The organism is Streptomyces lasiicapitis, assembly GCF_014646335.1.
Classification (GTDB): Bacteria; Actinomycetota; Actinomycetes; order Streptomycetales; family Streptomycetaceae; genus Streptomyces; species Streptomyces lasiicapitis.
On sequence record NZ_BMNG01000011.1, the window covers coordinates 167819 to 225489 of the forward strand.

General features: G+C 70.6%; 51 protein-coding genes (2 of these 51 running past the window's edge). 16 read left to right on the plus strand and 35 right to left on the minus strand.

The features are described from left to right. From IEY91_RS24360 to IEY91_RS24385, 6 genes are all read right to left on the minus strand, one after another. On the minus strand, positions 1-939 hold the 5' portion of the coding sequence (locus tag IEY91_RS24360) for a cysteine desulfurase (protein WP_164325995.1). 330 nt of this gene lie to the left of the window's left edge; 939 of the gene's 1269 nt are visible here — the first part of the coding sequence; its start codon is at positions 937-939; its stop codon lies off the left edge, out of view. After that, a complete protein-coding gene (sufC, locus tag IEY91_RS24365) occupies positions 936-1700 on the minus strand; it encodes a Fe-S cluster assembly ATPase SufC (protein WP_164325994.1) in 765 nt (254 codons plus the stop codon). The genes IEY91_RS24360 and sufC overlap by 4 nt, the downstream gene beginning before the upstream one ends. Positions 1701-1707: 7 nt before the next feature. Then, the gene (locus tag IEY91_RS24370) at positions 1708-2037 is read right to left on the minus strand and encodes a bifunctional 3-phenylpropionate/cinnamic acid dioxygenase ferredoxin subunit (protein ID WP_164325993.1); all 330 of its coding nucleotides are present in this window, start codon (positions 2035-2037) and stop codon (positions 1708-1710) included. Next, entirely contained in the window at positions 2037-3218 is a 1182-nt protein-coding gene (gene sufD, locus IEY91_RS24375; protein ID WP_164325992.1) for a Fe-S cluster assembly protein SufD, read from the minus strand. Before sufD ends, IEY91_RS24370 begins: the two co-directional genes overlap by 1 nt. Positions 3219-3282: 64 nt before the next feature. Continuing rightward, positions 3283-4707, minus strand: a complete 1425-nt coding sequence (gene sufB, locus IEY91_RS24380; RefSeq protein WP_164325991.1) for a Fe-S cluster assembly protein SufB — start codon at positions 4705-4707, stop codon at positions 3283-3285. Then, positions 4704-5447, minus strand: a complete 744-nt coding sequence (locus tag IEY91_RS24385; protein WP_164325990.1) for a helix-turn-helix transcriptional regulator — start codon at positions 5445-5447, stop codon at positions 4704-4706. The genes sufB and IEY91_RS24385 overlap by 4 nt, the downstream gene beginning before the upstream one ends. 160 nt (positions 5448-5607) lie before the next feature. On the opposite strand from IEY91_RS24385, the gene IEY91_RS24390 reads away from it, so the two are divergent. Continuing rightward, the gene (locus IEY91_RS24390; RefSeq protein WP_189175698.1) at positions 5608-6432 is read left to right on the plus strand and encodes an AAC(3) family N-acetyltransferase; all 825 of its coding nucleotides are present in this window, start codon (positions 5608-5610) and stop codon (positions 6430-6432) included. A 99-nt stretch (positions 6433-6531) separates the two neighbouring features. On the opposite strand, the gene IEY91_RS24395 is transcribed toward IEY91_RS24390, so the two are convergent. Then, entirely contained in the window at positions 6532-7017 is a 486-nt protein-coding gene (locus tag IEY91_RS24395) for a formate/nitrite transporter family protein (protein ID WP_189175699.1), read from the minus strand. A 133-nt stretch (positions 7018-7150) separates the two neighbouring features. On the opposite strand from IEY91_RS24395, the gene IEY91_RS24400 reads away from it, so the two are divergent. From IEY91_RS24400 to IEY91_RS24410, 3 genes are all read left to right on the plus strand, one after another. Then, positions 7151-8077: an ABC transporter ATP-binding protein gene (locus IEY91_RS24400; RefSeq protein WP_164325987.1), complete on the plus strand. Its 927-nt coding sequence runs from the start codon at positions 7151-7153 to the stop codon at positions 8075-8077. Continuing rightward, complete coding sequence (locus IEY91_RS24405; protein WP_189175700.1) at positions 8074-8859, plus strand: ABC transporter permease; 786 nt, start codon at positions 8074-8076, stop codon at positions 8857-8859. Before IEY91_RS24400 ends, IEY91_RS24405 begins: the two co-directional genes overlap by 4 nt. Before the next feature lie 88 nt (positions 8860-8947). Then, a complete protein-coding gene (locus tag IEY91_RS24410) occupies positions 8948-9970 on the plus strand; it encodes a COX15/CtaA family protein (protein WP_164325985.1) in 1023 nt (340 codons plus the stop codon). Positions 9971-9998: 28 nt separating this feature from the next. Here the strand turns inward: IEY91_RS24410 and IEY91_RS24415 are convergent, their stop codons facing one another. Continuing rightward, a complete protein-coding gene (locus IEY91_RS24415; protein WP_164325984.1) occupies positions 9999-11087 on the minus strand; it encodes an amidohydrolase family protein in 1089 nt (362 codons plus the stop codon). 100 nt (positions 11088-11187) lie between these two features. Then, entirely contained in the window at positions 11188-11562 is a 375-nt protein-coding gene (locus IEY91_RS24420) for a hypothetical protein (protein WP_164325983.1), read from the minus strand. 123 nt (positions 11563-11685) lie between these two features. On the opposite strand from IEY91_RS24420, the gene IEY91_RS24425 reads away from it, so the two are divergent. Continuing rightward, positions 11686-12867, plus strand: coding sequence for an AMP-binding protein (locus IEY91_RS24425; protein WP_189175701.1), 1182 nt, complete (start codon positions 11686-11688; stop codon positions 12865-12867). Between the two features lie 41 nt (positions 12868-12908). Here the strand turns inward: IEY91_RS24425 and IEY91_RS24430 are convergent, their stop codons facing one another. Beyond that, complete coding sequence (locus IEY91_RS24430) at positions 12909-13862, minus strand: heme o synthase (RefSeq protein ID WP_164325981.1); 954 nt, start codon at positions 13860-13862, stop codon at positions 12909-12911. 369 nt (positions 13863-14231) lie between these two features. Between IEY91_RS24430 and tkt the strand changes: the two genes are divergently transcribed. From tkt to pgl, 5 genes are read left to right on the plus strand one after another with little or no spacing between them, the layout of a single operon-like run. Beyond that, positions 14232-16319 (plus strand): transketolase, encoded by a 2088-nt coding sequence (gene tkt, locus IEY91_RS24435; RefSeq protein ID WP_189175702.1) that lies wholly within the window; start codon positions 14232-14234, stop codon positions 16317-16319. 34 nt (positions 16320-16353) lie between these two features. Next, entirely contained in the window at positions 16354-17472 is a 1119-nt protein-coding gene (gene tal, locus IEY91_RS24440; RefSeq protein ID WP_164325979.1) for a transaldolase, read from the plus strand. 4 nt (positions 17473-17476) lie between these two features. Further along, complete coding sequence (gene zwf / locus IEY91_RS24445) at positions 17477-19000, plus strand: glucose-6-phosphate dehydrogenase (protein ID WP_164325978.1); 1524 nt, start codon at positions 17477-17479, stop codon at positions 18998-19000. Further along, entirely contained in the window at positions 18997-20109 is a 1113-nt protein-coding gene (gene opcA / locus IEY91_RS24450; protein ID WP_189175703.1) for a glucose-6-phosphate dehydrogenase assembly protein OpcA, read from the plus strand. Before zwf ends, opcA begins: the two co-directional genes overlap by 4 nt. Beyond that, entirely contained in the window at positions 20106-20939 is an 834-nt protein-coding gene (gene pgl / locus IEY91_RS24455) for a 6-phosphogluconolactonase (protein ID WP_164325976.1), read from the plus strand. The genes opcA and pgl overlap by 4 nt, the downstream gene beginning before the upstream one ends. A 66-nt stretch (positions 20940-21005) precedes the next feature. Here pgl and IEY91_RS24460 read toward each other — a convergent pair whose 3' ends face one another. The 15 genes from IEY91_RS24460 to IEY91_RS24530 form a co-directional block, all read right to left on the minus strand. After that, positions 21006-21446 carry an MmpS family transport accessory protein gene (locus tag IEY91_RS24460; protein WP_189175704.1) on the minus strand — a complete coding sequence of 147 codons (441 nt, stop codon included), beginning with the start codon at positions 21444-21446 and terminating at the stop codon, positions 21006-21008. Positions 21447-21592: 146 nt separating this feature from the next. After that, on the minus strand, positions 21593-23245 hold the full coding sequence (gene pgi / locus IEY91_RS24465) for a glucose-6-phosphate isomerase (RefSeq protein WP_189175705.1): 1653 nt from the start codon (positions 23243-23245) through the stop codon (positions 21593-21595). A 73-nt stretch (positions 23246-23318) separates the two neighbouring features. Continuing rightward, the gene (locus IEY91_RS24470; protein WP_189175706.1) at positions 23319-24602 is read right to left on the minus strand and encodes an MFS transporter; all 1284 of its coding nucleotides are present in this window, start codon (positions 24600-24602) and stop codon (positions 23319-23321) included. Positions 24603-24736: 134 nt separating this feature from the next. Continuing rightward, a complete protein-coding gene (locus tag IEY91_RS24475; RefSeq protein ID WP_003957010.1) occupies positions 24737-25072 on the minus strand; it encodes an RNA polymerase-binding protein RbpA in 336 nt (111 codons plus the stop codon). Positions 25073-25323: 251 nt separating this feature from the next. Then, complete coding sequence (secG, locus tag IEY91_RS24480) at positions 25324-25554, minus strand: preprotein translocase subunit SecG (RefSeq protein WP_164325972.1); 231 nt, start codon at positions 25552-25554, stop codon at positions 25324-25326. A gap of 143 nt (positions 25555-25697) precedes the next feature. Then, positions 25698-26474 carry a triose-phosphate isomerase gene (tpiA, locus tag IEY91_RS24485; protein WP_164325971.1) on the minus strand — a complete coding sequence of 259 codons (777 nt, stop codon included), beginning with the start codon at positions 26472-26474 and terminating at the stop codon, positions 25698-25700. Positions 26475-26480: 6 nt separating this feature from the next. Beyond that, the gene (locus tag IEY91_RS24490; protein ID WP_164325970.1) at positions 26481-27692 is read right to left on the minus strand and encodes a phosphoglycerate kinase; all 1212 of its coding nucleotides are present in this window, start codon (positions 27690-27692) and stop codon (positions 26481-26483) included. A gap of 127 nt (positions 27693-27819) precedes the next feature. Further along, positions 27820-28830, minus strand: coding sequence for a type I glyceraldehyde-3-phosphate dehydrogenase (gap, locus tag IEY91_RS24495; RefSeq protein WP_189175707.1), 1011 nt, complete (start codon positions 28828-28830; stop codon positions 27820-27822). Between the two features lie 189 nt (positions 28831-29019). Beyond that, positions 29020-31986, minus strand: coding sequence for a M14 family metallopeptidase (locus IEY91_RS24500; protein WP_189175708.1), 2967 nt, complete (start codon positions 31984-31986; stop codon positions 29020-29022). Positions 31987-32147: 161 nt separating this feature from the next. Continuing rightward, positions 32148-33137, minus strand: coding sequence for a DNA-binding protein WhiA (gene whiA, locus IEY91_RS24505; protein ID WP_164325967.1), 990 nt, complete (start codon positions 33135-33137; stop codon positions 32148-32150). Continuing rightward, positions 33128-34144: a gluconeogenesis factor YvcK family protein gene (locus tag IEY91_RS24510; RefSeq protein WP_229697209.1), complete on the minus strand. Its 1017-nt coding sequence runs from the start codon at positions 34142-34144 to the stop codon at positions 33128-33130. The genes whiA and IEY91_RS24510 overlap by 10 nt, the downstream gene beginning before the upstream one ends. Further along, entirely contained in the window at positions 34141-35076 is a 936-nt protein-coding gene (gene rapZ / locus IEY91_RS24515) for an RNase adapter RapZ (RefSeq protein WP_189175709.1), read from the minus strand. The genes IEY91_RS24510 and rapZ overlap by 4 nt, the downstream gene beginning before the upstream one ends. After that, positions 35073-37196, minus strand: coding sequence for an excinuclease ABC subunit UvrC (gene uvrC, locus IEY91_RS24520; RefSeq protein WP_189175710.1), 2124 nt, complete (start codon positions 37194-37196; stop codon positions 35073-35075). Before uvrC ends, rapZ begins: the two co-directional genes overlap by 4 nt. 138 nt (positions 37197-37334) lie before the next feature. Next, positions 37335-38207, minus strand: coding sequence for a hypothetical protein (locus IEY91_RS24525; protein WP_189175711.1), 873 nt, complete (start codon positions 38205-38207; stop codon positions 37335-37337). 5 nt (positions 38208-38212) lie between these two features. Further along, positions 38213-38860 carry a papain-like cysteine protease family protein gene (locus IEY91_RS24530; RefSeq protein ID WP_189175712.1) on the minus strand — a complete coding sequence of 216 codons (648 nt, stop codon included), beginning with the start codon at positions 38858-38860 and terminating at the stop codon, positions 38213-38215. A gap of 232 nt (positions 38861-39092) precedes the next feature. Here IEY91_RS24530 and IEY91_RS24535 point away from each other — a divergent pair, with 232 nt between their 5' ends. Next, positions 39093-40052, plus strand: a complete 960-nt coding sequence (locus tag IEY91_RS24535) for a hypothetical protein (protein WP_164325962.1) — start codon at positions 39093-39095, stop codon at positions 40050-40052. A gap of 85 nt (positions 40053-40137) precedes the next feature. On the opposite strand, the gene IEY91_RS24540 is transcribed toward IEY91_RS24535, so the two are convergent. Then, positions 40138-40557 (minus strand): Rieske (2Fe-2S) protein, encoded by a 420-nt coding sequence (locus IEY91_RS24540; protein WP_164325961.1) that lies wholly within the window; start codon positions 40555-40557, stop codon positions 40138-40140. A 229-nt stretch (positions 40558-40786) separates the two neighbouring features. Here IEY91_RS24540 and IEY91_RS24545 point away from each other — a divergent pair, with 229 nt between their 5' ends. Next, positions 40787-41764 carry a carbohydrate kinase family protein gene (locus tag IEY91_RS24545; protein WP_189175713.1) on the plus strand — a complete coding sequence of 326 codons (978 nt, stop codon included), beginning with the start codon at positions 40787-40789 and terminating at the stop codon, positions 41762-41764. Between the two features lie 40 nt (positions 41765-41804). Here IEY91_RS24545 and IEY91_RS24550 read toward each other — a convergent pair whose 3' ends face one another. Further along, entirely contained in the window at positions 41805-42665 is an 861-nt protein-coding gene (locus IEY91_RS24550) for a helix-turn-helix transcriptional regulator (RefSeq protein WP_164325959.1), read from the minus strand. A 113-nt stretch (positions 42666-42778) separates the two neighbouring features. On the opposite strand from IEY91_RS24550, the gene IEY91_RS24555 reads away from it, so the two are divergent. Beyond that, on the plus strand, positions 42779-43342 hold the full coding sequence (locus IEY91_RS24555) for a YceI family protein (protein WP_189175714.1): 564 nt from the start codon (positions 42779-42781) through the stop codon (positions 43340-43342). Between the two features lie 108 nt (positions 43343-43450). Here the strand turns inward: IEY91_RS24555 and IEY91_RS24560 are convergent, their stop codons facing one another. Both IEY91_RS24560 and uvrA read right to left on the minus strand, forming a co-directional pair. Next, entirely contained in the window at positions 43451-44269 is an 819-nt protein-coding gene (locus IEY91_RS24560) for a crotonase/enoyl-CoA hydratase family protein (protein WP_189175828.1), read from the minus strand. 198 nt (positions 44270-44467) lie between these two features. Then, entirely contained in the window at positions 44468-47563 is a 3096-nt protein-coding gene (uvrA, locus tag IEY91_RS24565; RefSeq protein ID WP_189175715.1) for an excinuclease ABC subunit UvrA, read from the minus strand. A 237-nt stretch (positions 47564-47800) separates the two neighbouring features. Here uvrA and IEY91_RS24570 point away from each other — a divergent pair, with 237 nt between their 5' ends. Beyond that, positions 47801-48526, plus strand: coding sequence for a maleylpyruvate isomerase family mycothiol-dependent enzyme (locus IEY91_RS24570; RefSeq protein ID WP_189175716.1), 726 nt, complete (start codon positions 47801-47803; stop codon positions 48524-48526). A gap of 9 nt (positions 48527-48535) precedes the next feature. Continuing rightward, complete coding sequence (locus IEY91_RS24575) at positions 48536-49192, plus strand: MBL fold metallo-hydrolase (protein ID WP_189175717.1); 657 nt, start codon at positions 48536-48538, stop codon at positions 49190-49192. A gap of 21 nt (positions 49193-49213) precedes the next feature. Here IEY91_RS24575 and aroQ read toward each other — a convergent pair whose 3' ends face one another. Then, positions 49214-49675 carry a type II 3-dehydroquinate dehydratase gene (aroQ, locus tag IEY91_RS24580; protein ID WP_164325954.1) on the minus strand — a complete coding sequence of 154 codons (462 nt, stop codon included), beginning with the start codon at positions 49673-49675 and terminating at the stop codon, positions 49214-49216. A 278-nt stretch (positions 49676-49953) separates the two neighbouring features. Between aroQ and IEY91_RS24585 the strand changes: the two genes are divergently transcribed. Continuing rightward, positions 49954-51222 carry an MFS transporter gene (locus IEY91_RS24585; protein ID WP_189175718.1) on the plus strand — a complete coding sequence of 423 codons (1269 nt, stop codon included), beginning with the start codon at positions 49954-49956 and terminating at the stop codon, positions 51220-51222. A 31-nt stretch (positions 51223-51253) separates the two neighbouring features. On the opposite strand, the gene IEY91_RS24590 is transcribed toward IEY91_RS24585, so the two are convergent. From IEY91_RS24590 to uvrB, 5 genes are all read right to left on the minus strand, one after another. Then, a complete protein-coding gene (locus tag IEY91_RS24590) occupies positions 51254-52354 on the minus strand; it encodes a calcium:cation antiporter (RefSeq protein WP_164325952.1) in 1101 nt (366 codons plus the stop codon). Between the two features lie 158 nt (positions 52355-52512). Then, positions 52513-53532, minus strand: a complete 1020-nt coding sequence (locus tag IEY91_RS24595; RefSeq protein WP_189175719.1) for a TerC family protein — start codon at positions 53530-53532, stop codon at positions 52513-52515. Positions 53533-53813: 281 nt separating this feature from the next. Further along, positions 53814-55769, minus strand: a complete 1956-nt coding sequence (locus IEY91_RS24600; RefSeq protein WP_189175720.1) for a TerD family protein — start codon at positions 55767-55769, stop codon at positions 53814-53816. Between the two features lie 81 nt (positions 55770-55850). After that, positions 55851-56429, minus strand: coding sequence for a TerD family protein (locus IEY91_RS24605; RefSeq protein WP_164325949.1), 579 nt, complete (start codon positions 56427-56429; stop codon positions 55851-55853). Between the two features lie 126 nt (positions 56430-56555). Further along, positions 56556-57671: the 3' portion of an excinuclease ABC subunit UvrB gene (gene uvrB / locus IEY91_RS24610; RefSeq protein ID WP_189175721.1), read on the minus strand. It continues 1032 nt past the right edge of the window; only the last 1116 of its 2148 coding nucleotides appear in the window; its start codon lies beyond the right edge, outside the window; the stop codon is at positions 56556-56558.

Below are 57671 nucleotides of genomic sequence, written 5' to 3' on the forward strand. Positions count from 1 at the left end.
GTCCATGCCGATGGCGGTGAGGTAGTCCACGGCGGCGCCCAGGCCGACGGCCTGCGCGACCGGCGGGGTGCCCGCCTCGAACTTGTGCGGCGCGGGCGCGTACGTCGACGAGTGCATCGAGACCGTCTCGATCATCTCGCCGCCGCCCAGGAACGGCGGCAGGTCCTCCAGGAGCTCCTGGCGGCCCCACAGCACGCCGATGCCCGTCGGGCCGCACATCTTGTGGCCGGTGAAGGCCACGAAGTCGGCCTGCAGTGCCTGCACGTCCAGCGGCATGTGCGGCGCGGCCTGGGAGGCGTCGATCAGGACCAGGGCCCCGACCTCCTGGGCGCGGCGCACGATGGCCTCGACCGGGTTGACCGTGCCCAGGATGTTGGAGACCAGGACGAAGGAGACGATCTTCGTCTTCTCCGTGATGACCTCGTTGATGTGGGACAGGTCGAGCCGGCCGTCGTCGGTGAGGCCGAACCACTTCAGCTTCGCGCCCGTGCGCTGCGAGAGCAACTGCCACGGCACGATGTTGGAGTGGTGCTCCATCTCCGTGATGACGATCTCGGTCTCGTGGTCCACGCGGTAGGGCTCGTCGGCCCAGCCGAGCATGTTGGCCACGAGGTTCAGCGACTCGGAGGCGTTCTTGGTGAAGATCACCTCGTCGCGGCTGGGCGCGTTGATGAACTCCGCGACCTTGTCACGGGCGCCCTCGTACAGCGCCGTGGCCTCCTCGGCGAGGACGTGCACGCCGCGGTGGACGTTGGCGTTGTGCTGCTCGTAGTACTCGCTGAGCACGTCGATGACCTGGCGCGGCGTCTGCGACGTCGCCGCGTTGTCCAGGTACACGAGCTTCTTGCCGTCGTGGAGCGTGCGCTCCAGGATCGGGAAGTCCTTGCGGAGCGCCTCGGTGTCGAGGAGGCCGGTAAGCCCCTGGTGGGCCACAGTCACGCGGATGCGCCGCCCTTCACGTAAGCCTCGTAGCCCTCGTTCTCCAGCTTGTCGGCGAGCTCGGCGCCGCCGGACTCGGCGATCCTGCCGTTCGCGAACACGTGCACGAAGTCGGGCTTGATGTAGCGCAGGATGCGCGTGTAGTGCGTGATCAGGAGCGTGCCGACCTCACCCGTCTCGCGGATGCGGTTGACGCCCTCGGAGACCACGCGCAGGGCGTCGACGTCCAGGCCGGAGTCGGTCTCGTCGAGGATCGCGATCTTCGGCTTGAGGAGCTCCATCTGGAGGATCTCGTGGCGCTTCTTCTCACCGCCGGAGAAGCCCTCGTTGACGTTGCGCTCGGCGAAGGCGGGGTCCATCTGGAGCGCGGCCATCGACTCCTTGACCTCCTTCACCCAGGTGCGCAGCTTGGGGGCCTCGCCGCGGATCGCCGTCGCCGACGTACGCAGGAAGTTGGAGACGGAGACGCCGGGGACCTCGACGGGGTACTGCATGGCGAGGAACATGCCGGCGCGGGCGCGCTCGTCGACCTCCATCGCCAGCACGTCCTCGCCGTCGAGGGTGACGGTGCCCTGCGTGATCGTGTACTTGGGGTGGCCCGCGATGGAGTAGGCGAGGGTCGACTTGCCGGAGCCGTTCGGGCCCATGATGGCGTGCGTCTCGCCCTGCTTCACGGTGAGGTCGACGCCCTTGAGGATCTCCTTCGTGGCGTTGTCGGCCTCGACGGTGACGTGCAGGTCTCGGATTTCAAGCGTTGCCATGGGTGCCTCAGGACTCCTGGGAAGGGGAGGCGTGTACGTCAACGAGCACATCGCCCCCTTCGATCTTTACGGGGTATACGGGGACGGGGCGCGTCGCGGGCAGGCCGGACGGCTTGCCGGTGCGCAGGTCGAAGGCGGAACCGTGCAGCCAGCACTCGATCTGGCAGTCCTCCACCTCGCCCTCGGAGAGGGAGACGTTCGCGTGCGAGCAGATGTCGTGGATCGCGAACACCTCGCCCTCGGTGTGGACGACCGAGACCGGCGTGCCGTCGAGTTCCACCCGCTTCGGGGTGTCCTCCTCCAGCTCGCTCAGGTCACAGGCGCGTACGAATGCCATCAGACGGACGCCTCCAGCTCCTCGTCGATCTTCACGAGGAGGCGCTCTTCGATGTCGGCGACGGCGATCTGCTGGACCAGCTCGGCGAAGAAGCCACGGACCACCAGACGGCGGGCCTCGTCGGCCGGGATGCCGCGGGCCATCAGGTAGAAGAGCTGCTCGTCGTCGAAGCGGCCGGTGGCGGAGGCGTGACCGGCGCCGACGATCTCGCCGGTCTCGATCTCCAGGTTCGGTACGGAGTCCACGCGGGCGCCGTCCGTGAGGACGAGGTTGCGGTTCATCTCGTAGGTGTCCGTGCCCTCGGCCTTGGCCTCGATGAGGACGTCGCCGATCCAGACGGCGTGCGCCTGCTCGCCCTGGAGCGCGCCCTTGTAGACGGCGTTGGACTTGCAGTGCGGGACGTTGTGGTCGACGAGGAGGCGGTGCTCCTGGTGCTGGCCCGCGTCCGTGAAGTACAGGCCGAAGAGCTCGGCCTCGCCGCCGGTGCCCGCGTAGCTCACGCGCGGGTGCAGGCGCACGAGGTCGCCGCCGAAGGTGACCACGAACGACTTGAAGGTGGCGTCCCGGCCGATCAGCGCGTTGTGCTGGCCGACGTGGACGGCCTTGTCGTCCCAGTCCTGGACGGAGACGACGGTCAGCTTGGCGCCGTCGCCGAGGACGTAGTCGACGTTGGCCGCGAGGACCGCGTCACCGGTGTGGTCGATGACCACGACGGCCTCGGCGAACGCGCCGAGCTCGATGACCTGGTGGCCGTAGGCGACGCCGCCCTCGCCGTGCACGGCGATGCGGATCGGTTCGGTGAGCACCGTCTCCTTGGGGACGGTGACGACACCGGCCTTCTCGAAGGCGGAGTAGGCCTGGGCGGCCACGCGGTCCACGGGGGTGCCCGCCTTGCCGAGCCGCGCGTCGTCACGGCCGACGGTCTCGACGACGACGCCCTCGGGGGCCTCGATGTCGATCCGCACGCCGTCGCCGGTCGCGACCGCGGTGCCGTCGTGCAGCCCGCGAAGGCGCTCGAGCGGCGTGAACCGCCACTCCTCCTCACGGCCGTGCGGGACCGGGAAGTCCGCCACGTCGAAGGAGGGGGGCGCGCTCATGCGCGTGGCGACGGTCGACTCGGCGGCCACCGCGATCTGGCCTGCGGTGGTCGAGCCCACCGGGATGTTCTGAGCCTCAGCCATGGCTGTCGGTCTGCTCTCTTCCTACGTACGTCAAGAAATCTGGCGACTGCTGAAAGGGGCGGTCTTAACCGACCGCGCCCTCCATCTGCAGCTCGATCAGCCGGTTGAGCTCCAGGGCGTACTCCATGGGCAGCTCCTTCGCGATGGGCTCGACGAAGCCGCGCACGATCATCGCCATCGCCTCGAACTCGGTGAGGCCGCGGCTCATCAGGTAGAAGAGCTGGTCCTCGGAGACCTTGGAGACGGTCGCCTCGTGGCCCATGGAGACGTCGTCCTCGCGGACGTCCACGTACGGATACGTGTCGGAGCGGGAGATGGTGTCCACGAGCAGCGCGTCGCACAGCACGTTGGACTTCGATCCGGCCGCGCCCTCGCCGATCTCGACCAGGCCGCGGTAGGAGGTGCGGCCACCGCCGCGCGCCACGGACTTCGACACGATGTTGGAGGACGTGTTCGGCGCCATGTGGACCATCTTGGAGCCGGCGTCCTGGTGCTGGCCCTCGCCGGCGAAGGCGATGGACAGGGTCTCGCCCTTGGCGTGCTCACCCATCAGGTAGACGGCCGGGTACTTCATCGTCACCTTGGAGCCGATGTTGCCGTCGATCCACTCCATGGTCGCGCCCTCGTACGCCACGGCGCGCTTGGTGACCAGGTTGTAGACGTTGTTCGACCAGTTCTGGATGGTCGTGTAGCGGCAGCGGGCGCCCTTCTTGACGATGATCTCGACGACCGCGGAGTGCAGGGAGTCCGACTTGTAGATCGGCGCCGTGCAGCCCTCGACGTAGTGGACGTAGGCGTCCTCGTCGACGATGATCAGCGTCCGCTCGAACTGGCCCATGTTCTCCGTGTTGATGCGGAAATAGGCCTGGAGCGGGATCTCGACGTGCACGCCCTTCGGCACGTAGATGAAGGAGCCGCCGGACCACACGGCCGTGTTCAGCGACGCGAACTTGTTGTCGCCGACCGGGATGACCGTGCCGAAGTACTCCTTGAAGAGCTCCGGGTGCTCCTTCAGGGCCGTGTCGGTGTCCAGGAAGATGACGCCCTGCTCCTCCAGGTCCTCGCGGATCTGGTGGTAGACGACCTCGGACTCGTACTGGGCCGCGACACCGGCGACGAGGCGCTGCTTCTCCGCCTCGGGGATGCCGAGCTTGTCGTACGTGTTCTTGATGTCCTCGGGCAGGTCCTCCCAGGACTCCGCCTGCTTCTCCGTGGAGCGCACGAAGTACTTGATGTTGTCGAAGTCGATGCCGGAGAGGTCGGAGCCCCAGTTCGGCATGGGCTTCTTCTCGAACAGGCGCAGGCCCTTGAGACGGAGCTTGGTCATCCACTCCGGCTCGTTCTTCTTCGCGGAGATGTCGCGGACGACGTCCTCGTTGATGCCCCGCTTGGCAGAGGCACCGGCCACGTCGGAGTCGGCCCAGCCGTATTCGTAGTTGCCCAGACCCTCGAGCTCGGGGTGGGCAGTCTCCTCGATGGGGAGCGTCATGCGGGGTTCCTCCCGGCGGTGCTTGCAGATGCGTTATCAGTGGTCTGGGGGGTCGCCCTGGGGATGAACGTCGTACAGACGCCGTCCCCGTGGGCGATGGTGGCCAGGCGCTGGACGTGCGTCCCGAGCAGCGCGGAGAACATCTCCGTCTCCGCCTCGCAGAGCTGTGGATACTGCTCCGCGACGTGGGCGACCGGGCAGTGGTGCTGGCAGAGCTGCTCACCCACCGGCGCGCTGCGCGCCGTAGCAGCGTACCCGTCGGCGGTCAACGCCTTCGCCAGGGCGTCGGTGCGCTGCTCGGGGGGCGCCGCCTCGATCGCCGTGCGGTAGGCCTTGGCCTGCTCGGCGATGCGGGCGCGGGCGAATTCGGCGACGGCGGCCTCGCCGTGGGTCTCGGAGATCCAGCGCAGGGCGTCGGCCGCGAGCTTGTCGTAGGACTGGTCGAAGGCGTCCCTGCCGCAGTCGGTCAGGGCGAAGACCTTGGCCGGGCGGCCTCGGGTCCGGGCGCCGTAGACACGCTTCTCGCGGCCCTCGACCACGTTCTCGTGCACGAGGGCGTCCAGGTGGCGGCGGACCGCGGCCTGGGTCAGGCCGAGCCTGCCCGCCAGGTCCGCCACGGTGGACGGGCCGTGGTCCAGGATGGAGCGCGCGACCCGGTTGCGTGTGGACCGCTCCCCGGTCGCGAGCTCTTCCTGAGGGGCCCCCGTGGGGGTCTCCCGAGCCTCGCCAACGTTTTTCACAACGCCATTGTTGCGTAATTCCTCAGAGCCTGACAAGCCGCGCCCGGATCACTGTTCGGTGCCGTGCATCACTTAGGTATACCTAAGCTGACCTGCGGAAACGATCTTTGATCGATCAATTCGATGGCGCGTTCCCGCCCCCTCCGGAAGACTCCCGACCATGCCGACACCCCCTCCCACCGGCCCTTTGTGTACGCGCGACTCCCTCACGGAACAATTGCGCGCCCTCGGCGTACGGCGCGGCGACACCCTCCTCGCACACACCTCCCTCAGCTCACTCGGCTGGGTCAGCGGCGGCGCCGAAGCCGTCGTCCTCGCACTGTTCGACTGTTTGGGTGACGAGGGGACCCTCGTGGTGCCCGCGCAGTCCAGCGACAACTCGGATCCGGCCGAGTGGGGAAATCCGCCCGTACCCGCCTCCTGGTGGGACACCATTCGCGCCACGATGCCCGCGTACGACCCCCGCACCGCCCGCACGCGCGGCGTCGGCGTCGTCCCGGAGACCGTGCGCACCTGGCCGGGGGCCGTCCGCAGCGCCCACCCGCAGACGTCCTTCGCGGCCGTCGGACCGCGCGCGGAGGCCCTCATGGACGGCCACGCCCTCGACTGCAGGCTCGGCGAGCGCAGCCCGCTGGCGCGGCTCGAGCGGGCCGGGGCGCGGGTGCTGCTCCTGGGCGCGGGCTTCGACTCCTGCACGGCCTTCCACCTGGCGGAGTACCGCCTTCCTGCGCCGCTCGTCGAGAACTCCTTCGCCGTCATGACGGACGAGGGCCGCCGCTGGACGACGGTCCGCGAGCCCTCCCTCACCGACGACCGCTTCGAGGAGCTGGGGGCGGACTACGAACGGGACCGGCCGGTGGCGCGCGGCACGGTGGGGGCGGCGACGGCACGCCTGTTCCCGCTGGCGGAGGCGGTGGCGTACGCGGAGGGGTGGCTGGCGGAGCATCGGCCTCGTACCGCCGGGATCGAGGCCGGCGAGGCCTAGGGCCGCCGCGCCCCACTCGTGAACCAATACGCCCCGCCCACCAGCAGCCCCCCGCCCACGACGTTCCCCGGCACCGTGAACGCCAGGTTCCGCAGCAGGTCACCGAAGCCCGCGTCGCTGACCGCCGCCCAGCGCCTCCTTGCCGTGCAGCATCTCGGCCAGCATCGCCCTGGCGGGACCCGAGGACGTCACCCCGGAGGCGTGCACCATCGCTCCGAAGACGAGCGTTCCCGCCAGATTGCCCGCAAGCGACAGCCCCCAGCTCACCGCGAGATGCCGCAGGCCCGTACGCCCCGAGAGCGCGCCCACCAGCATCACCATCACGTTCGACGTGAAGAGCTGGGCGCCCGCGAACATCACGATCGTCAGGGCGACGGGGAAGACGGCCCCTTCGAGGAGCCGCACGGCCGGGGAGTGCCCGGCGGCGAACGGCGAGACCGCCACCAGGAGCAGCACCTCACCGATGCCTATGTAAGCGCCCGCCAGCATCGCGGACGCGAAGTAGCGGGCCCGGTCGCCGACGTCACGGGCCTTGTGCGCGGCCTGTTCTGCGGTCTCGGTGACGTTCGCGGCGATGCTGATCACGCTTCGACGCTACGGCGGCACAGCGACCCCAAATGCCCGAAGAGGTCACCGGTCGACGGCCCCAGGGCCCCACCGGACGGGGGCCAAGGGCCCGCTGGCCGCAGGACCCGCGACCCTCTCTAGACTTCCCGTCATGGGAAATGAGTCCGTCGTCCAGGCCGTGGGTCTGGTCAAGCGGTACGGGACAAAGACCGCGGTGGACGGCCTCGACCTGGAAGTGCGCGCGGGCGCCGTCACGGCCGTCCTCGGCCCCAACGGCGCCGGCAAGACCACCACCATCGAGACCTGCGAGGGCTATCGCAGGCCGGACGCGGGCGAGATCCGCGTCCTCGGCCTCGACCCGGTCCGGCAGGCCGCCGCGCTGCGGCCCCGCATCGGCGTGATGCTCCAGTCCGGCGGCGTCTACTCCGGCGCCCGCGCCGACGAGATGCTGCGGCACGTCGCGAAACTGCACGCGCACCCCCTCGACGTCGACGCCCTCATCGAACGCCTGGGCCTCGACTCCTGCGGCCGCACCACCTACCGCCGGCTCTCCGGCGGCCAGCAGCAGCGCCTCGCGCTCGCCATGGCCGTGGTCGGCCGGCCCGAACTGGTCTTCCTCGACGAGCCGACCGCCGGACTCGACCCGCAGGCCCGCCGGGCCACCTGGAGCCTCGTACGCGATCTGCGGCGCGACGGCGTCTCCGTCATCCTCACCACGCACCACATGGACGAGGCCGAGGAACTCGCCGACGACGTCGCCATCATCGACGCCGGCAAGGTCATCGCCAGGGGCACCCCCGAGGAGCTGTGCCGCGGCGGCGCCGAGAACACCCTGCGCTTCACCGGCCGCCCCGGACTCGACGTCGCCTCCCTCCTCAAGGCCCTGCCCCCGGACTCCGCCGCCGCCGAACTCACCCCGGGCGCCTACCGCGTCAGCGGCACCGTCGACCCCCAGCTGCTCGCCACCGTCACCTCCTGGTGCGCCCAGCACGGCGTCATGCCGGACCGGATCTCGGTCGAACGCCACACTCTCGAAGACGTCTTCCTGGAACTCACGGGCAAGGAGCTGCGCGGATGATCGCCGGTACGTACGCGCCGAAGCCGGGCGCCGCCCCGCTCCCCCGCATGATCGCCGCGCAGGCCGCGCTCGAGACGAAGATGCTGCTGCGCAACGGCGAACAGCTGCTGCTCACCGTCGTCATCCCCACGCTCCTGCTCGTCCTGTTCAGCGCCGTCGACATCGTCTCTGTGCCCACTAAAACTGCGGGGGGCGAGGGCAAGGCGGTCGACTTCCTCACCCCGGGCATCCTCGCCCTCGCCGTGATGTCGACCGCCTTCACCGGGCAGGCCATCGCGACGGGCTTCGAGCGGCGCTACGGCGTGCTGAAGCGACTCGGCGCGTCCCCGCTGCCGCGCTGGGGCCTGATGGCCGCCAAGACCCTGTCGGTGCTCGTCACCGAGGTGCTCCAGATCGCCCTGCTCACGGCGATCGCCTTCGCGCTCGGCTGGTCGCCGCACGGCAACCCGCTCGCCGTCCTGCTGCTCCTGGTCCTCGGTACGGCCGCCTTCTCCGGGCTCGGCCTGCTGATGGCGGGCACCCTCAAGGCGGAGGCGACCCTGGCCGCCGCCAACCTGGTCTTCCTGCTCCTGCTGGTCGGCGGCGGCGTCATCGTGCCGCTCGACAAGTTCCCCGGCGGCGTCGAGGCCGCGCTCGGCCTGCTGCCGATCTCGGCGCTCTCGGACGGGCTTCGGGACGTCCTCCAGGACGGCGCGTCGATGCCGTGGGGCGACCTCGGAATCCTGGCGGTGTGGGCGGTACTCGGGCTCGGCGCGGCGGCGCGCTTCTTCCGCTGGGAGTAGCCGCGCGGCGCCGCATCGGGAGTAACCGCCGTCACAAAAGCACCGGATACGTCCCCCTCGTGAAGCCGTGCACAAGCACACCCCTACGATGGGGCCCGTGCCAAACGTGACCCGGGCCGATCTGGCTCAAGCAGCACGCAATCCGCTCGCCTACATCGCGGAACGCTGGACTCCGACCGAACGGACCGTCCGGCGCGCGGTGCTCGCCTCGCTCGTGATGACCTGCGTCATCGTGGTCACCGGCGGCGCCGTCCGGCTTACGGGCTCCGGCCTCGGCTGCCCGACCTGGCCCAAGTGCACCGACGAGTCCCTCACCGCGACGAGCGAGATGGGCTTCCACGGAGTCATCGAGTTCGGCAACCGCATGCTGACGTACGTGCTCTGTGCCGTCATCGGCTGGGCCATCATCGCCGTGCGCTCGCAGAAGCCGTGGCGGCGGAGCCTGACCCGCTACGGCTGGGCGCAGTTCTGGCTCGTCATGTGCAACTCGGTGCTCGGCGGCATCGTCGTGCTCGTCGGCCTCAACCCGTACACCGTGGCGGCGCACTTCCTGCTCTCCACCGCCCTGATCGCGGTCTCCACCGCGATGTGGCAGCGCACCCGTGAGGGCGACGCGGAGCCGCGCCCGCTCGTCGGCAAGGCCGTCGCACAGTTGGTGTGGGTCCTCACCGGCGTCACCGTGCTGCTCATCGCCGTCGGCACGGTCGTGACCGGCGCGGGGCCGCACGCGGGCGACTCCAGCGACGTACCGCGCATGAACGTCGGCGCCGTGGGCCTGGACTGGGAGGGCGTCACCAAGCTGCACGCCGTCCTGGCATGGGTCGTGGTGACGCTCACGTTCGCGCTGTGGTTCGTCCTGAAGGCGGTCGACGCACCTCCCGGCCCGCTGGCCCGCACCCGGGACCTGTTCCTGATCCTGCTGGCGCAGGGCGGGATCGGCTATGTCCAGTACTTCACCGACCTGCCCGAGGTCCTGGTGGCCACACACATGCTGGGGTCGTGCCTGGTATGGATCGCGACGTTGCGAGTGCTCCTCTCCCTGCGGGAGCGGCCGCGGCCCAAGGCGGACGTGCCGACGCAGGTGGACGACTCCCAGCTGTCGTCGGTCTGACGGGGACCGAGGTCCAGCCCCTCGCCCCTCAGGCGTCCACCAGCCCATACACCCGCCGCGCGTTCCCCGCCGCGATCAGCCCCGCCACCCGCTGCGCGTCCGTCAGCGACCACGCGCCCTCCGCGACCCACGTACCGAGCACCCTCCCCAGCGCCTCCCGGAACAAGTGCGCCCCCACCACGTGCAGTTCGGGCAGCCCCTGCGCGCCGCTGGAGAACAGCAGCTTGCCGAACGGCGCGAGTTCCAGGATCTCCGCGAGTACGGCCGCCGCGCGCGCCCCGGTCCGTACGAGCGCGGGGCCCAAGTCGGCGTACACATGCGGGAAGACGCCCGCGAGGTGCGCCGCGGAGCGGTGGTGCGGGTAGCCGTGCAGCAGCACGAGGTCGGTGCCGAGGCCGGCCGTGGAGCGGGCGAAGTCGCCGAAGGAGCGCTGCGGGTCGGCGGCGCCGGTGTGCAGTTGCAGGGGCAGGCCGGAAGCCACGGCGATCCACAGCAGGTGCCGCAGCAGCACCGGATCGGCGAGTTCGCCGCCCACCTGCCGTCCGGCGAGCCAGCGCCCCGCCGCGCCGCGCACCTCCCCGGGACCAGGTGGTTCGGCCGCGAGCGCGCGGCGCTGGCGCACCCCTGCGACCGAGGTGAAGGCGACGGCCCCGTTCGCGGCGCCGTGCACGGACTCGGCGAGGTTGGCGAGGAAGGAGTCGACGGTGCCCGAGGTGTCGGCGACCTGCTCGGCCAGTAATTCCAGGCGGACGATCTCATGGGCCTCGGCGCCGCCGGTCGTGGCCAGTTCGCCGGGCCCGGTCAGGTCGCCGGGCAGTCCGGTGTCGACGAGGTACGTCGTGATCCCGCTGCCCCGCAGCAGTCGCCGCCCGGCCTCGAGGACGCCCAGCTCGCGGCGGCGCGCCAGATAGCGGGCGGGCGGGCAGTGCGGTTCGAGGCCGAGCAGCGGCGGGCACCAGCGGCGGACGGCGAAGCCGGTCTGGGTGTCGAAGAAGGTGGTGCCGGGGGCGGGCGGGCCCTCGCCCCGGCCGAGGTGGGCCTCGAAGGTGCCGAGCCCCAGCTCCGTGCGCAGGACACCGTGGCAGTGCTGGTCGACCAAGGACGGCGTCTCGATCATCCTGGCTCCCCTGCGTGGACCGTGTTCCTACGGTCCTAACGGGTGACCCCGGTGTCAGGTGTTGCTCACCGTGTCACTCCGTGCCCGCCCCGCGCGTGTCTCAGCCGCCCGTCGGGCCGCCGATCTGGATGCCCGCCATGCGCTTCCATTCGTACGGTCCGGTCTTCACCTTGGCCGCGAACTCGCCGTCGAAGTCGTCGTGGACGGTGATTCCGGCCTTCTCCACGGCGTCCTTGGCGATCGCGTGGCTCGGCGCGACCACGTCGCCCCAGCCGCCGTCGTCACCGACGAGGACGATCCGCGCGCCCCGCTCGCCGATGTACGCGACCTGTCCCTCCGCGCCACCGTGCTCCCGCGCGAACGCGGTGATCCGCTTGGCCAGCTTGGCGGCCGTGCGCTCGGCACGGGCGGCCTCCTTCGCCGCCTTCTCCGTCTGCGCCGCGTTCTCGGTGTCTGCCTGCTCCGTGTCTGCCATGGCACAGGATGCTACCGACGGGTAAATCGTTCGGCGACGCCCGGGGGCGTGGTCTCGGCCACGGTTCGCCCCTGGCTCGCGGGGCCGTTCCGCCCCACGCCGCCCCGTGGTAGGACCGGAGTCATGACCGGTCTGCTGCTCGGCGAGGTCTTCCGGTCCGCCGCCCGGGCCGTCCCGCACCGCACGGCCGCGGTGCTCGGCGAGCGCGCGCTCACCTTCGCGGGGCTGGACGCGGCGGCCGACCGGGCCGCTTGGTTCCTGGCCGCCCACGGTGTGCGGCGGGGTGACCGGGTGGTGTGCCTGGCCGGGGCGTCCCTGGGGGCGGCGGCTCTGTTCGCGGGGGCCGCGCGGGCCGGCGCGGTGTTCGTGCCGGTCGACGCCGGGGCCGGTCGGGCGCGGGTGGCGGAGGTCGTGCGGGCGGCCGGGGCGGGGTTGCTCCTGACCGACGCGGCCCGTGCGGAGGCGGGGGCGCGCCTCGCGCGGAGTTCGGCGGTACGTCATGTCGTACTCCCGGACGTGGATGACGCCCCCGATGGGCGGACCGCCGAGCAACCGGAGCAGCCCCTGGACCAGACCGCCGAGGCCGACCCCTGCGTGATCGTCTTCACAGGTTCCGGCCGCCCCCGGGGCGTCGTCCTCTCACACCGGGTGTGCGTGCTGCGTACCCATCCGGGCTGTCGGCCGGAGCGCAACGACGTGCTGGTGTGCGGATTCGCCCCGGGGCAGTGGTCCGCGTGGGCCGCCCTGCTGCGGCAGTGGCAGGCCCGGGGCACCGCGGTGCTCCTGGAGCGCCCGGACCCGGTGGCGATCTGCGCGGCCGTGCGGGGGCACGGCGCGGAGCGTCTGGTGTGTGCGCCCGGGACCTGGCGGGGCGTCCTGGACACCGCGCCGCACCACTTGGCCTCGCTGCGCTGCGCGGACGTCGAGGCGACCGGCCCGCCCGCCGCCGCCCCCGGGCTCCTGGAGGACATCCGCACCGCGACCCCGCACGCCCGGGTGCGCGCCTTCCTCACCTCGCCCGAGACGGGCGACGTCGCCGTCCTGGACCACGCCGACGCCCGCCGCCGGCCGGACAGCTGCGGACTGCCGGCGCCCGGCACCGAGGTGCGGGTGGCGGGCGGTGAGCTGTACGTACGCGGGCCGTTGCTCTGCGACGGATACGCCGACGGGAAGGAGGCCGCGGCGCGGGACGGCTGGTTCCGCACGGGGTGGCCCGCGGCGGCCGAGGCCGACGGCCACCTCTGCCTCCAGACGGACTCGGCGGCGTACGAAGCAGCGGAAAGAGCAGTGGCCCCGTCGCCCTGAGGACGACGGGGCCACTGCCCACGGACGGAAACCGCCGGAGGCTAGCGCAGGAAGGGGTCCACGGCGACGGCCACGAACAGCAGCGAGACGTAGGTGATGGACCAGTGGAACAGGCGCATTTCCTTGAGCTTGCCGCCGGTCGCCTCGGACTTCGCACGGTTCTGCAGCCCGTGCGCCTCCCACAGCCACCAGCCGCCGGTGGCGAGGGCGACCGCGGTGTAGAACCAGCCGGTGTAGCCGAGCGGCTGGAGCAGCAGCGAGACGGCGACCATGACCCAGCTGTAGAGGACGATCTGGCGCGCGACGACCTTGTTGGAGGCGACGACCGGGAGCATCGGCACGCCCACGCGCGCGTAGTCCTCCTTGACCCGCATGGACAGCGGCCAGTAGTGCGGCGGCGTCCAGAAGAACATGACCAGGAAGAGGATGACCGGCGCCCACGACATCGAGTTGGTGACGGACGACCAGCCGATGAGCACGGGCAGACAGCCGGCGATGCCGCCCCAGACGATGTTCTGGGAGGTGCGGCGCTTCAGGATCATCGTGTAGACGACCACGTAGAAGAGCAGCGCTCCGAGCGACAGCCACGCGGACAGCCAGTTGACGGCGAGGCCGAAAAGCAGCGTGGAGACGGCCGCGAGCGCGATGCCGAAGACGAGGCATTCGCGGGGGCTGACCATGCCCGTGACGAGCGGCCGCTGCGACGTGCGCTCCATGAGCGCGTCGATGTCGCGGTCGATGTACATGTTGAGCGCGTTGGCGCCACCGGCGGAGAGGAAACCGCCCAAGCAGGTGAGCAGCACCAGCGTGAGGTCGGGCACCCCCTGCTCGGCGAGGAACATCACCGGAACGGTGGTGATCAGCAGAAGCTCGATGATCCGCGGCTTGGTCAGCGCCACGAACGCCTTCACTCGGGCCCCGAACGGCCGGTTGCTCGGGTTCTGGCTCGCCCCGATTACCCCCGCTGGACGGGATTCAACGGCCGTCACGCACACCCCTGACAGAGACTCCCAGCAAGCCCTGCGTCGGACGTTCGGACATGAAGATCCGGTAAAGGCTCGCGCGTACCACGCCACTGTAGACGTTGCCCATACCTCGCCCTTCGCGGGGGTGGGTTCGTGTTGAGGAGCCGTATGAGCGGTGTTCGAAGACGGTCGAAGCGGGCGGAAGAGGTGACCAGATGAGCAGTCCCGTTTTCACATGGTGAACGCGGTCCGGCCCTTTCGGGAGGCGGATCGCGGCGGGTCCCGGCAGTCTGGAATCACTCGAAAAAATGCACGTTCTCACAGCGGTAGGCTCGACAGCGGCCGGTGCGATTCATACGCCGCCGGCATTCGACATGTGGAGAGGAGCCCTGACCCAGGGTGAGCACCAAGCCGACCACCACAGACCTCGAGTGGACCGAACTGGACCAGCGGGCTGTCGATACCGTCCGCGTCCTGGCCATGGATTCCGTACAGAAGGTCGGCAACGGCCATCCGGGTACGGCCATGAGCCTCGCGCCCGCCGCGTACACCCTTTTCCAGAAGGTGATGCGGCACGACCCGGCGGACGCCGACTGGACCGGGCGCGACCGCTTCGTGCTGTCCGCGGGGCACTCGTCCCTCACGCTGTACATCCAGCTCTACCTGGCCGGTTTCGGCCTTGAGCTCGATGACCTGAAGGCCTTCCGCACGTGGGGCTCGAAGACGCCGGGCCACCCGGAGTACGGCCACACGGTGGGCGTGGAGACGACGACGGGCCCGCTCGGCCAGGGCGTCGCCAACGCCGTGGGCATGGCGATGGCCGCCCGCTACGAGCGCGGTCTGTTCGACCCGGACACCGCGACGGGCGAATCGCCGTTCGACCACCACATCTACGCGATCGCCGGCGACGGCTGTCTCCAGGAGGGCATCTCCGCCGAGGCGTCCTCGATGGCCGGGCACCAGAAGCTCGGCAACCTGATCCTGCTGTGGGACGACAACCACATCTCGATCGAGGGCGACACGGAGACCGCGATCTCCGAAGACACCATGAAGCGGTACGAGGCCTACGGCTGGCACGTGCAGCGCGTGGAGCCGAAGGAGAACGGCGACCTGGACCCGGCCGCGCTGTACGCGGCCGTCCAGGAGGCGAAGGCGGTCACGGACCGGCCGTCGTTCATCGCGATGCGCTCGATCATCGCCTGGCCGGCCCCGCACGCGCAGAACACCGAGGCCGCGCACGGCTCGGCGCTCGGCGACGAGGAGGTCGCGGCCACCAAGCGCGTCCTCGGCTTCGACCCGGAGCAGTCCTTCGAGGTCTCCGAGGAGGTCCTCGCGCACACCCGCGAGGCCCTGGACCGGGGCCGTGAGGCCAAGGCGACGTGGGAGAAGGGCTTCGCGGCCTGGCGCACGCAGCAGCCCGAGCGCGCCGCCGAGTTCGACCGCATCGCCGCGGGCGAGCTGCCCGCGGGCTGGGAGGAGAAGCTCCCGGTCTTCGAGGCGGGCAAGGGCGTCGCGACGCGTGCCGCGTCCGGCAAGGTCCTGCAGGCGCTCGGCGCGGTGATCCCCGAGCTGTGGGGCGGCTCCGCCGACCTGGCAGGCTCGAACAACACCACGATCGACAAGACGTCGTCGTTCCTCCCGGCGGACAACCCGCTGCCGGAAGCGAACCCGTACGGCCGCACGATCCACTACGGCATCCGTGAGCACTCCATGGCCGCGGAGATGAACGGCATCGCGCTGCACGGCAACACCCGCATCTACGGCGGCACCTTCCTGGTGTTCTCCGACTACATGCGCAACGCCGTGCGCCTGTCCGCGCTGATGCACCTGCCGGTGACGTACGTATGGACGCACGACTCGGTCGGTCTCGGCGAGGACGGCCCGACGCACCAGCCGGTGGAGCACGTGGCGTCGCTGCGTGCCATCCCGGGCCTGAACGTGGTCCGCCCGGCCGACGCGAACGAGACGGCCATCGCCTGGCGCGAGATCCTCCGGCGCTACACGAAGGTGTTCGGCAAGGGCGCCCCGCACGGCCTGGCGCTGACCCGTCAGGGCGTGCCGACGTACGAGCCCAACGAGGACGCCGCCAAGGGCGGTTACGTCCTCTTCGAGGCCGAGGGCGGCAAGCCCGAGGTCGTCCTCATCGGCACCGGCTCCGAGGTGCAGCTCGCCGTCGAGGCGCGCGAGCAGCTGCAGGCGGCGGGCGTGCCGACGCGTGTCGTCTCGATGCCGTCGGTGGAGTGGTTCGACGAGCAGGAGCAGGGGTACCGGGACTCGGTCCTGCCGCCGTCGGTCAAGGCGCGCGTCGCGGTCGAGGCCGGCATCGGTCTGACCTGGCACCGCTTCGTCGGGGACGCGGGCCGCATCGTTTCGCTGGAGCACTTCGGGGCTTCGGCGGACGGCAAGGTTCTCTTCCGCGAGTTCGGGTTCACTGCCGAAGCCGTGGCCGCCGCGGCGCGGGAATCGATCGCGGCCGCTCAGCGCTGACGCCCATATACGACCAAGTAGGAGATGTAATTCCATGACAGACGCACTCAAGCGCCTCTCCGACGAAGGCGTCGCGATCTGGCTGGACGACCTGTCGCGCAAGCGGATCACGTCCGGCAACCTCGCCGAACTGATCGACGAGCAGCACGTCGTGGGCGTCACCACCAACCCGTCGATCTTCCAGAAGGCGATCTCGTCCGGCGACGGTTACGAGCAGCAGCTCGAGGACCTCGCCGCGCGCAAGGTCACCGTGGAAGAGGCGATCCGCATGATCACGACGGTGGACGTCCGTGACGCCGCCGACATCCTGCGGCCGGTGTTCGACGCGACCGAGGGCCAGGACGGCCGGGTGTCGATCGAGGTCGACCCGCGTCTGGCGCACGACACGAAGGCGACGGTCGCCGAGGCCAAGCAGCTCGCGTGGCTGGTGGACCGGCCGAACACGCTCATCAAGATCCCGGCGACGAAGGCGGGCCTGCCCGCGATCACCGAGGTCATCGGCAAGGGCATCAGCGTGAACGTGACGCTGATCTTCTCGCTCGAGCGCTACCGCGAGGTCATGGACGCCTACCTCGCGGGTCTGGAGAAGGCGAAGGCCGCGGGCCTGGACCTCTCCAAGATCCACTCGGTGGCGTCGTTCTTCGTGTCCCGCGTGGACACCGAGATCGACAAGCGGATCGACGCACTCGGCACCGACGAGGCCAAGGCCGCGCGCGGCAAGGCCGGCCTGGCCAACGCCCGTCTGGCGTACGAGGCGTACGAAGAGGTCTTCTCTTCCGACCGCTGGGTCGCCCTCGACAAGGCGCACGCCAACAAGCAGCGTCCGCTGTGGGCGTCGACGGGCGTCAAGGACAAGGCGTACAAGGACACGCTGTACGTCGACGACCTGGTCGCCCCGGGCACGGTGAACACCATGCCGGAGGCGACCCTCGAGGCCAGCGCCGACCACGGGCAGATCACCGGCAACACGATCGCCGGGACGTACGAGCAGTCGCGCGCCGAGATCGAGGCCGTGGAGAAGCTCGGCATCGCGTACGACGACGTGGTGCAGCTCCTCGAGGACGAGGGCGTCGAGAAGTTCGAGGCGGCCTGGAACGACCTGCTCAAGTCGACCGAGGCCGAGCTCAAGCGCCTCGCTCCTTCGGAGGGCTGAAACCTTGTCGAGCAGCAATCCGCTGCGTGACGCCGCGGACCGACGGCTCCCGCGTATCGCGGGGCCGTCGGGCCTCGTCATCTTTGGCGTCACGGGCGATTTGTCCCGTAAAAAGTTGATGCCTGCTGTCTATGACCTCGCCAACCGGGGGCTGCTGCCGCCGGGCTTCTCGCTCATCGGCTTCGCCCGGCGCGAGTGGCAGGACGAGGACTTCGCGCAGGAGGTGCACGACGCGGTCAAGCAGCACGCGCGCACGCCCTTCCGCGAGGAGGTCTGGCAGCAGCTCATCCAGGGCATGCGCTTCGTCCAGGGCAACTTCGACGACGACGACGCCTTCGAGCAGCTGAAGGCGACGATCCAGGACCTGGACAAGAAGCAGGGCACGGGCGGCAACTTCGCCTTCTACCTGTCGGTGCCGCCGAAGTTCTTCCCCCAGGTCGTCCAGCAGCTCAAGAAGCACGAGCTGGCGGAGGCGCCGGAGGGTTCCTGGCGCCGCGCGGTCATCGAGAAGCCGTTCGGGCACGACCTGAAGTCCGCCAAGGAACTGAACGCGATCGTGCACGAGGTGTTCGCCCCGGACCAGGTGTTCCGGATCGACCACTACCTCGGCAAGGAGACCGTCCAGAACATCCTGGCGCTGCGCTTCGCCAACCAGATGTTCGAGCCGATCTGGAACCGGTCGTACGTCGACCACATCCAGATCACGATGGCCGAGGACATCGGCATCGGCGGCCGCGCCGGGTACTACGACGGCATCGGCGCCGCCCGTGACGTCATCCAGAACCACCTCCTCCAGCTGATGGCGCTGACCGCGATGGAGGAGCCCGCCTCCTTCGACGCGGACGCGCTGGTGGCGGAGAAGGCGAAGGTCCTCGGCGCGGTGAAGCTGCCCAGGGACCTCGGCAAGGGCACCGTGCGCGCGCAGTACTCCGCGGGCTGGCAGGGCGGCGAGAAGGCCGTCGGCTATCTCCAGGAGGACGGCACCGACCCCAAGTCGAAGACCGACACGTACGCCGCCATCAAGCTGCAGGTGGACAACCGCCGTTGGGCGGGCGTCCCGTTCTACCTGCGCACCGGCAAGCGCCTGGGCCGCCGCGTCACGGAGATCGCGGTCGTCTTCCAGCGCGCCCCGCACTCCCCCTTCGACCACACCGCCACCGAGGAGCTCGGGCAGAACGCGATCGTCATCCGCGTCCAGCCGGACGAGGGCATCACGGTCCGCTTCGGCTCGAAGGTGCCGGGCACGTCCATGGAGATCCGGGACGTGTCGATGGACTTCGCGTACGGCGAGTCCTTCACGGAGTCCAGCCCGGAGGCCTACGAGCGCCTCATCCTGGACGTCCTGCTCGGCGACGCCAACCTCTTCCCGCGCACCGAGGAGGTCGAGCTGTCCTGGAACATCCTCGACCCGATCGAGGAGTACTGGGACGAGCACGGCAAGCCCGCGCAGTACCCGGCCGGGACCTGGGGCCCGGTCGAGGCGGACGAAATGCTCGCACGAGACGGACGGAGCTGGCGTCGGCCATGAAGATCGACCTCACGGACACCACGGCCAGCAAGATCAACAAGGCGCTCGTACAGGGCCGCCGCGCGATCGGCACCCCGGCCGTCGGCATGGTGCTCACCCTCGTCATCGTCACCGACGAGGAGAACGCCTACGACGCGCTGCGCGCCGCCAGCGAGGCCTCCCGCGAGCACCCCTCGCGCACGCTGGTCGTCATCAAGCGGGTCTCGCGCTCGCCGCGTGACCGTACGACGTCGCGCCTGGACGCCGAGGTCAGGGTCGGCGCCGACGCGGGCACTGGCGAAACGGTCATCCTGCGCCTTTACGGCGAGGTGCTCAACCACGCGCAGTCGGTGGTCCTGCCGCTGCTCCTTCCGGACGCGCCTGTCGTCGCCTGGTGGCCGGTCAACGCGCCGCTGGACCCGGCACAGGACCCGCTCGGCGCGCTCGCCCAGCGCCGCGTCACGGACACCTACGCCGCCGAGCAGCCCATCCACGAGCTCACCGCGCGCGCCGAGGCCTACCACCCCGGCGACACGGACCTGTCCTGGACCCGCATCACGCCGTGGCGCTCGATGCTGGCCGCGGCCCTGGACCAGGTGACGTGCGAGGTGACCGCCGCGGAGGTGGAGGGCGAGGAGTTCAACCCGAGCGTCGAGCTGCTCGCGATGTGGCTCGCGGAGCGGCTCTCCGTGCCGGTCAAGCGCTCGGCGTCGCCGGGCCCCGGTCTGACGGGCGTGCGCATGGAGACCAACTGCGGTCCGATCGTGCTCGGTCGTGCCGACGGGTCCCTCGCGACGCTCTCCATCCAGGGCCAGCCGGACCGCGCGGTCGCGCTCAAGCGCCGTGAGACGTCCGAGCTGATCGCGGAGGAGCTGCGGCGGCTCGACCCGGACGACACGTATGCGGCGGCGCTGAAGTTCGGGGTGGACCGGCTGGGTGAGGCGGTGCTGAACGGGGTCTCGTCCTCGGGCGGCTCTGCTGCGGCGCCGGGTTCCGCCACGGACGGCGGGGCTTCGAAGGAGGGCTCGGACACGCCGGGCTCCGGAACGTCGGACTCCGCCGCGTCTGGCAGCGCTGCCAAGAAGTCCTCCGCGAAGGCCCCGGCCACCAAGAAGGCGGCCTCGAAGTGAGTGCGGCTCCGCAGCTCGTCGTCCACCGCGACAAGGAGCTGATGGCGCAGGCCGCCGCGGCCCGCCTCATCACGAAGATCGTCGACGCCCAGGCGGCCCGCGGCTTCGCCTCCGTGGTCCTCACGGGCGGCCGCAACGGCAACGGCCTGCTCGCGGCGCTCAGTTCGGCGCCCGCGCGCGACGCCGTGGACTGGTCGCGGCTCGACCTGTGGTGGGGCGACGAGCGGTTCCTGCCGGACGGCGACCCCGAGCGCAACTACACGCAGGCCCGCGAGGCCCTGCTCGACTCGGTGCCGCTCGACCCGGCGCGGGTGCACCCGATGCCCGCGTCCGACGGCCCGTACGCGAAGGGGATCTACCCCGACATTGCAGACGGCGCGGACGCGGCGGCGGAGGCGTACGCGGCGGAGCTCGCGGCGGCGGCCGGCCCCGAGCACTATCAATCAGCGGCTGCCGCCGCGGGCGGCTCGGTCCCGACGTTCGACGTCCTGATGCTGGGCGTGGGCCCGGACACGCATGTGGCGTCGCTGTTCCCGGAGTCGCCCGCGGTGCGGGAGACGGACCGCATGGTGGTCGGCGTGCACGGCGCACCCAAGCCACCGCCCACCCGCGTCTCCCTGACCCTCCCGGCGATCCGCTCGGCCCGCGAGGTCTGGCTCCTCGCGGCGGGCGAGGACAAGGCGAACGCCGCGGCGATCGCCCTCTCCGGCGCAGGCGAGATCCAGGCCCCGGCAGCGGGCGCCCACGGCCGCGCCCGCACCCTGTGGCTCCTGGACGCAGCGGCGGCTTCACAACTGCCGCGGGATCTGTATCCGCCGGCGTCGCCCTGACCCCCGGCTGTACGCGCCGACGGGCCCCGGTCCTCTTCTGGACCGGGGCCCGTCGGCGTCCTGCCGTCAGAAGCCGTCGCAGGTGGCGGTGGCGAACTTGCCGCTGGCCGTGCCGGTGCGAGTCGTCCCGTCAGCGGTGACCTTGCAGCGGACCTTGCCACCGGAGGCTCCTGTGGTGACAGCGAGGGTTCCACCCTTCACGAACCCCTTAGTCTTCTCCTCCTTGCGCCAGGGCAGCTCCACATCGCTGAGTTGGTTCTGCGAGAGGTCGCCGTCGCTGTAGGTCGAGTAGGTGATCGTGACGTCCTTGGCGTTGCCGGTGACCTCGTACGTGACCGTGATCTCGCGCTTGGTCTCCTTGTCGACCTCTTTCGCGACACCCGCGATCAGCGCCACGCAGCCGCCGGCCATCAAAAGGAACACGACCAAAAGCACCCAGGGCCACTTCCGACGCTTCTTCGGCTGCGGCGGCGGTACGGGGGCTGACCATCCTTGCTGCTGCGACATGGCGGCCATGCTTCAGCGATGGCCCGCCCTCTGCCGCCCGGACCGCGTCTGCGTCAGCCATCCGAGTGAAGGCGGATGTTGACGGGGCAGCGCAGGCAAGGCGCCCCGGGCTTCGCGGGCCGGGGCGCCACTGGCGAGCCGTGGGCTCAACGCCCCCGCAGCTCCCGGTACCTGGCGACCAAGGCCGTCGTCGACGCGTCAAGGCCCGGTACGTCCGCGCCCTCCGTCAGGGCGGGTTCCACGCGCTTGGCGAGGACCTTGCCGAGTTCTACGCCCCACTGGTCGAAGGAGTCGATGTTCCAGATGGCGCCCTGGACGAACACCTTGTGTTCGTACAGGGCGATGAGCTGGCCGAGGACCGACGGGGTCAGCTCGGTCGCGAGGATCGTCGTCGTCGGGTGGTTGCCCTGGAACGTCTTGTGCGGCACGAGCTCGTCCGGCACGCCCTCCGCGCGGACCTCGTCGGGCGTCTTGCCGAAGGCCAGCGCCTGCGTCTGGGCGAAGAAGTTGGCCATCAGCAGGTCGTGCTGTGCGACCAGGCCGGGGCGCAGGTCGTCGACGGGCTTGGCGAAGCCGATGAAGTCCGCGGGGATGAGCTTCGTGCCCTGGTGGATGAGCTGGTAGTACGCGTGCTGCCCGTTCGTGCCCGGCGTGCCCCACACCACCGGACCGGTCTGCCACTGCACGCGCTCGCCGTCGCGGTCCACGGACTTGCCGTTGGACTCCATGTCCAACTGCTGGAGGTACGCGGTGAACTTGGACAGGTAGTGCGAGTACGGCAGGACCGCGTGCGCCTGCGCGTCGTGGAAGTTGCCGTACCAGACGCCGAGCAGACCGAGCAGCAGCGGCACGTTCGCCTCGGCGGGCGCGGTGCGGAAGTGCTCGTCGACGAGGTGGAAGCCGACGAGCATCTCACGGAAGCGGTCGGGCCCGATGGCGATCATCAGGGAGAGACCGATCGCCGAGTCGTACGAGTAGCGCCCGCCGACCCAGTCCCAGAACTCGAACATGTTGGCCGTGTCGATGCCGAAGTCGGCCACCTTCTCGGTGTTCGTCGACAGCGCCACGAAGTGCTTGGCGACCGCGCTCTCGTCGGCCTGCAACTCGGTGAGCAGCCAGTTCCGCGCGGACGTGGCGTTCGTGATCGTCTCGATCGTCGTGAACGTCTTCGAGGCGATGACGAACAGCGTCTCCGCCGCGTCCAGGTCCCGGATCGCCTCGTGCAGGTCGGCGCCGTCCACGTTGGACACGAAGCGGACGGTCAGACCGCGGTCGGTGAAGGAGCGCAGCGCCTCGTACGCCATGGCCGGGCCGAGGTCGGAGCCGCCGATGCCGACGTTGACGACGTTCTTGATGCGCTTGCCGGTGTGGCCGGTCCACTCGCCGGAGCGGATCCGGTCGGCGAAGGCGGACATCTTGTCGAGCACGGCGTGCACACCCGGCACCACGTCCTCGCCGTCGACCTCGACGACAGCGCCCGCCGGCGCGCGCAGCGCGGTGTGCAGGACCGCGCGGTCCTCGGTGGTGTTGATCTTCTCGCCGCGGAACATGGCGTCACGCAGCCCGAAGACGTCCGTCGCCGCGGCGAGGTCCCGCAGCAGCGCGAGGGTCTCGTCGGTCACGAGGTGCTTGGAGTAGTCGATGTGCAGGTCGCCGACCCGGAGGGTATACACGGTGCCGCGCGCCGGATCGGTGTCGAACAGCTCCCGCAGCCGCACCTCCCCCAGCTGCTCCTTGTGCTTGGCCAGCGCCGTCCATTCCGGCGTCTGATTCAGCTTGGTGCGGCCTTCTGCATTCATCTCGGACTTCAGCCTTCTCTCGTACAACCTGAGTACCGTTGCGTTCGCCCCGCTGCCCTCCCAACCTAATTGATCAGCGAGCAATTTGAGTTGTCTGTCCGCCGTCGGCCGACTTAAGCGCGGGTGTGAGCGCGGTGACCGAGAGCGCGAACAGGGCGGCGGCGAGCAGCATCGGGGTATTGGGTCCCCACAGCGCGGCCACGGCCCCGCCGAGGATCGCTCCGAGCGGCGCCCCGGCGACCGCCAGGGTCCGGAACGCCGAGCTGACGCGCCCAAGGACGGCGGCGGGCGGACGCTCCTGCATCAGCGTGTGGGTGCTCACGTTCCACACCATCCCCATGGCCCCGAAGACCGCCATGCTCACGACCAGCGCCACGACGTCACGGATCGTGCCCATCGCCACGAGCGCGGCGATCTGGGCCGTTCCGGCGGCGAGCACGCTGCGTACCCGGCCTATGCTGCGCGCGAGCCACCCGGCGAGCGCCCCGCCCACGAGGCTCCCGGCCGCGTACGCCGTTATCGCCGCCGCGTACCCCCCACTGCCGGCGTCCAGCCAGCGGGTGACGAGGACGACGAGGGTGGCGAGGAGCGCGCCTATGCCGACGTTGCCCAGCGCGGTCGCCGCGCACAGGCGTCGCAGCACCCGGTCCCGCCACAGGGTGCGCAGGCCGTGCGCGATGTCGGACCGCAGGGTGGCCCCGGCGGGTCTGGGCGGGTGCTCGGGCGCGGGCACCCGGAGGGAGGCCACGAGCACGGCCGCCACCAGGTACGTCGCGGCGTCCACCGCGTACGGAAGGCCGGCGCCCGCAGCCATCAGGAAGGGCACCACGGGCGCGGCGAGGAGCCCGCCCGCGAACTGCTGGCCGGTGAGCAGCCGTGCGTTCGCGCTGCCCAGCGTGGCGCGGTCCACCAGGGCGGGAAGCAGAGCCGTGGCGGCGTTGTCGAACAGGGTCTGGAGTGTCGTGAGCACCACGGCAAGGGCGATGAGCAGGCCGATCGAGGCGTGACCGAGCGCCACGGCCAGGGCGAAGGCAGCCACGAGCAGTCCGCGCGCCACGTCCACCGTCCACATGGCGCGCCGCTGGTCCACGCGGTCGGCGACGGCACCGCCGACGAGGCCGAAGACGAGCCACGGCAGATAGCCGCAGGCGGTCACCGACGCTATGAGCAGCGGGTCGTCGGTGAGTGACGCGGCGAGCAGCGGCAGCGCGGCCTTGCGCAGCGAGTCCCCGAAGCTGGAGAGCACGGCGGCGCCCCACAGCCGCCCGAATCCGCCCCGCCAGGCGACGCTCCGCGCACCCGCGCCCACGTCCGGCGTCTCGACCGCAGTCGTCACAACTCCCCCTCCCCGCCCCATGGTTAACGGCCCGGCCCGGTGGTTTCCCGAGCCACGATCAACCGTAGAGGCCCCCACTGACAATCAAGGGAAGAGGCAGGGTGGAGATACAGCTCCGGCCGGGCACCTCACGGTGTCCGGCCGGTTCTCAAGTCTTAGATCTCGCCGCGCAGTTTGGCCAGTGCCTCCGCGAGGATGGCCTCGCCGTCCGCGTCGCTGCGCCGCTCGCGGACGTACGCGAGGTGCGTCTTGTACGGCTCGGTGCGCGGCGGGTCCGGGGGGTTGTCCCGGTCCTGGCCTGCCGGAAAGCCGCAGCGGGGGCAGTCCCAGGTGTCGGGGACCTGCGCGTCGCTGGCGAAGCTGGGCTGCGTCTCGTGCCCGTTGGAGCACCAGAAGGAGATGCGCAGTCGCGGCGCGGACTCGCCACGCTCGGCCTCGCCCATCGGCCCCGCCCCGACCCGGCTACCTCGGATCGCGTTGCCACTTGCCACGGTCGTAACTCCCTGCGTGATGGTGCTGCCTGTGTCGAACGGCGGCTGCGCCGCGGGGTCGACTGCCGGCTCCGCTGCGGGTGCCTCAGTCTACGTAAGGCCCAACGCGCGTCCAGTGTTGGGAGTTACACCCCACCCCGACACGCAAGCCCCATGATAAGCCGCGCACGGGGGCGCGTACTGAACATGGGGCTATGAGCGGGACAGCGAACCAAACCGCAGCCGAAAAGGCAAGCGGCACTCGTCTGCTGTCAGTTGTTGACCTTCATCAGAATGCCGAGCACGACAATGGTGGCGAACCAGAGCAGACCGACCACGACGGTGATGCGGTCGAGGTTGCGCTCGGCGACCGAGGAGCCGCCGACGGACGACTGCATGCCGCCACCGAACATGTCGGACAGGCCGCCGCCCTTGCCCTTGTGCATCAGCACCAGCAGCATCATCAGCAGGCTGAAGACGATCAGGGCGATCGAGAACCCCATAACCACGGCTGGACCAACTTCCTCGGATCTGAATCGACGACGGGGCCCGAAGCCTTCTCCGCGAGCAGTGATGCTCACAAAGACCAGCCCCGGACCCCGCAAGGGTACGACGTATCGCCGCTAGCGCATACTCGCTGGTGCCGTCACTGGTCGGCGAAGCGGATGATCTTGACGAACTCGTCGGCGTCCAGCGCGGCGCCGCCCACGAGGGCGCCGTCGACGTCGGGCTGCGCCATGATGTCGGCGACGTTCTTCGCCTTCACGGAGCCGCCGTACTGGATGCGGACCTTGTCGGCAAGATCCTGCGAGTACAGCTCGGCGAGGCGGCCGCGGATCGCGCCGCAGACCTCCTGCGCGTCCTCGGGGGTCGCGACCTCGCCGGTGCCGATGGCCCACACCGGCTCGTAGGCGATCACGATGGACTCGGCCTGCTCGGCCGGGACGTCCTTGAGGCCGCCGTCGAGCTGGCCCAGCGTGTACTGGACCTGCTGGCCGGCCTTGCGGATGTCCAGGCCCTCGCCGATGCACAGGATCGGCGTGATGCCGTGCTTGAAGGCGGCCTTGACCTTGGCGTTGCAGAGCTCGTCGGTCTCGTTGTGGTACTGACGGCGCTCGGAGTGGCCCACGGCCACGTACGTGCACTTCAGCTTGGCGAGCATCGGGCCCGAGATCTCGCCGGTGTAGGCACCGGAGTCGTGCGCCGAGATGTCCTGGGCGCCGTACTTGATCTTGAGCTTGTCGCCGTCGACCAGGGTCTGCACGGAGCGCAGATCGGTGAAGGGCGGCAGGACGGCGACCTCGACGGCCTCGTAGTCCTTGTCGGCCAGCGCGAACGCGAGCTTCTGGGTGTGCGCGATGGCCTCGAGGTGGTTGAGGTTCATCTTCCAGTTGCCCGCCATCAGCGGGGTACGCGTAGTCATCAGGTGTCAGTTCTCCAGTGCGGCGAGGCCGGGGAGCGTCTTGCCCTCGAGGTATTCGAGGGAGGCGCCGCCACCGGTCGAGATGTGGCCGAATGCGTTCTCGTCGAAGCCCAGGATGCGCACGGCCGCGGCGGAGTCGCCGCCGCCGACGACCGTGAAGGCCGACGAGTCCAGAAGCGCCTGGGCGACCGCCTTGGTGCCCTCGGCGTAGTCGGGGTGCTCGAAGACGCCCATGGGGCCGTTCCAGAAGACGGTGGCGGCGTCGGCGAGCTTCGAGGCGTAGAGCTTACGGGTCTCGGGGCCGATGTCGAGGCCCTCCTGGTCGGCCGGGATGGCGTCGGCCGCGACCGTGGTCGGGTTGGCCGGGGCCTTCGTCTTCAGGTCCGGGAACTCCCCGGAGACCAGGACGTCCACGGGCAGCACGAACTCGACGCCGCGCTCCGCGGCACGCTTCAAGTAGCCCTGCACGGCCGGGATCTGGTCCTCCTGGAGGAGGGAGATGCCGACCTCGTGGCCCTGCGCCTTCAGGAAGGTGTAGGCCATGCCGCCGCCGATGAGGATGCGGTCGGCCTTCTCCAGAAGGTGGTCGATGACACCGAGCTTGTCGGAGACCTTGGCGCCGCCGAGGACGACCGCGTACGGCCGCTTGGCGTCCTCGGTGAGCTTCTTCAGGACGCCGACCTCGGTGGCGATGAGGTATCCGGCGTAGTGCGGCAGGCGTGCCGGCAGGTCGAACACGGAGGCGTGCTTGCGGTGCACGGCACCGAAACCGTCGCCTACGTAGACATCGGCCAGGGCGGCGAGCTGATCGGCGAAGGCGCCGCGCTCGGCGTCGTCCTTGGAGGTCTCACCGGCGTTGAAGCGCAGGTTCTCGACGACGGCGACCTGGCCGTCGGTGAGGGCGGCGACGGCGGCCGTGGCCGACTCGCCGACCGTGTCGGTGGCGAACCGCACGTCCGTGCCGAGGAGTTCACCGATCCGCTGCGCGGCCGGGGCCAGCGAGAACGCCGGGTCCGGTGCGCCCTTGGGGCGGCCCAGGTGCGAGGCGACGACCACGCGGGCGCCCGCCGCGGCGAGCGCCTTGACGGTGGGCAGGACCGCGCGGATGCGGCCGTCGTCGGTGATGGTGGTGCCGTCGAGCGGCACGTTGAGGTCGGCGCGGACGAAGACCCGCTTGCCTGCGACACCGTCGGCGAGAAGTTCGTCGATCGTCTTCATGAATTAGGACTCCGTGACTGGGACTTCTTGAGGGGTGCTCACGCGCGACAGGGTCCGAACCGCGCGGCGCTGCGCTGTCCGGACCCTGTGCTCACATCGAGATGCCTGGCTCTGAGCCGCTGCCCGCTTAGAGCTGGCCGCCGACGAAGACCGTGAGGTCCACGAGGCGGTTGGAGTAGCCCCACTCGTTGTCGTACCAGCCGAGGATCTTCACCGACTTGCCCTCCTGGACCATGGTCAGGGAGGAGTCGAAGGTGCAGGAGGCCGGGTCGCTGACGATGTCCGAGGACACGATCGGGTCCTCGGTGTAGAACAGGATGCCCTTGAGGTCGCCGTCGTCGGCGGCCTTCTTGAACGCGGCGTTGACCTCGTCCTTGGTGACCTCGCGCTGCAGCTCGACGACCAGGTCGGTGGCGGAGCCGGTCGGGACCGGGACGCGCATCGCGATGCCGTCGAGCTTGCCCTTGAGCTGCGGGAGGACCAGGGCGGTGGCCTTCGCGGCACCCGTCGTGGTCGGGATGATGTTCTCGGCGGCGGCGCGGGCGCGGCGCAGGTCCGAGTGCGGGAAGTCCAGGATGCGCTGGTCGTTGGTGTACGCGTGGACCGTCGTCATCAGGCCCTTGACGATGCCGAAGTTCTCGTCGAGAACCTTGGCCATCGGCGCCACACAGTTGGTGGTGCAGGAGGCGTTGGAGATGACGTGGTGGTTGGCCGCGTCGTACTTGTCCTGGTTGACGCCCATCACGATGGTGATGTCCTCGTCCTTGGCCGGAGCCGAGATGAGGACCTTCTTCGCGCCACCGGCGATGTGCTTCTCGGCGTCCGCCTTCTTGGTGAAGATGCCGGTGGACTCGATCACGATGTCGACGCCCAGCTGACCCCACGGGATGTCGGCGGGGTTGCGCTCGGACAGCACCTTGATGGTGTGACCGTCGACCGTGATGGTGTCCTCGGTGTGGGTCACCTCGGCCTTGAGACGGCCCAGGATGGTGTCGTACTTGAGCAGGTGCGCCGTCGTGGCGGTGTCACCCAGGTCGTTGACAGCCACGATCTCGATGTCCGCACCCTGCTCGAGCAGCGCGCGGAAGTAGTTGCGCCCGATGCGGCCAAAGCCGTTGATGCCTACGCGGATCGTCACGAACCGATCTCCTCGTTGGTACGCCGGTCTGAGACGCCGGCGAGTTGTATGGGATGTCCCCGACCGCCTCCGACCCTACCTCTCTGACGGCGCTGAGGTGACATCGAGAGGGACCGATATGCGGCATGGCGGCCCGTACCCCCGAGTAGGGGCACGGGCCGCCGGGAACCGGGTCCTGATTACGCAGCGTCAGCCGCGCAGATGTGCCAGGGCGGCGCCCATAAGAGCGGCTCTCTCGGGTTTTCCGGGTACGTGCTCGAACCCGAAGCCGAGCAGCACGCTGTCACGCGCTGTGACCGCCGCGTGGGGCCGGTAGAGCTCCCCGGTCCTGGCCCAGTCGCCTGTGATATTGGCGCTTCCGGCCGGGGGCGGGGCGACGCTCCAGGAGCCGAGCGAGGTCTCGAATCCCTCGGTCTGTGTCGCGGTGCCGCCGACGACAAGGCGCGCGTCGTCGGCGAAGAGTCCGCGGCCGCTGCTGGAGGGGTCGGTGACGGCGCTGAGCGACACCTCGACCTTCTTGCCCGCGTAGGCGCTCAGGTCGAAGGAGGTCTGCTTCCAGCCGTCGGAGGAGCCCGTGAAGCTGTTCCAGGCGCCGCTGCTGCCGGAGGCCGTGCAGCCGCCCGCGCCCTGCGTCAGGTAGTGCCGCAGGAACGGGTGGCCGTTGATGAAGAACCCGGCCGCGCACTGGGCGGGCACCGTGGCGGACGAGCCGCCGTTCTTGTCCGCCAGCGTGGTCCAGTCGTCGGCGCCCGCGGTGTGCGCCTCCAGGAGGCCGTGGTCGAAGCCGGGCTCCAGGTTCCAGTTGAGCGCGAGCCGCAGCTCCGGCTGGTCGGCGGCCGTGACGCCGGTCAGGTCGAAGGTGCGGGTGAGCCGCTTCCAGTCGCGGTCGGCGTGGGTGGCCGACGCCATGCCCTGGCCCTCGAAGGGCGCGTACGGATTGGCGAGGCCCGGGTAGGAGCCCGCCGCCGCGCTCTTGAACTGCGGGAAGTCCTTGGCGGGCAGGGTGTCGGAGGTGACGGTGAAGCGGCCCGCCCTGTCGAGCGGATTGCCCTCCGCGCCGGCGAGCGGGCTCTTCACGCCGTCGAGCGCGCCCGCGCCGGTGAAGCTCCGGGCACTAGGCGCGGAGAGGCGTTCGTGGGCGCCGAGGTAGTACTGCGCGAAGTCGTCGGTGACCGCGTCGCCGAGGTCCACGTCGCCGCCCGCGCGCTCGCCGGACTCGATGAGCTTGCCGCCCTCGTTGAGGTAGGCGCGCAGCGCGAGCTGAGTGGGTGCGCCGGGCACGGGGTCGCCGGTGTAGTGCACGACCGCGGAGAAGTGCGAAAGCACGCCGAGCGGGTGCGGCGCGCCCTGCTTGGCGACGTCCCAGACCGTGGCCGAACGGCCGTTGGCCTTCACGGCGTCGACGTACTTCTGTGTCTGCGTGGCCGTCGCGCCCTCCTCGGCGACGACGAGCGTGTTCGCCTTGGGGCGTTCGGCGACGGTGTACGTGAAGTGCTCGCTCTGCGTGCGCCCCTTCTTTGTACGTCCGGTGAACCACACCTCGACCTTGTCGCCCGCACGCGCGTCCTCGACGTCGGCGCGGTACTGGTCGAAGTGGAGGTTGTCCTCGCCGCCGTAGGTCTCGCCGCCCTTCCAGGACTTGAGGCGCTCGTCCTGCGTACGGCCGCCGTTGACGCGGTAGTTGAGCTCCTTGTCGCGTACGGACTTGCGGGCGGTGACGGCGACTTCCTGGTCGCCGCCGCGCGCGTACGACGTGGTGAAGGAGTCGGGGGTGAAGTCGGGGGCGTCGACGCCGGTGACGGAGACCGGCCGGTCGGGGTGGAGTGCGGTCTCGGCGACGGCGAGCGCGAAGGGCACGTTCTTCGCGAACTCCTGCTGGATCAGCTTCTCGTCGTCGGGGAAGGTGAAGATGGACGCGCAGTCCTGGGGCCGCCAGGCGTCATCGGGGTCCACGTTCGACGCGGTCTGGCAGGTGGACATCTCGGGGGTGAACATCGAGATGCCGTTGACGTTGCCCGCGTGGCCGTCGGCCTCGCCGTTGGTGGTGTAGAGCTCGGAGGAGACCTGCGGGTGGTAGCCGGGGACCGCGGGCTTCTCGGGGGTGCCCGCGAGGGACTTGTAGAGCACGTCGTCGGGGGTCGGCGTGGCGACCTGCCAGCCCACTCCGTAGAGGATCAGTTCGGCGGCCGAGTGGTAGTTGATGCCGTACGTGAAGCCGATGCGCTTCTGGAAGCGGTCGATCGCCTTCGTCTCGGGCTCGGACATCGGGCCGGTGCCGCGGTAGGTCTCCGAGGACGCGTTCGGGGACGAACCCTCGTTGTCGTAGCCCCACTTGTAGGCGAAGTTGCGGTTGAGGTCGACGCCGTCGCCCGCGGCGGTCGTGCCGTCGCCGTCGATGTCGCGGAGGTTCTTGCGCCACTGGCGGTCGCCGCCGGCGGCGTGCGTGAAGTCGTAGCCGTCGGGGTTGGCGGAGAGCACGAACCACAGCTCGGTCGAGTTCACGAGCTTGGTGACGCGCTTGTCCTTGCCGTAGTTGTCGAGGTAGTGGTGCATCAGGCGGCGGGTCATCTCGGGGGTGATCCACTCGCGCGCGTGCTGGTTGGACATGTACAGGGTGGAGGGCTTGGAGCCGTCCTTGGACTTCTTGGCGCCCTTGGAGAGCTTGAGCGCCAGGATGTCCTTGCCCTGGAGCGACTTGCCGATGGAGACGACCTTGGTGAGGCCGGGGTGCGCCTGCGCGGTCTTGACGATCTCCTCCTGGAGACCGCCCTTTCCGCTGTACGGCCGGTAGACGCCGTCGCCCGCGGCCTTGAGCTTCTTCGCGGTGGCCGCGGAGACCTCGTGCTCGGTGAGGTCGATGCCCTTGCGCTCGATCGCCTTCGCCTGGGCCCCGGTCAGATACAGCTCGACCGGGCCGGTGCCGTGCTCGGGTGCCTGACCCGCGAGTTCGTGGGCGTCCTGCCCCGCCTCGACCAGGGTCGGTATCTGTTCCTTGGTGACGTCGGCCCGGTACACGTTCACGGCCGCCGCGTCGTCGTCAGCGGCGGCCGTGGCCTTCGCCGGCCCGCTCGCCTGGGCGTGCGGTGCGGCGACGAGTCCGCCGACGAGCAGTGCGCCGGCGGCGAGGATCGATCTCGCGCGCGCTCTTCGTCTCATGAGCCCCCCTTGCAGTTGTCCGGCACGTTTGTGCGCGAACGCCAGGCTCGTCACGCTTCATGATCATGTCAATACGGCGGGTAGTCGGTTTGTGGGGGCATGAAGAAGCCGCCGGTGCCCGCAGGGCGCCGACGGCTTCCGGAATCCGTGGTCGGGGGGTGTCAGACCACCATGTTGTCGGCGAGCTCCTCGCTCAGGTTGGACTCCGTGCCCGGGATGCCCAGGTCCTGCGCCCGCTTGTCGGCCATGGCGAGCAGACGGCGGATGCGGCCCGCGACGGCGTCCTTGGTCAGCGGCGGGTCGGCGAGCGCGCCCAGCTCCTCCAGGGAGGCCTGCTTGTGCTCCATGCGCAGCCGTCCCGCGGCCGCCAGGTGCTCGGGCACCTCGTCGGCGAGGATCTCCAGGGCGCGCTGCACGCGGGCGCCCGCGGCGACGGCGGCGCGGGCCGAGCGGCGCAGGTTGGCGTCGTCGAAGTTGGCCAGGCGGTTGGCGGTGGCGCGGACCTCGCGGCGCATCCGCCGCTCCTCCCAGGCCAGCACCGACTCGTGGGCGCCGAGCCGCGTCAACAGGGCACCGATGGCGTCCCCGTCACGGACGACGACGCGGTCCACGCCGCGTACCTCCCGGGCCTTCGCGGCGATCTGGAGCCTGCGGGCCGCGCCGACCAGCGCGAGCGCCGCCTCCGGGCCCGGGCAGGTCACCTCCAGGGAGGAGGAGCGGCCGGGCTCGGTCAGCGAGCCGTGCGCGAGGAAGGCGCCGCGCCAGGCGGCCTCCGCGTCGCAGGTGGCCCCCGAGACCACCTGCGGGGGCAGGCCGCGGATGGGCCGGCCGCGGCCGTCCACCAGGCCGGTCTGCCGGGCCAGCTGGTCGCCGCCGGCGACCACCCGCACCACGTAGCGCGAGCCGCGGCGCAGGCCGCCCGGGGCCATCACAATGAGCTCCGAGCTGTGCCCGAAGATCTCCAGGATGTCCCGCTTGAGCCGCCTGGCCGCCATCGCCGTGTCCAGCTCCGCCTCGATCACGATGCGGCCGCTCACCAGGTGCAGGCCGCCGGCGAAGCGCAGGATCGCCGAGACCTCTGCTTTCCTGCAGCAGGTCCGGGTGACGGGAAGCCGGGAAATCTCGTCCTTCACCGCTGCCGTCATCGCCATGGGCCGATCCTTCCATGCATCCGAAAAATACGGTCGTACGCGGCGGCCAGCAGCTCCGGGTCGTGCTTGGGGCTGCCGTCCTGGCGGGCCACCGGCGCCAGCTCGACCGTGGCGCCGAACCGCTTTGCGGCATCGGTGAGGGATCCACGGTCGGGCACGGCGGCCTCGTCGGCCAGCACCACGTCCAGGGCGAGTTTAGGGGCGTGTCGGGCCAAAACCTCCAAATGACGCTGCGGAGAGAACCCTTCGGTTTCTCCGGGTTGCGGCGCGAGGTTGAGCGAGAGGATCCGGCGGGCCTTGGTCTCCGTCAGGGCGTCGAGCAGCTCGGGCACGAGCAGGTGCGGGATCACCGAGGAGAACCAGGATCCGGGGCCGAGAACCACCCAGTCGGCGTCCAGGACGGCCGCGACGGCCTCCGGGACGGCGGGCGGGTCCTGCGGGACGACGTGCACGGACTGCACCTCGCCCGGGGTGAGCGCGACGGTGGCCTGGCCGCACACGGTGTCCACGTCGTCGGGGCGCTCCGGGTCGTGGCCCTTGACCAGCGCCTGCAGTTCGAGCGGCACCGCGGACATGGGCAGCACGCGCCCGTGCGCGCCGAGCAGCCTGCCGACCAGGTCCAAGGCCTGGACGTGGTCGCCGAGCTGCTCCCACAGGGCGACGATCAGCAGATTGCCGACCGCGTGCTCGTGCAGGTCGCCCTTGGACTGGAAGCGGTGCTGGATGACGCGCGCCCAGGTCTGGCCCCAGTCGTCGTCCCCGCACAGCGCGGCGAGCGCCTTGCGCAGGTCGCCGGGCGGGAGCACGCCCAGCTCGTCGCGCAGGCGGCCGCTGGAGCCGCCGTCGTCGGCGACGGTCACCACGGCGGTGACGTCGCCGGTGATGCGGCGCAGCGCGGCCAGGGACGCCGACAGGCCCATGCCGCCGCCGAGGGCGACGACCTTGGGCTGGGCGCCCCTCTTGCGGCCCAGGCGGTTCAGGCGGAGCACCCGGCGGTTGGGCTTCATTCGCGCCCCATGTCCCGGTGGACGAGGACGGTCTCGATCCCGGCGGCGGTCAGACGGGCGGTCAGCTTCTCGGACGTGGCCACGGAGCGGTGCTTGCCGCCCGTACAGCCCACGGCGATGGTCACGTACCGCTTGCCCTCGCGGCGGTAGCCCGCGGCGATGAGCTGGAGCAGCTCGGTGTAGCGGTCGAGGAACTCCTTGGCGCCGGGCTGGTTGAAGACGTACGCCGACACCTCCTCGTTGAGCCCGGTGAACGGGCGCAGCTCGGGCACCCAGTGCGGGTTGGGCAGGAAGCGCATGTCCACGACCAGGTCCGCGTCGACCGGCAGGCCGTACTTGAACCCGAAGGACATCACGGTGGCCCGCAGCTCGGGCTCCTCGTCGCCCGCGAACTGGGCGTCCATCTTGGCGCGCAGCTCGTGCACGTTCAGGCTGGACGTGTCGATGAGCAGGTCGGCGTCGCCGCGCAGCTCGCGCAGGAGCTCGCGCTCGGCCGCGATGCCGTCGACGATGCGGCCGTCGCCCTGCAGCGGGTGCGGGCGGCGCACCGACTCGAAGCGGCGCACCAGGGCGTCGTCCGAGGACTCCAGGAAGACGATGCGCCGGGTGACGTGCTTGGACTCCAGGTCCGCGAGGGACTGGCGCAGGTTGTCGAAGAAGCGGCGGCCGCGGACGTCGACGACGACCGCGATGCGGGCCACGTTGCCCTGGGACCTGGCGCCGAGCTCCACCATGGTGGGGATCAGTGCCGGCGGCAGGTTGTCCACGACGAACCAGCCGAGGTCCTCCAGGCACTTGGCGGCCGTGGAGCGGCCCGCGCCGGACATCCCGGAGATGATCACCAGCTCGGGGATGGCCGCTTCCGCGGCCTCGCCCGGTTCGATGGTCGTGCCCGTACTCACTTGCTCTCCGCCTTCGCCGTGCTCGCTCATGTCTCCATCCCCCGTCGTGTCTCCGCGGTGCCCACGCGCGTGGGCACCTCGCTGTCGTCGGGCGAGTCTCCCGCCCCCGCGGGTTCCTCGCCGTGGTCCGAGTCACCCGCCGTCGCGGGTTCCTCCTCTTCCATGATCTCTCCGGTCGCGGTGTTCACGGCGGGCGCCGCCGGGGCGGCCTGGGCGAAGGCCGCGAGGACGGCCTCCGCCGTCTTGCGGCCTATGCCCGGAACCTCGCAGATCTGGTCGATGGTCGCGGACCTGAGCCGCTTCACCGAACCGAAGTGCTTGATCAGTGTCTGCTTGCGGGCCTCGCCCAGGCCGGGCACGGCGTCCAGCGGGCTCGCCTTGAAGCGCTTGGCCCGCTTCGACCGCTGGTAGGTGAGGGCGAAACGGTGCGCCTCGTCGCGCACGCGCTGGAGCAGGTACAGCCCCTCGCTGGTGCGGGGCAGGATCACCGGGTCGTCCTCGCCCGGCACCCAGACCTCTTCGAGGCGCTTGGCGAGGCCGCAGACCGCGATGTCGTCGATGCCCAGCTCGTCCAGGGCCCGCTGGGCGGCGGCGACCTGCGGCTGGCCGCCGTCGACGACGACGAGCTGCGGCGGGTACGCGAACTTCTTGGGCCGCCCGTCCTCCTCGGTGAGGCCGCCCTGGATGTCCTGGACGCCTTGGGCGTCCGGGGCCTCCTGGGCGTCCTCGGGGGACCACTCCCCCGTCTTCTCCTTCTCGGCCAGATAGCGCCGGAAGCGGCGGGTGATCACTTCGTGCATGGAGCGGACGTCGTCCTGCCCCTCGAAGCCTTTGATCTGGAAGCGGCGGTACTCGCTCTTGCGGCCGAGGCCGTCCTCGAAGACGACCATGGAGGCGACGACGTCGTCGCCCTGGAGGTGCGAGATGTCGTAGCACTCGATGCGCAGGGGGGCGCTGTCGAGCTCCAGGGCGGCGGCGATCTCCTCCAGGGCGCGGGAGCGCGTCGTCAGGTCGGAGGCGCGCTTGGTCTTGTGCAGCATGAGGGACTGCTGCGCGTTGCGCGCGACGGTCTCCATGAGGGCCTTCTTGTCGCCGCGCTGCGGGATGCGCAGCGACACGTTCGACCCGCGGCGCTGGGTGAGCCACTCCTGGACCGGGTCCGCGGGGTCGGGCAGCGCGGGGACGAGGACCTCCTTGGGGACGGCGTCGCCCGTCTCCTCTCCGTAGAGCTGCTGCAGGGCGTGCTCCACGAGGTCACCGGTGGTGACCGCCTCGACCTTGTCGGTGACCCAGCCGCGCTGACCGCGCACGCGTCCGCCGCGCACGTGGAAGATCTGGACGGCGGCCTCCAGCTCGTCCTCGGCGACGGCGATCAGGTCGGCGTCGGTGGCGTCGGCCAGGACGACGGCGCTCTTCTCCATCGCCTTCCTGAGGGCGCCCATGTCGTCGCGCAGCCGGGCCGCGCGCTCGTACTCCATGTCCTCGGCCGCGTCCGTCATCCGGCGCTCCAGACGCCGGATGTACGTCCCCGTGCGTCCGACCATGAAGTCGCAGAACTCCTCGGCCAGTTCGCGGTGTTCCTCGGCCGAGACGCGGTCCACGCAGGGCGCCGAGCACTTGCCGATGTAGCCGAGCAGACAGGGGCGGCCGGTGCGGGCGGCGTTCTTGAAGACGCCGGCGGAGCAGGTGCGGACGGGGAACACGCGCAGGAGCAGGTCGACGGTGTCGCGGATGGCCCACGCGTGGCCGTACGGACCGAAGTAGCGCACGCCCTTCTTCTTCTGACCGCGCATCACCTGCACGCGCGGGAATTCCTCGTTCATCGTCACCGCGAGGTACGGATAGCTCTTGTCGTCGCGGTACTTCACGTTGAACCGCGGGTCGTACTCCTTGATCCAGGTGTACTCGAGCTGGAGCGCGGCGGTCTCCGTGGCGACGACGGTCCACTCGACGGACGCCGCCGTCGTCACCATCGTGGCCGTGCGCGGGTGCAGGTTCGCCAGGTCCTGGAAGTAGCTCGCGAGGCGCTGGCGCAGGCTTTTGGCCTTCCCGACGTAGATCACCCGGCGGTGCTCGTCGCGGAACTTGTAGACCCCCGGCGAGTCGGGGATCTGCCCCGGCTTGGGGCGGTAGCTGGAAGGGTCGGCCATGTCGGACAGCCTACTGGCGAGGGGTGACAGTCAGTCGCGGCGGCCGCGCGACGCCCACGCCGACGGACCCGCCCGCCCTGTGTGAGGGCGGGCGGGGAACCTCCCGGCCGGAGGCCGGGACCGGCTCAGCCCAGACGCTCAGCCGAGACGGCGCGAACGCCGCCGCACAAGAGCGACCCCGGACAGCCCGAGCGCGACCAGCGCCCCGGCCCCGGCCACCGTGGAGGCGACGGTCATCGCCCCGTCGGAGGAGGCCGACGCGGACTCCGTCCGGGCGCCGGAGTCGGACTTGGCCCCGGAGGCCGCCGCCGCCCCGCCCGAAGGCTCTTCGGTGAAGCCTCCGGCCTTGCCGGACTTCCCGTACGCGGACCCCGGCAGCTTGTCCCCATAAGCCTTGTGGACCCGCTTCTGGTACGCCACGACAGTGGTCCCCTCCGCACCGACCGCCCGCCGCGCGTCCTTGTCGAGGGGAAGCACCCGCGTCCCCTTGGTGACGTACCAGCCGTTGATCTGCGGCTCGAGGAAGACGGTACCTCCGGGGGCCTTGTCGGCACCCACGCGCGCGTAGTGGGTCTCGTCGTCCCCGGTGGCGATGTTCACGATCTGCCAGGAGCCGCCCTGCCGGACGGCCCAGAGCGACGCCTCCTGGCCGTCGGACGAGACCGCCTTGCTGGCCAGGAACTGCATGCGGGCGATGGGCGCGTCCTTCTTGCCGGCGACGAAGTCGGGCGACAAGTAGTAGACGGGTACGGCCTTGTCGCCCGCCACGCGCGGCTCGGCCGCCGCCTTGGTGACGGCTCCTTCGCGGGCGAAGAAGCGGGAGAGTGTGTCGAGGGTCTTCGGGGCCTCGGCCGCGTCGTGGGCGGCGTTGCGCGAGGCGTCCGAGGGTGCCGGTGGCGCGGCCGGACCGGAGTCGGCGGTGGCGTGCGGCGCCGCGACGCCGAGGAACAGCGCGGCGGCCGACCCGGCGAGCACGGCCTTGAGGGACGTACGCGAAACGTGACGGTTCATCGCGATCACGCCCCGATCCGGTACAGCGAGTGGGTCCAGGAGAAGGTGTTGTTGTTGACGTACCAGGAGTGGGACGCCCAGTTGTAGCGGTCGCTGGAGGGCCATGGGTCGCCCCAGTACACCCAGTCGTTGGCCGTGTCGTAGCCGTAGATGGTGTGCATGTGGCCGCCGCCGTTGGACCACAGGATGCGGGTCTCTATGGGGCGGTTGGCATTGATCTCGGCCTGCACGGTGGGGTAGCGCAGCCAGCCGGTGACGTACGAACCGGAGTTGATGCCCGCCCATCGGAGGCCGGTCTGCACATTGCCCAGGGTGGCCTGGTTGTTGGGGCACTCGGTGTTCTGGTTGCGGCCGAAGGCGGCGTTGCAGAACTGGTTCTGGCTGTAGTTCTTGCCGAGGTACGTGGCGATGGTGTTGCCCGCCGCGGCCCAGCACCAGTTGGTCTTCTGCTGCGCCTGCATGGTGATGTTCAGGCGCTTGGCGGCGAGAACCGACGGGTCGGCCGCTCCCGAGGCGGCCGGAGCGACGATCGACGACGTGTCGTGCGGTGCCGCGACGGCGGTGGCCGCCGGTACGGCTAGGAATGCCGCCGCCGCGACGGCGAGCGCGGTCAGCCGTCTGCGACGGCTCGATCCGCTGGACGTGTGGTGCATCGCGTTCCTCCCGAACAGGGTGGGGGTGAAGGCTGGAGGAGCGCGTCCGGACGCTTGCGATTGAGCATCAGGTGTTGTCGGGTGCAGGTCAACACGCTTCAATGCGGGCTAACTTGAAGCGTGAACGAGGGCGTACCCGTGTGAACACCGGTCGTACGCTCACCTGGCCACCCGCTCCGACCGGGGCGTACACCCGCGCGGCCGGAGTGAACGTTCACAGAAAGGACCTGCGGTGCGGAACGTCTCTCCCCCCACGACGGCCCTCGCGGACGACACCCCGGCGGACCTCGCCACCGCCCTGCGCACCGGCCCGTTCCACGTCGCCCTGCGCGCCGCGATCGCCGCCAGGCGCCTGCCCCTGCAACGCGTACGCCATCATCTCGCCCGCGCGGGCGTCAACGTCGGCGTGACGAGTCTCAGCTACTGGCAGCAGGGCGCGCGACGCCCCCAGCGGCCCGAGTCGCTACGGGCCGTACGCGCCCTGGAGGAGATCCTCCAACTGCCGGAGGAATCCCTCATCAGGCTGCTCGCCCGAGCCGACGAGCGCACCGACACCGAGCGGCCCGCCGCCCGTTCGTACCGCTCCCTGGTGGAGGCGTCCGACGTCCTGCAGTCCCTGATCGCCGACCTCGGGTCCCCGCTCGACGGCGGTCTGCACACCATCGGCCACCACGAGCGCATACGCATCGGCCCGCGCCGTGAACTCCTCGGACGCGACTCCCAGCACGTCGTACGCGCCCACACCGACGGCATCGACCGCTACTTGGCCATCCATCACGGGGACCCGGGCTGCGCCCCCGAGCACATGGAGGTGCGCGCCCTGGAGAACTGCCGCACCGGGCGCGTGCGCTGGCACCACGACACCGGTGTGCTGGTCGCCGAGCTGCTCTTCGACGCCCGGCTGCGCGCGGGCGACACCCATCTTTTCTGCTACGGCTTCGAGGACGGCACGGCGGGCACGAGTGCCGAGTACGTACGCGGGTTCAGCTTCACCGGGGGCCAGTACGCGCTCCAGGTGCGCTTCGCCGAGGACGCGCTGCCCGCGCGCTGCCACCGGTTCACCCAGCGCTCGACGGCCGCGCCGCGCCTGGGCCGCCAGGAGCTGACGCTGAGCGGGAGCCATCGGTCGGTGCATCTGGTGGAGCCGCAGGTGCGGGCGGGGCTCATCGGGATCGGGTGGGACTGGGAGTGAACCGGCGGGACCTGGTGGGACCGGGAGCGAGCTGACGGGACGTGGTGGGACCGGGAGCGAGTCGGCCTCGCCGTTCAGGGGCCGGTCAGGCCCCCGGGCCCGCCACGATCTTGCCGCCCGCCACCTTCACCGGCAGCTCCTCCAGCGGTGTCACCGCGGGCTCGCGCAGCACCTTGCCGTTCCTCGCGTCGAACTGGCTCCCGTGGCACTGGCAGGTCAGCTTGCTGCCCTGGAGCTTCTCGATGGGGCACTGCGCGTGCGTGCAGATGCTGCTGAACGCCTTGTACTCGTCGTCGGCGATCCGGCTGACCACCACGTGGTCGTCGGTGTAGAGCTTCGATCCGCCCACCGGCACCTCGTCGGCCGCGCCCAGGTCCACCGGCTTCGTCGGCGCGGAACGGCTGCCGCCGTCCCCCGACGAACAGGCGGTGAGCCCGAGCCCGGCGGCCGGGACGAGTGCGGCCGCGCGCAGCACGGTACGGCGGGCGGGGGACGTGCCGGACATGAAGTCTCCACAGGTCAAGGGGGTTCGGCGACGATTCAGACCCTACCCGGGGGCCGATCCGTGACCGGGTGGGGCACGTCGGTGCCCGAGTACCGCCCGCTTCGGCCGCGCCCGCCCGGTCAGGCTCTAGCCTGTGCGCAGGCGGCCGCCGGCAGCGCGGGGCGAGCGCGGGCGTACGGGAAGTAGCAGGCGTACGGGGAGCACGGGAAGTACCGGAAAGGAACCGCCAGTGATAGTCGTCGCAGGAGAAGCTCTCATCGACCTCGTTCCGCAGGGCACGGGTTCGCCTTCAGGTGGGGCCGCTTCACCTTCGGGTGGGGCCTCCCAAAGCGGGTCCCTCCCCGCCCTCGCGCCGCGGCTCGGCGGCGGGCCGTACAACACGGCGGTCGCGCTCGGCCGCCTCGGCTCCCCCACCGCGTTCTGCTCCCGGGTCTCGCTCGACGCGTTCGGCGAGGCGCTGCTCGCGGGCCTGCGGGCCGCGGACGTCGACGTGTCGTACGTCCAGCGCGGCGCCGAACCCACGACGCTGGCCGTCGCCTCGGTCGGCGCGGACGGCTCGGCCGGCTACTCCTTCTACGTCGACGGCACCGCCGACCGCCTCTTCGCCGTGCCGCGCCGGATCCCGGACAGCGTGCGGGCGCTGTCCTTCGGGACCTGCTCGCTCGTCCTGGAGCCGGGCGCGAGCGCGTACGAGGAGTTGCTGCGGCGCGAGGCGGCACGCGGCGTCTTCACGGCGCTCGACCCCAACATCCGCGCCGTCCTCATCCCCGACGCCGACGCCTACCGCGCCCGCTTCAAGAACTGGCTGCCGTCGGTGGCGCTCCTGAAGGTGTCCGAGGAGGACGCGCGCTGGCTTGGCGGCACGCCCGAGGAGTGGCTGGCGTCGGGGCCGGTGGCAGTGGTGGTGACGCGCGGCGGCGACGGCCTGTCCGTCTTCACGCGCGACGGCGGCGAGGTCTGTGTGCCGGGCGTCCCGGTCGACGTCGTGGACACGATCGGCGCGGGCGACACGGTCAACGCGGCGCTGCTGCACGGCCTCGCCGCGCGGGGCGCGCTGTCGGCGCACGCGGTGGCGGGTCTCGGCGTCGACGCCTGGGCCGAGGTGCTGCGGTTCGCGGCGCGCGCGGCGGCGATCACCTGCTCACGGGCGGGGGCGGAACCGCCGTACGCAAGGGAGTTGGGCGAGGACGGCGGCTTCGCCGACTAGACCACGGGATTGGCCGGGCTCGGGCCGCCGGGAACGGCGGCTAGCCGCTGACCGCGCGAAGCCCGCCCGGCTGCCGCCCGTTCAGCCGGTCGAGCGCGGCCGACGTGGCGTCGTCGGCCGGGAGGTGCACCAGGAGTCGCTGGCCGTCGACGTCCGGCAGGGCGAGCGATTCGTACGAAAGCCGCAGCGCACCGGCCTCCGGATGGTCGAGGCTCTGCACTCCGCTGCGCCGCGGCAGTCCCGGCACGGCCTCGATGCGGTCGGAGAACGGTGCCCCGGCGAGGACCGTCAACTCGTCGACGAACTGCATCACATGGGGGTCGATCATCGGTGATTCGCTTCTCAGGTGCGCGATCTGCTCGTCGGCGACGCGGTCCCACTCGGTGAACGCGGTGCGCGCCCGCTCGTCGGTGAACACGAACCGCAGCAGGTTGGGCCGCTCGCCGTCGAGCAGGCCGAGCGGGCGGGCGATCCGTTCGTAGCCCGTCGTGTACGCGAGGACGTCGCTGAGCCGGTTGAGCAGCACGGCCGGGGTGGGTTCGAGGAGATCGACCAGGGCGCGCACGGTGGGCCGCACGGACAGGGCGGGCGGCGGGGCCGCGGAGCAGCAGGGGTCGTCGGCGCCGTTGCTCGCCTTCTCCAGGCGGCGCAGGTGGATGCGCTCCTCCACGGTCAGTCTCAGTACGTCGGCGAGTGAACCGAGCACGGACGGCGACGGGTTGCGGTCGCGGCCCTGTTCCAGGCGGGTCAGGTACTCGACGCTGATGCCGGCGAGGGTGGCGACTTCGGAGCGGCGCAGTCCGGGGGTGCGGCGGCGCGGGCCGCTGGGGAGGCCCACTTCGGTGGGGGTGACGGCCTCGCGGCGGGCACGGAGGAAGGCTCCCAGCTCGTTGTCGCTCACCGTTCGAACGTATCAGGGTGATCCCGGGGGCGGCGGCCCCTGATGGTGGCCCTGCCACTACCAGTCTCAGCCCGGCCTTCCTCGCGCCTTCGCCCCGTCCCAGAGTGGACGGCATGACCTTCGAGACCAACACCGCTGACGCCACCACCGCCCTGCCCCTTCCGGCGGGCCGCTGGGCGCTCGACCCGCTGCACTCCGCCGTGAACTTCACCATCCGCCACCTGGGCATCTCCAAGGTGCGGGGCCGTTTCACGCAGTTCGACGCGGAGCTGGTGGTGGGCGGGACCTTGGACACGACGGCGGTGAACGCCACGATCGCCCTCGCCTCGATCGACACCGGCAACCCGGACCGTGACGCGCACGTCCGCGCCTCCGATCTGCTCGACGTGGAGAAGCGTCCGACGATGGCGTTCCGCTCGACCGGGATCACGGGCGGCGGCGAGGACTGGACGATGGCGGGCGACCTGACCATCGGCGACGTCACCCGTCCGGTGACGCTGGCTGTGGAGTTCGGCGGCCTCGGCGAGTTCGGCGACACCCGGCACGCGGGCTTCGAGGCGACGGGTGAGATCCGCCGCAGCGAGTACGGCCTGACCTTCGCCCCCGGCATGCTCGGCGAGGCCGTGAAGATCCAGCTGGACATGCAGTTCCTGGAGCCGGGGAAGGCCGAGGCGTAGGGGGCGGCGGGCGCCGGGCGCCCACTTGTTCAGCTCCCGCTCGTCCAGCTTGTTCAGCTCTCGCCCGTCCAGCTTGTTCCGGCTCTCGCCCGTTCAGCTCTCGCCCATTCAGTGCTCACCGAAGGCGCCGTGTCGTCCCGCCCCCGCGGCGAAGCGCGCGGCGCCTTCGGCCGCTTCGCCCAGCGCGTGCAGCCCGTGCCTCAACTCGCCCGCGAGCGCCTGTCGTTCGGGCAGCCCGTGCTGTTCCCGCGCGGAGAGCCGGTCGTGCCGCAGGCAGGTCTGCGGGAACGCGGCGATCTCGGCGGCGAGCCGCTCGGCCGCCGCGCGGGCGCTTCCCTTCGGTACGACACGGTTGACGAGGCCCATGCCGAGCGCCTCCGTGGCGTCGACCGGGCGGCCGGTGAGGATGAGGTCCATGGCGCGCCCCTCCCCGACGATCCGGGGCAGCCGCACCGTACCGCCGTCGATGAGCGGCACACCCCAGCGGCGGCAGAACACTCCGAACACGGCGTCCTCCTCGGCGACCCGCAGATCGCACCAGAGCGCGAGCTCCAGGCCGCCCGCGACGGCATGCCCGGAGACAGCCGCGATGACGGGCTTGGAGAGGTCGAGGCGGGTGGGCCCCATCGGCCCGTCGTTCGCACCGTTCTCGCCGCCCTCACCGTCCTCGCTGTTCACCTCGGCGACCACGTTGCCGTCCGGCGTGCCCAGCGCCTTGAGGTCGGCGCCCGCGCAGAACGTGCCGCCCTCGCCCCACAGCACGGCGACCGACGCCTCCGGATCGGCGTCGAAGGCACGGAAGGCGTCGGCGAGGGCCTTGGCGGAGGGCCCGTCGACGGCGTTGCGCGCGTGCGGGCGGGACAGGACGACGGTGGTGACGGGGCCCTGACGTTCGATCCGCACGGGCACGTCGGCTGCTGCGGGCATGTCGTACGTCTCCTTGGTCGTCGTACGTCTACGTCCTCGACGTACGTCCTCTTGATCGTCGTACGTGTTCCTGCTGCCGGGCGCACCCTGCCCGCCCTCGTCCCACCACCCGATCACGTCGGCGTACCCCTCAACAAGCCGACAGCGCGCCGCCCTTGGCACGGGCGGCGCGCTGCGTCGGCTGATGGGGCTCGGTGATCAGGCCTTGCGGGTCCTGGTCGCCGTCTTCTTCGCGGCACTCTTCTTGGCGGCCGGCTTCGAAGCCGCCGTCTTCGAAGCAGTCGCCTTCGTGGCCGCCGACTTCGTGGCCGCCGACTTCGCCGTGGTCGTCTTCTTGGCGGCTGCCTTGGTGACCGTCTTCTTGGCGGTCGACGTGGCCGCCGCGACCGTCTTCTTGGCGGGAGCCTTCCTCGTGGCCTTGCGCGCCGGCGGCACGCCCGCGTCGCTGATCCGGTCCGGGGCGATGATGTCCCGGAGGAACTTGCCGGTGTGGCTGGCCGGGACCCCGGCGACCTGCTCGGGGGTGCCCTCGGCGATGACGAGGCCGCCGCCGCTGCCGCCCTCCGGGCCCATGTCGACGACCCAGTCCGCGGTCTTGATCACGTCGAGGTTGTGCTCGATGACGATGACCGTGTTGCCCTTGTCGACGAGGCCGGACAGGACCGTGATCAGCTTGCTGATGTCTTCGAAGTGCAGACCGGTGGTGGGCTCGTCGAGGACGTAGACCGTGCGGCCCGTGGAGCGTTTCTGGAGCTCGCTGGCCAGCTTCACGCGCTGGGCCTCGCCTCCGGAGAGCGTGGGCGCGGACTGGCCGAGGCGCACATAGCCGAGGCCCACGTCGTGCAGCGTCTTCAGGTGACGGGCGATGGCGGGCACGGCCTCGAAGAAGCCGAGCGCCTCCTCGATGGGCATGTCGAGGACCTCGGCGATGGACTTGCCCTTGTAGTGCACGTCCAGGGTCTCGCGGTTGTAGCGCGCGCCGCGGCAGACCTCGCACGGGACGTACACGTCCGGGAGGAAGTTCATCTCGATCTTGATGGTGCCGTCGCCGGAGCAGTTCTCGCAGCGGCCGCCCTTGACGTTGAAGGAGAAGCGCCCGGGGAGATAGCCCCGGACCTTCGCCTCCGTGGTCTCCGCGAAGAGCTTGCGGACGTGGTCGAAGACTCCGGTGTACGTCGCCGGGTTCGAGCGCGGGGTGCGGCCGATGGGCGACTGGTCGACGTGCACCACCTTGTCGACGAGGTCGTCGCCGTCCACGCGGGTGTGGCGCCCGGGGACGGACCTGGCGCCGTTCAGCTCGCGGGCCAGGTGGGTGTAGAGGATGTCGTTGACCAGCGTCGACTTGCCGGAGCCCGAGACGCCGGTGACGGCGGTGAGGACGCCGAGCGGGAAGGAGACGTCGATGTCCCGCAGGTTGTTCTCGCGGGCGCCGTGCACCGTGAGCCGGCGCGTGGGGTCGGCGGGGCGGCGCAGGTCGGGCACGGGGATGGACCTCTTGCCCGCCAGATACTGGCCCGTGACCGACTTCTCGTTGTCGAGCAGCTCCTTCAGGGAGCCGCTGTGCACGACCTTGCCGCCGTGCTCGCCGGCGCCGGGGCCGATGTCGACGACCCAGTCGGCGACCTTGATGGTGTCTTCGTCGTGCTCGACGACGATCAGGGTGTTGCCCATGTCGCGGAGGCGGACCAGCGTCTCGATGAGGCGGTGGTTGTCGCGCTGGTGCAGGCCGATGGACGGCTCGTCGAGGACGTAGAGCACGCCGACCAGGCCGGAGCCGATCTGGGTGGCCAGGCGGATGCGCTGGGCCTCGCCGCCGGAGAGGGTGCCCGCGGCGCGGTTGAGCGACAGGTAGTCCAGGCCGACGTCGACCAGGAAGCGCAGCCGTTCGTTGACCTCCTTCAGGACCCGCTCGGCGATCTTCTTGTCGCGGGCGCCGAGCTTCAGCTCGGCGAGGAAGTCCGCGCAGTCGCTGATCGACATCGCGGAGACCTCGGCGATGGACTTCCCCATGACCGTGACGGCCAGGACGATCGGCTTGAGGCGGGTGCCCTCACAGGTCGGGCAGGGCACCTCGCGCATGTAGCCCTCGAAGCGCTCGCGGCTGGCGTCGCTCTCGGCCTCGCTGTGCCGCCGCTTGACGAAGGGGACGGCGCCTTCGAAGGCGGTGGTGTAGACGCGCTCTCTGCCGTACCGATTCCTGTAGCGGACCTCGATCTGGGTCTTGTGGCCGTGCAGGAGGGCCTTCTTGGCGCGCTGCGGCAGGCCCGCCCAGGGCATGTCCGTGGAGAAGCCGAGCGCGTCGGCGAGGGCTCCGACCAGGCGGCCGAAGTAGTCCTTGGTGTGGCCGTGCGACCAGGGGTGGATGGCGCCTTCGTCGAGCGACTTGTCCTCGTCGGGGACGATCAGCTCGGGGTCGACCTCCATGCGCGTGCCGATGCCGGTGCAGTCGGGGCAGGCGCCGAAGGGCGAGTTGAAGGAGAAGGAGCGGGGTTCGAGCTCTTCGAAGGACAGGTCGTCGTACGGGCAGTAGAGGTGCTCCGAGTACATCCGCTCGCGCTCGGGGTCGTCCTCGGGGAGGTCGACGAAGTCCAGGACGACCATGCCTCCGGCGAGGCCGAGCGCGGTCTCCACGGAGTCCGTCAGGCGGCGCTTGGCGCTGTCCTTGACGGTGAGGCGGTCGATGACCACCTCGATGGTGTGCTTCTCCTGCTTCTTCAGCGTGGGCGGCTCGGAGAGCTGGATGGTCTCGCCGTCCACCCGGGCGCGGCTGTAGCCCTTGGTCTGGAGGTCGGCGAAGAGGTCGACGAACTCGCCCTTGCGCTCGCGCACCAGCGGGGACAGCACCTGGAAGCGGCTGCCCTCGGGCAGTTCGAGGACCTTGTCGACGATGGCCTGCGGGGACTGGCGGGTGATCGGGCGGCCGCACTCGGGGCAGTGCGGCTTGCCGATGCGGGCGAAGAGCAGGCGCAGGTAGTCGTAGACCTCGGTGATGGTGCCGACCGTGGAGCGCGGGTTGCGCGAGGTCGACTTCTGGTCGATGGAGACCGCGGGCGAGAGGCCCTCGATGAAGTCGACGTCCGGCTTGTCCATCTGGCCGAGGAACTGGCGGGCGTACGACGACAGGGACTCGACGTACCTCCGCTGGCCCTCGGCGAAGATCGTGTCGAACGCGAGCGAGGACTTACCGGACCCGGACAGACCGGTGAAGACGATGAGGGAGTCACGCGGGAGGTCGAGCGAGACGTTCTTGAGATTGTGCTCGCGCGCGCCACGGACGATGAGACGGTCGGCCACGCCGGTCCGCACCTTTCTTTGAGAGAAGTGACAGGGGCGGGGCCCCCGTCCTTCACAGACTAGGGCGACCCACTGACAACGCCGGGCCGGATTCTCCGGTGGAGACGACGGAACGATGAAACCCCGACTACTCAAGAGTGCCCGATGCCGCGACCGAGCTTATAGCACGGGCATTCGATTTGCGGGGGTGGTCCACCGTCTTCACCCGATCGTGTGGACGGGGCTATCGTCGGGCCCATGATTGATCATGTGCGCGACCTGGCGTCTGTACGTGACGCGACCGAACGGCTGCTCGCCGCAGCCGCCGCATTGGACAACGTTTCGATGGCCGAGCCGTCACGGCTTCCCGGCTGGACGCGTGGCCACGTCCTCGCCCACGTGGCGCGGAACGCCGACGCTCTTGTGAATGTTCTGGCCGGGCGGCCCATGTATGTGAGCGGGGAGGCGCGGGACGCGGACATCGAGCGGGACGCTCCGCGGGCGATGGAGGTGCAGCTCGCGGACCTGCGCGAGAGCGCGGCCCGCTTCCAGGAGGAGGGGGATCGGCCCGCGGACTGGTCCCGCACCGTGGAGCTGCGCAACGGCGTCAAGGACGCCGCCGCGAACGTGCCGTTCCGGCGCTGGATCGAGGTGGAGCTGCACCACGTCGACCTCGGCGTCGGCTACGAGCTGGAGGACCTCTCCGCGGAGTTCACCCAGCGGGAGATCAACTTCCTCGTCAATCGCTTCAGGAACCACCCGGGCCTGCCCGCTGTGGACATCCGGCAGGACGACGGCCGCGTGCTCGCCACGGGCGCCGTCGAAGGCGTCACTCTGGAGCAGATCGAGCAGGGCCACGAGCGCACGGCCGACGTCACGGTCAGCGGCCGCCAGGCGGACCTCCTGGGCTGGCTCGCCGGGCGCCGCGACGGGGCCGCGCTGACCGTCGGAGGCGGCCCCCTCCCCGCCCTCCCCCCGCTATAGGCTGGCCACATGACGTACAGCGGAGCGGTGAAGGTCGGCGGACCCGCGGACGTGCACGAGCTGCGGGACCTGATGATCTCGAAGGTCGCGGTCGGGCCGATGGACAACAACGCCTACGTGCTGCGCTGCCGGGCCACCGACGAGCAGCTCCTGATCGACGCGGCGAACGACGCGCACACGCTGCTGACCCTCATCGGCGGTGACGGCATCAAGGCAGTCGTCACCACCCACCAGCACGGCGACCACTGGCAGGCACTGGAGGAGGTCGTCGCGGCGACCGGCGCGCGCACGTACGCGGGCCGCGAGGACGCCGAGGGCATCCCGACGCCGACGGACGTCCTGGTGGACGACGGCGACACCATCGCCTTCGGCCGGATCTCGCTCACCGCCCGCCACCTCGTGGGCCACACGCCGGGCTCGATCGCCCTCGTGTACGACGACCCGCACGGCCACCCGCACGTCTTCACCGGCGACTGCCTCTTCCCCGGAGGCGTGGGCAACACCTGGAAGGACCCGGAGAGGTTCACGAGCCTCATCGAGGACGTCGAGACGAAGATCTTCGGCACGCTGCCGGACGAGACCTGGGTCTACCCGGGCCACGGCAAGGACACCACGCTCGGCGCGGAGCGCCCGCACGTGCAGGAGTGGCGCGCACGCGGCTGGTGACGCCAGTACTGGTGGCGTGGGCTAGCCCCGCGCCACCAGCGCCGCCACCCGCTCCACCCCGAACACGTACCCCTGCACACCGCACCCCGCGATGACGCCGTCCGCGCGCTGCGAGACGTACGAGTGATGCCGGAACGCCTCGCGCTGGTGGATGTTGGAGATGTGGACCTCCACGACGGGCATGCCGTCGCAGGTGTTGAGCGCGTCCAGAATCGCGACCGAGGTGTGCGAGTACGCGGCGGGGTTGATGACGATCCCCACATGATGTTCGCGCGCCTCATGGATCCAGTCCACCAGCTCGCCCTCGTGGTTGGACTGCCGCAGATCGACCGTCCCGCCGTGCGCCGCGGCCGCCTTGGCACACATCGCCTCGACATCGGCGAGCGTGTCGGTGCCGTAGATCTCCGGCTGGCGCTTGCCCAGGAGGTTCAGATTGGGCCCGTTGAGAATCATGACCGGGGCGGTGGCGAGGGTATGGGGCACAGGGACCTCCGTGCGTCGGACTGCTGCTCACAGACGGTCTATCACGGTGCGGGCGCGGCGAGCCGACAGGGACGAGCGGCAGCTCACGGTCACGTACTGACACACGCGCGCGGGGCACGCCGACACTCCTCGTAGGGCACGCCGACGCGCCCTCGGACTCCCGCGCGCCCCCGTAACCGCCTGTCACACCGGGTAGTTGACGCACCGTGCGCAACAGTGACTCTCCGTCAAAATCCCAGACCACGCCCCCCTCACCTTCCCCTCCCGCTCCTCCTTCGTTGCCGCGGCTCGCCGCCGCCTCGCTCGCCGGGACGGCCATCGAGTTCTACGACTTCTTCGTGTACGGCACGGCGGCGGCGCTCGTGCTCGGGCCGTTGTTCTTTCCGACTTTCTCGCCGCTGGCGGGAACTCTCGCGGCGTTCGCGACATTCGGAGTGGGCTTTGTGGCCCGGCCGCTCGGTTCCGTGCTCTTCGGGCACCTCGGTGACCGGCGCGGCCGACGGCCCGTCCTGGTGATCTCGCTGCTGTTGACGGGCGTGGCCACCGTCGCTGTCGGCTGCGTACCGACGTACGAATCGATCGGCGCCGCCGCGCCCGTGCTGCTGCTGGTACTGCGCTTCGTGCAGGGCGTGGGGCTCGGCGGGGAGTGGGGCGGGGCGGTGCTGCTCACGGCCGAGCACGCGCCGCCGGAGCGGCGTGCGCTGTGGGCGAGCTTCCCGCAGGTCGGGCCCGCGATCGGGTTTCTGCTGGCCAACGGCGTGATGCTGGTGCTCTCGGCGACGCTCACGGACGCGCAGTTCGCGTCCTGGGGATGGCGGATTCCGTTCTGGGGGGCGGGGCTGCTCGCGGTGGCCGGGCTCGCGTTGCGCGCGTCGCTCGCGGAGAGCCCGGACTTCCTGGAGGTGCGCGAGCACGCGCGCGTGCCGCTCGTCGAGGTGGCCCGCCACCACTGGCGCCTGGTGCTCCTCACGGCGGGCGCGCTCGCGGTCGGATACGCGGTGTTCTACGCCGTCACGACCTGGTCGCTCTCGTACGGCGTGGAGCGGCTCGGTGTGAGCCGCACGGTGATGCTGGCGTGCATCATGGGGGCCGTCGTCGTCAAGGGCGCGCTGACGCCGGTGGCGGCGCTCCTGGGCGACCGGTACGGGCGGCGGCCGATGTGTCTGGTGGGGTGCTCGGCGGTCGCCCTGTGGATGTTCCCGATGGTCGCCCTCCTGGCGACGGGCGAGCCGTTCCTGATGTTCCTGGGCTTCCTGGTGGCGCTGCTCGCGTTCGTCGTCATGTTCTCCGTGGTCGCCGCCTATCTGCCGGAGCTGTACGAGCCACGCGTGCGCTGCACGGGCGCTGCGGTGGGCTACAACCTCGCCGGGGTCCTGGGCGGCGCGCTCACCCCGCTGGTGGCGACGGCGGCGGCGCACGGGGAGGGCACTCCGTGGGGTGTGGCGGCGTATCTGACGGCGGTGGCGGTGCTGAGCCTCGGCTGCTTCGCGCTGCTGCCGGAGACGCTGCCCGCGCGCGAGGAGGCGGTGGTGCCGGCGACGGGGTGACCTCGGGGCCGGCACCTTCCGCTCCCGCGCGTCAGGGGTTGATCGCGAGCTCCAGGTACGCCGCGAACAGCACCAGGTGCACGCCGCCCTGCAGGGGCGTGGCGCGCCCGGGCACGACTGTGAGCGTGCCGACGAGGACCGTCAGGACGAGCAGCACCATGTGGGTCGAGCTGAGGCCGAGCACGAGCGGCCCGGACAGCCACACGGAGGCGATGGCGACGGCGGGGATGGTCAGGCCGATGCTGGCCATCGCCGACCCGAGGGCCAGGTTCAGGCTCGTCTGGACGCGGTCGCGGCGGGCCGCGCGCACGGCCGCGATGGTCTCCGGGAGCAGCACGAGCAACGCGATGATCACGCCGACGACGGCGTGCGGCAGGCCCGCGGACTCGACGCCCGACTCGATGGTGGGCGACACGCCCTTGGCGAGCCCGACGACGCCGACCAGCGCGAGCGCCAGCAGGCCGAGGCTGATCAGGGCGGTGCGGGCGGAGGGGCCTTCGGCGTGGTCGTCGCCGTCGACGACGTCCCCCTCCTTGGTGACCGGCAGGAAGTAGTCACGGTGCCGGACGGTCTGGGTCGCCACGAACAGGCCGTACAGGACGAGTGAGGCGAGCGCCGCGAAGGTGAGCTGCGACGTGGAGAACTCCGGGCCCGGCTTGGACGTCGTGAACGTCGGCAGGACCAGGCTGAGCGTGGCCAGGGTGGCGACGGTCGCGAGCGCGGCGCCGGTGCCCTCGGAGTTGAAGACGGCGACGCGGTGGCGCAGGGCGCCGGTCAGCAGGCAGAGGCCGAGTATGCCGTTGCAGGTGATCATCACGGCGGCGAAGACGGTGTCGCGCGCCAGGGTGGAACTCTTGTCGCCGCCGTCGGCCATGAGGGTGACGATCAGGGCCACCTCGATGATCGTGACCGCGACGGCCAGAACGAGTGAGCCGAAGGGTTCGCCGACGCGGTGCGCGATGACTTCGGCGTGGTGGACGGCGGCGAGCACGGCGCCCGCGAGTACGGCCGTCACCAGGGCGACGACCACGCCTGACAGGTCTCGCCCCCAGGTGAGGGCGAGGAGTACGACTCCGAGCACGGGCACGGCGGCCGTCCACCGCGCGGTGACTGCCCGGAGCCTGGGGATCATGTCTTCGATGCTGCCCCGCGCGCGGGAGGGCCGCGACTTCATGTGTGCCTTTCTACGCGGAAGCGGTGCACGGTCGAGGACCGTGCACCGCTCCGGATGGTTCACGCAGCTTCACGTCGTGGGCCGCTGGGCCCACCGCGCCGCTCCGTAGAGTGCCGTTACGCCTTGATGCTGTCCTTGTCGTCCTTGCTGTCCTTCTGGATGTCGCCCTCGCCGGCCTCGGCCGCCTCGAGCTGCGCCTGCTTCTTGTTGGCCATCAGGCTGGTGATCGTCGTGACGATCAGGACACCGCAGATGACGCCGAGCGAGACCGGGATGGAGATCTCGGGGACGTGCACGCCGTTCTCGTGCAGGGCGTGCAGGACCAGCTTCACGCCGATGAAGCCGAGGATCACCGACAGGCCGTAGCTCAGGTGGACCAGCTTCTTGAGCAGTCCACCGATGAGGAAGTACAGCTGTCGCAGACCCATCAGGGCGAAGGCGTTGGCGGTGAAGACGATGTACGGGTCCTGGGTGAGGCCGAAGATCGCGGGGATGGAGTCCATCGCGAACAGGACGTCGGTGGTGCCGATGGCGAGCATGACGACCATGAGAGGCGTCATGACCTTCTTGCCGTTCTTCCGGATGAACAGCTTCGTGCCCTCGTACCGGTCCGAGACGCCGAACTTCTTCTCGATGGACTTCAGGAGGCGGTTCTCCTCCCAGTCCTCTTCCTCGTCACCGGCGCGCGCCTCCTGGACGAGCTTCCAGGCGGTGTAGATCAGGAAGGCACCGAAGATGTAGAAGACCCAGGAGAAGTTGGCGATGACCGCGGCACCGGCGGCGATGAAGATCGCTCGCAGGACGAGCGCGATCAGCACACCGAAGAGCAGCACGCGCTGCTGGAGGTGCGAAGGTACCGAGAACTTCGCCATGATCAGGATGAAGACGAAGAGGTTGTCGACGCTCAGCGACTTCTCGGTGATGAAGCCCGCGAAGAACTCGCCGGACGCCTGGCTCTCGCCCGCGATGAGCAGGCCTATTCCGAACAGCACGGCGAGCACGATCCAGACGATCGTCCACGTACCGGCTTCCTTGATGGACACGTCGTGCGGCTTGCGCCCGATGAAGAAGTCCACCGCGATCAGGGCACACAGACCAAGAACGGTCGCGGCCCACAAGGTCATTGAAACGTCCACTGCGCCTCCGGCGTCGTACGGCTACTGATCAGCGTCGTCGCTGCCGGAGGTCTCTTCCACCCGGGCGTCTTCTCCGCGCCCCGGGCCGACGCCCCGGGACCGATGGCGGTCCGTATTGACGGGCACGTCGCGTACGGGAGTACTCCCCTCCGCACTGAGAAGAGTACGCGAAAGACCAAGGTTAGGTAAAGGGAGCGGCAAGCAGGGACCAAACCACCTGGTCAGGCGGGTAGATGCGTTCTTGACAGTCACTAGGTCGACATGGCGCCAGGGCGCGCGGCTCAGCGGCTCCCGGTGCGGCGGGCCTCTCCCACGCGGTCCAGGACGTGCGTGAGGACCTGGCTGCCGGGCGGGACCATCGGCGGTTCGTACGTCCACGCGTGGCCGACCCAGGGGTCCGCGAGGTGGTCGTCGGGCACCGGCGTCACCCGCAGCAGCGCGCGCCACAGCGGGTCGAGCAGCGGGCCGTACTCCGAGGCGTCCTCGCGGTCGGCGACCATCATCAGGTGGACGCCGACGGCCGGGCCCTCGTCGGCGAGATAGCGGAGCTGGGTCACGGCGCGGTCGTCGAAGCCGTGCGGGAAGTCGTTGACGACCAGGAGCTGCTCGCCGGTGTCCAGGTCCTGCGGCAGCGCGTCGGCGACGCCGCTGCGGACCGCCATCTGCACCAGGTCCACGCGCTGGGTGAGCCGGGTGAGCGCGGCGGTGACCCCCGCGGCGCCGGTGGCGGGCGGCCCGGCGAGGACCCCGGCGCGCACGAGCGGCGCGAACGCGCTCGCGCCGGTGCCCGCGGCGTCGATGACGTGCACGGTGAACTCACCGGGCGGATACGAGGCGAGCAGCCGCGCGGCGTGCGCGACGGCGCTGTCCAGGCCGAGGCGGCGCAGCTGGTCGGCGTCGGCGAGCGAGTCCGCGCCGGAGCGGCCGCTGTCGATCCACAGGCCGCGCTCCAGGGGCAGCCGGACGAGCATGGGGATGCGCAGGTCGGGACTCTCGGGCAGGTGGAGGTTGCCGAGGCGCAGCGCCATCGGGATCTCCATGGGCGCGCGGTAGCCCTGCCAGACGGGGCTCGACCAGTCGGCGAAGGCCGGGGGCAGCGCGGGCTCGACGACCTCCGCCTCCGCGGCGAGCTGGGCCAGGTCGCGGTCGAGGGCGGCGCGGGCCTGGTCGACGAGGTCGCCGTGGCGGGCGCGGGCGGCCGCGCGCGCGGCGTCGCCGGTGTTGCCGATGCGGCTGCGCGGGTCGGAGAGGACCTTGTCGAGCTCCTGGTCCATGCGGGACTCGGCGAAGTCCACGGCGCTGCGGTACGCCGCGGCCGTGCGGGCCAGGTCCTCGAACATGCCCCACACCTGGTTGTAAAGGCGCTCCTCCAGGGACCAGCCGGTGGCGTCGCCCGCGACGGGCTGAGCGGGCTGTCCGGGCGCGGCCGGGGCCGCCGTGGGCGGGGGCGGCGGGGGCGCGCTGGTCTGGCGGCGCGGGTGGGTGTAGTTGACGGAGCCGTCGCCGGGCTGCTGGGGTGTGCCGCCCTCGCCGGGCTGCGGTGTGGGGGCGATGGCCTTGCCGGCGGGGTCGGCCGCCGGCTCGGGCGGTACCGGCTGCTGGCCCGGGGCCGTGTGGCCCTGCGCGGCGGCGCGCACCCGGGCCTCGTCCGCGGGGCGGGGCGGCGGCGCGGCCACGGAACGGGCGAGGCCGCGCGCCACCGCGTCGTTGATGGTGCTCGCCAGCTCCTGGGCCTGGGGCAGGCCCTGGTCGGCGAGCATGTCGGCGAGGCCGCCCGCGTAGCCCTGGCCGACGGCGCGGACCTTCCACGCGTCCTGCCTGCGGTACAACTCCAGGGCCACGACGGCGGATTCGGCGGAGAGGTCCGTGATGGTGTAGCTGGCGATCTCGGTGCCGTCGAGGCCGGTGACGGCGACGAAGGGCGCGGCGACGGAGCCGAAGGCGACCGGGCCCGCGGCGCCGACGGGCAGCGCGAGCAGCACGTTGACGTGGTGCGCGCCGTCCGGCAGCGCGCCCAGGTCGACGGCGAGGCGGTGGTCGGCCGCCGCCTGCCGGGACACTTCGAGTCCGGGCAGCGTGGGCGCGCCGGGATGGGCGACCCAGGCCGTGCCGCGCACCGTGCGCCGGTCGTCGCAGAGCGTGGCGCCGGCGACGATCGGCTTGCCGGCCGACACCCGGATCTCAAGGCGGGTGCCGGGCAGTGGATGGTTCTGCCCCCTGACCAGCTCGGCCGTCATCGCGTTCGTTCCCCCTTGGTGTCGGCCCCCTCACCGGGCCTGCGTACGGAGCGCCGTGCTGAACGGCCGGTCGGCGGTGCTTCAGAGGTGCGGCAGGATCGCCGGCATCAGGTCCTGGAAGGTGCGGCCGTTGGCGGGGTTGCCGAGGGCCGTCATCTGCCAGCCGGCGCCCGCGCGGTGGACCTTGGCCATGATCTGGGCGGTGTACTGGCCGCCGCCGTCGAGGGTGAAGCGGGCCAGCTCCTGGCCGTTGGTCTCGTCGACCAGGCGGCAGAAGGCGTTCTGCACCTCCTGGAAGGTCTGGCCGGTGAAGGAGTTCACCGTGAAGACGATCTGGTCGATGTGGACCGGGACGCGCTGCAGGTCGACGAGGATGGCCTCGTCGTCGCCGCCCTGGCCGACGCCGCCGACGAGGTTGTCGCCGGTGTGCCGCACCGAGCCGTCGTCGCTGACGAGGTGGCGGAAGAACACCACGTCGACGGGCTGCTTGTCGGCGAACAGGACGGCCGAGGCGTCCAGGTCGACCTCGCGCGTGCGCGTACCGAACAGGCCGCGCCGGGGGGCGGCCTGCCAGCCGAGACCCATGCGCACCGACGTCAGAGCGCCCCCGTCGTTCTTCTGCAGGCTGATGGCCTGGCCCTTGGTCATGTTGACCGTCACGCGCTGTCCCCTTCTCGAACTGCCCTGGGCAACCGCTCCTTTGCGGCGGCTGCCCATCACCCTATGCAGCGCTGTCCACCGCGACGCACCCTGCCGGGCACTTTGTGTCGGTGTTGCAACACACTGCTACGCCTGGCCGGCCTCCTTCATCTGCCGCAGTTCCTTCTTCATCTCCGACACCTCGTCGCGCAGCCGTGCGGCGATCTCGAACTGCAGGTCCGCGGCGGCGGCGCGCATCCGCGCGGTCATCTCCTCGATCTGCTCGGCCAGTTCGGCGGCCGGGCGGTCCGTGGGCACCGTCCGCTCGGCCTTGCCCTTGGCCGACTTGGACGCCTTGGCGGGTGCGGCGGCGGCGCCGCCGAGGGAGGGCACGGGTGCCTTGGCGGCCTTGCCGTCCTTCGACTTGCGGTAGTTGCTGCCGAGGAGCTGTTCCGTGTCGACCTCTTCGCGCGCGATGGCCGACACGATGTCGTTGATCTTCTTGCGGAGGGGCTGCGGGTCGATGCCCCTTTCCTTGTTGTACGCGATCTGCTTCTCCCGGCGGCGGTTGGTCTCGTCGATGGCCTTCTCCATCGCCGGGGTGATCTTGTCGGCGTACATGTGGACCTGGCCGGAGACGTTGCGCGCGGCGCGGCCGATGGTCTGGATCAGGGAGGTGCCGGAGCGCAGGAAGCCCTCCTTGTCGGCGTCGAGGATCGCCACCAGGGAGACCTCGGGGAGGTCCAGGCCCTCCCTGAGGAGGTTGATGCCGACCAGTACGTCGTACTCCCCCGCGCGGAGCTCGCGAAGGAGCTCTACGCGGCGCAGGGTGTCGACGTCGCTGTGCAGATAGCGGACCTGGATGCCCAGTTCCAGGAAGTAGTCCGTGAGGTCCTCGGCCATCTTCTTGGTGAGGGTGGTGACAAGGACGCGCTCGTCCTTCTCGGTGCGCTTGCGGATCTCGTGCACCAGGTCGTCGATCTGGCCCTCGGTGGGCTTGACGACGACCTCGGGGTCGACGAGGCCGGTGGGGCGGATGATCTGCTCCACATGGCCGTCGGAGCGGGAGAGTTCATACGCGCCCGGGGTCGCCGACAGATAGACGGTCTGGTCGATGCGCTTCTGGAACTCCTCCCACTTCAGCGGGCGGTTGTCGAGCGCGGACGGCAGCCGGAAGCCGTGGTCCACGAGGGTGCGCTTGCGGGAGGCGTCTCCCTCGTACATCGCGCCGATCTGCGGGACCGTGACGTGCGACTCGTCGAG

Coding starts and splice junctions, on each gene's coding strand:
- sufC (WP_164325994.1), bottom strand. CDS start 1,700: ATGGCAACGCTTGAAATCCGAGACCTGCACGTCACCGTCGAGGCCGAC.
- IEY91_RS24370 (WP_164325993.1), bottom strand. CDS start 2,037: ATGGCATTCGTACGCGCCTGTGACCTGAGCGAGCTGGAGGAGGACACC.
- sufD (WP_164325992.1), bottom strand. CDS start 3,218: ATGGCTGAGGCTCAGAACATCCCGGTGGGCTCGACCACCGCAGGCCAG.
- sufB (WP_164325991.1), bottom strand. CDS start 4,707: ATGACGCTCCCCATCGAGGAGACTGCCCACCCCGAGCTCGAGGGTCTG.
- IEY91_RS24390 (WP_189175698.1), top strand. CDS start 5,608: ATGCCGACACCCCCTCCCACCGGCCCTTTGTGTACGCGCGACTCCCTC.
- IEY91_RS24400 (WP_164325987.1), top strand. CDS start 7,151: ATGGGAAATGAGTCCGTCGTCCAGGCCGTGGGTCTGGTCAAGCGGTAC.
- IEY91_RS24405 (WP_189175700.1), top strand. CDS start 8,074: ATGATCGCCGGTACGTACGCGCCGAAGCCGGGCGCCGCCCCGCTCCCC.
- IEY91_RS24410 (WP_164325985.1), top strand. CDS start 8,948: ATGGGGCCCGTGCCAAACGTGACCCGGGCCGATCTGGCTCAAGCAGCA.
- IEY91_RS24415 (WP_164325984.1), bottom strand. CDS start 11,087: ATGATCGAGACGCCGTCCTTGGTCGACCAGCACTGCCACGGTGTCCTG.
- IEY91_RS24420 (WP_164325983.1), bottom strand. CDS start 11,562: ATGGCAGACACGGAGCAGGCAGACACCGAGAACGCGGCGCAGACGGAG.
- IEY91_RS24425 (WP_189175701.1), top strand. CDS start 11,686: ATGACCGGTCTGCTGCTCGGCGAGGTCTTCCGGTCCGCCGCCCGGGCC.
- tal (WP_164325979.1), top strand. CDS start 16,354: ATGACAGACGCACTCAAGCGCCTCTCCGACGAAGGCGTCGCGATCTGG.
- opcA (WP_189175703.1), top strand. CDS start 18,997: ATGAAGATCGACCTCACGGACACCACGGCCAGCAAGATCAACAAGGCG.
- IEY91_RS24460 (WP_189175704.1), bottom strand. CDS start 21,446: ATGTCGCAGCAGCAAGGATGGTCAGCCCCCGTACCGCCGCCGCAGCCG.
- pgi (WP_189175705.1), bottom strand. CDS start 23,245: ATGAATGCAGAAGGCCGCACCAAGCTGAATCAGACGCCGGAATGGACG.
- IEY91_RS24470 (WP_189175706.1), bottom strand. CDS start 24,602: ATGGGGCGGGGAGGGGGAGTTGTGACGACTGCGGTCGAGACGCCGGAC.
- secG (WP_164325972.1), bottom strand. CDS start 25,554: ATGGGGTTCTCGATCGCCCTGATCGTCTTCAGCCTGCTGATGATGCTG.
- tpiA (WP_164325971.1), bottom strand. CDS start 26,474: ATGACTACGCGTACCCCGCTGATGGCGGGCAACTGGAAGATGAACCTC.
- IEY91_RS24490 (WP_164325970.1), bottom strand. CDS start 27,692: ATGAAGACGATCGACGAACTTCTCGCCGACGGTGTCGCAGGCAAGCGG.
- IEY91_RS24500 (WP_189175708.1), bottom strand. CDS start 31,986: ATGAGACGAAGAGCGCGCGCGAGATCGATCCTCGCCGCCGGCGCACTG.
- whiA (WP_164325967.1), bottom strand. CDS start 33,137: ATGGCGATGACGGCAGCGGTGAAGGACGAGATTTCCCGGCTTCCCGTC.
- IEY91_RS24510 (WP_229697209.1), bottom strand. CDS start 34,144: ATGAAGCCCAACCGCCGGGTGCTCCGCCTGAACCGCCTGGGCCGCAAG.
- rapZ (WP_189175709.1), bottom strand. CDS start 35,076: ATGAGCGAGCACGGCGAAGGCGGAGAGCAAGTGAGTACGGGCACGACC.
- uvrC (WP_189175710.1), bottom strand. CDS start 37,196: ATGGCCGACCCTTCCAGCTACCGCCCCAAGCCGGGGCAGATCCCCGAC.
- IEY91_RS24525 (WP_189175711.1), bottom strand. CDS start 38,207: ATGAACCGTCACGTTTCGCGTACGTCCCTCAAGGCCGTGCTCGCCGGG.
- IEY91_RS24530 (WP_189175712.1), bottom strand. CDS start 38,860: ATGCACCACACGTCCAGCGGATCGAGCCGTCGCAGACGGCTGACCGCG.
- IEY91_RS24540 (WP_164325961.1), bottom strand. CDS start 40,557: ATGTCCGGCACGTCCCCCGCCCGCCGTACCGTGCTGCGCGCGGCCGCA.
- IEY91_RS24555 (WP_189175714.1), top strand. CDS start 42,779: ATGACCTTCGAGACCAACACCGCTGACGCCACCACCGCCCTGCCCCTT.
- IEY91_RS24560 (WP_189175828.1), bottom strand. CDS start 44,269: ATGCCCGCAGCAGCCGACGTGCCCGTGCGGATCGAACGTCAGGGCCCC.
- IEY91_RS24570 (WP_189175716.1), top strand. CDS start 47,801: ATGATTGATCATGTGCGCGACCTGGCGTCTGTACGTGACGCGACCGAA.
- IEY91_RS24575 (WP_189175717.1), top strand. CDS start 48,536: ATGACGTACAGCGGAGCGGTGAAGGTCGGCGGACCCGCGGACGTGCAC.
- IEY91_RS24590 (WP_164325952.1), bottom strand. CDS start 52,354: ATGATCCCCAGGCTCCGGGCAGTCACCGCGCGGTGGACGGCCGCCGTG.
- IEY91_RS24600 (WP_189175720.1), bottom strand. CDS start 55,769: ATGACGGCCGAGCTGGTCAGGGGGCAGAACCATCCACTGCCCGGCACC.